Source organism: Geodermatophilus sp. SYSU D01180 (assembly GCF_054050415.1).
The window spans coordinates 569,496-610,767 of the sequence record NZ_JBJGZH010000001.1 but is presented as its reverse complement, the minus strand read 5'-3'; the positions used below and the strand labels follow the sequence as shown (position 1 = coordinate 610,767).

Below are 41,272 nucleotides of genomic sequence, written 5' to 3'. Positions count from 1 at the left end.
CACCCCCCCCCCCCCCCCCCCCCCCCCCCCCCCCCCCCCCCCCCCCCCCCCGCCGCGGCCCCCCCCCGGGCGGCCCCCCCCCCCCCCCCCCCCCCCCCCCGGAGTGGGGTCTGCCTGGGTCAGCTGGCCCCGCCGGCGGCGTTGGCGCCCTCGAGGCCGGTCAGCACCTTGTCGAAGAGGTCCTTGAGCTCGGGGCCGAGCAGGACCAGGGTCGCGATGATCGCGACGGCGATCAGGCCGACGAGCAGGCCGTACTCGACGGCGGTGGCGCCCTTCTCCTCCCGCTCGACGCGGTCCTTGGCGAAAGCGGCGAGGGTGACGAGGGCGGCGAGCGGGTTCAGCACGGTTCTCTCCTGGGGGGGTGGGCCGCCGGTCCGGATCGGTCGACCCGGCCAGTCACGGCGCTGCGGACACCGTCGGGCAGGAGATGCGCAGACTTGAGGGTCCTTCACCCCGTCCACGGACAGGGTTCATCCTCCCGGTGCGCTGAGCAGCCGGGCAGTTACCGTGAGTGTCCGGGTTTCATCAGGTGACGAGCGGAGCCAGGACCACCAGTCCGGTGCCCAGCAGCAGCGCCGGGCCGAAGGGCAGCTCCGTGCGGAGCCCCACGCGGCGGACCGCCATCAGCACCAGGGCCAGCCCCGCCTGGATCGCGAACCCGGCGAACAGGCCGAGCACGACGTGCGGCCAGCCCAGCCACCCCAGGTACAGGCCCAGGACGGCGCCCAGCTTGACGTCCCCCATCCCCATGCCGCGCGGTGAGATCAGCGCCATGAGCAGCAGGACACCGAACACGGCCGCGGCCGCGAGCACCGCGCGCAGCAGCGCCGGCCACTCCCCCGTGACCGCCGCCGCGCCGGCGAGCAGGACGACGCCCGCGACGAGGGTGGGCAGCACGACCCGGTTGGGCAGCAGCGAGTGCCGCCGGTCGATCGCGGCCAGCAGCACCCCGGCGACGGCCAGCAGGAGGTAGGCGGGCAGCGCGGCTGAGAGGCCGAAACGCCACGCGGTCAGCGCGCAGAGCGCGGCGGTCAGGAGGACCAGGACCGGCCGTGTCGCCGGCCGCTCCTCCGCTCGCTCGTCCTGCGACGGGAGCGCCGGTGCGCCAGCGGGCACCCGGGCGTCACGACTCCGTGTCGGCCGCCCTGCGGGTGGCCACGGGTAGCTCGCCGCAGCGCGGTCCACCGCCACGCCTGCGGCCAGACCGAGGACCGCGACGACCCCGGTGGCGACAGCGGTGGCGGACACGGCGGCCACGATGGCACGACGCGACGTGCAGGCCGGTGAGCGAAATGCGCCCCCTTCGGGTGAAACCCGGGACGCGGTCGGTGCTCGAGCTGCCGTGCTGGACGACGGTGGCGTGTTGCCCCGGACCCACCGGGTTGCTCCCCAGGAGCTGGGCCGTCCGGACCGTCGTCCCCGTCGGGCAGGCTGCGCGCGTGCCCTTCGACGCGACGCTCGTGCGGTGGCCCGGTGCCGGCGGCTGGGTCTTCGCGCCCGTGCCGGCGGAGCACGCGCCGGAGACCGCCGGTCCCTTCGGCCGGGTGCCCGTGACGGCGACCGTCGACGGACGAACGTGGTCGACCAGCGTCTGGCGCGACCGCGCGGCGGGCTGGCTGCTCCCCGTGCCCGCGCGGATCCGGCGGGACAAGGACGACGGCGACGTCGTCACGGTCGACGTCGAGGTGGACGCCGTCCGGTTGTGAGAGCCCGTCGCTGACCTGCGGGAACTGTCGTACCCCGGCCGTGGCGTGCGGGGTGTGCAGGAGGTCGCCGGGGACGCGTCGCCGGTGGAGCGCGCGCTTGCCGGCTGGCTGGTCGACCAGCCGGTCACCATCGCGCGGTTGCCGGTGGCGATGCTGTCCGATGAGCAGGCGGCCGCGGAGCTGCAGCGGGTGCAGGCGCGCAAGGCGATGGAGGCGGCCTACGAGGCCGAGCTCGTGCTGCGCCTGGCCGAGGCCCGCCCGGCCGATGTCGATCCCGCGCCCGGTACGCCGGGTGCCCGGTCGCGGTCGTGGGCGCCGGATCCCGAGCTGCCGGGTGTGTCGGAGTTCTTTACCGCCGAGCTGGCGGTGGTGCTCAACGTCGGCCGGGGCACCGCCTCGCACCTGGCGCACCGGGCGTGGACGTACCGCACGTACCTGCCCGGCACCTGGGCGGCGCTGGCCGCCGGGGAGGTGGACGAGGCCCGCGCCAGGGCGCTGGTCGAGGTGCTGGAGCACACCACCGCGGCGACCGCCGGGCGATCGAGGCCCGGGTGCTGCCCAACGCCCCGGCGCTGACGGTCCGCAGGCTGCGGGCGCGGGCGCTGGCGCTGCTGCAGGAGGCCGACGCCGCCCCCATCGATGCCCGCCGTGCGCGGGCCGAACGGCACGCCGACGTGCGGCTCTACGACTGCCCGTTCGACGGCATGGCCACCCTCGCCGCCGACCTGCCCACCGACGTCGCCGCCGCCTGCTCCGCCTTCATCGACGAACTCGCCCGGATGCTCGAGGCCGACGGCGATCCCCGCCCGATCGGGCAGCTGCGCACCCGGGTCTACGCCGACCTGTTGCAGCGCCCCGGGGAGACCGGCCGGCCGCCGGTGACGGCGCACCTGCAGGTCATCGCCACCCTCGGCGCCCTGGCCGGCCGCAGCACCGAGGCCGGTGCGGTGAACGGGCTGCCGATCACCGCCGCCCACCTCCGCGAACTGCTGACCCAACTGGACGGGCTCGGCGTCCGGGCGCCGGAGGGCGGGTCGGTCACCCTCACGCTGGTCGACGACGACGGCACCCTGCGCGCGACGAGCACGCTGGACCAGCTGGACCAGCTGGGCCGGTTGGCCGGCCGCGGCTGCCCCGACCACCCTGACACCGATACCGACTGCGAGTGCGCGGTGCTCGATCGCCCGGCCGCGGTCGAGCGCTGCGAGCCCTCCGCGGCGCAGCGGCGGTTCGTGCGCACCCGCGACCGCACCTGCCGCTTCCCCACCTGCGGCCAGCGCGTCGGCTGGGCCGACGCCGACCACGTCGTCCCGCACGCCCCCGGCGGCACCACCGACTGCGCCGACCTGTGCTGCCTGTGCCGCAGCCACCACCGCCTCAAGACCTTCGCCCGCGGCTGGCGCTTCCACATGACCGCCGACGGGATCCTCACCGTCACCGCGCCCTCGGGCATCACCCGGACGACCCGCCCACCGGGCGTGCGACCACCACTAGCTGAGCCCGACCCACCACCGGCCGGCACCGGACCACCGCCACCGGCCGACCCGGCCGACGACCCACCACCGTTCTGACCGAGCCGGCGGGTGTCGGCTCCTGCGAACGCGCCGAGCCGACACCCGTCCTCACCGCACCGCAGTGCCGCAGCCGCCGCCTCCCTGCCGAGGTGCCCGGCTGCCCTGGCGCGCGCCGACGTCAGCGGCCGTACCGGACGTGCAGCAGGCCGTCGTCGGTCTCGGTCAGCCGCCCGCCCGCCGCGGCCATCGCCTCCGCCGCCCGGGCGAGCCGCTCGTAGGCGGCCGCCGCGTCGGGCAGCGTCGCGGCGCGGTCGGCCGCGTGCCGGAAGGTCAGCGACTCGACCGTCCGGACGAGGACTCCTCCGGTCACGGCGTGCACCCGCAGGGCGCTCCCCTCGGCGACCAGGTCGCGGCCGGGACCGACCCGGGCCGCCACGACCGCCCACCGCCGGGAGCCGAGCTCCGCCGCCGGCACCTGGCGGGCGAGCTCGGCGAGCACCTCGGAGGGCAGGTCCGGCCCGCCCACCTGCACGGGTCCGCCCTCGCCGCGGGCCACGACCGGGCTGCCGGGGACGGCTCCGAGGGACAGCACGGCGTCGCCGGGGACCGGCGGCTCGTCGACCACCCGGACCCGCCAGCGCAGGACCGGGGCGACGCCGGTCGCCGGCAGCGGCACCGGGGCCGGGGACGTGGCGGCGCGCTGCCGCCGGGACGGGCGGGTCGCGAGCAGGTGGCCGTCGCGCATGGGCTGGGTCAGCGTCCAGCCGGCGGCGTGCGCGGCCCGGAGCTCGGCGGCCAGTGCGCGGACCCGCGCAGCGGCGTCGGCCAGCGAGACGACGTCGTCGAGGTCCCAGCGGTGCTCGGTCTCGTGGCGCGAGCCCGGCCAGGGCGACGGCGGGCGGGAGAGCTGCGTGGTCATGTCGGTCCTCGCGCGGACGGGACGCCCCGCGGCGGGGAGCCGGCGGGGACCGCCGGGCCGGCGCCACGGGGACGGACCGTCTCGCGGGTCGGGGCCGGCGGGTGTCCCCGGGCGGGGTCCGGCGCCGACCGGCCGATCATGGCACGACCCCGGGTCACTCCCCCAGGGCGAAGGTCGCCTCGACGACGGCGCGGACGACGACGTCCTGCGGGTCCAGCTCCAGCGCGGGACCGCCGCCGAGGGCCATGACCGCCATGGTCTCGGGAGCGCCGGGCACCGCGGAGGACAGCCCCGGGTCGGCCAGCTCCAGCAGCGGCCCGAGCGGGCGGCCGACGGCGTCGGCGAGGTCGGTGGCGGCCTCGCGGGCGGCGGCGACGGCGGACCGGCGGACGGCGCGGCGCGCGGCGGCCGGGTCGTCGAGGTCCCAGGAGACGCCGCCGATCCCGGCGCCGGCCGCCGCCACGACCTCGGCCAGCTCCGGGACGGCGCCCGCGTCGGCCTGCACGGTGCCGCCCACGGTCGCCTCCCAGCCGGCCCGCTCGGCGGTGCCGGTGTCCCAGACGAACCGCTCGTGCACCGCCACCCGCGACAGCACCACGGCCCGCACCCCGGCGACCCCGGCGAGCGCCGCACGCAGCCCGGCGGCGACCTCCGACGCCAGCGCCAGCGCCGCGGCGCGGCCGTCCGGGGAGACCTCGCGGACGTGCACCGCGAGCGTCGCGCAGTCGGGCGGGTGGTCGGCGGAGGCCTCCCCCCGCACGCGGACGACGGCCGGCGGCAGCGTCACGCGGGCCGTCAGCCGACCACGGGCGCGGGCCGCGCGGCGAGCTCCGCGACCACCGACTCGTAGCAGCCGTGCAGCAGGTCCAGCCGCTCGACGAGGCGGTCGACCCACGCCGCGGACGTGCTCACCGGCACCGGCTCGAACATCAGCGACCAGAACAGCCGGTCCACGTGCGCGGTGCGCACGAACCGCCGCTCCTCCACCGACAGCGTCGACCCGACGGCCGCGGCGAACCGCCGCGCGGCCTCCCTCCGCAGCCGCCCCGTCTCCGCGGGGACGGCCAGGCCGATCGCCCGGCCCAGCAGCGGGACCAGGCGCGGCCGGTCGGCGTCGGTGAGCACGTCGTTGGCGTGCCGCAGGACGGCGGCCAGCTCGGCGTCGACGCACGCCGGGGCGTCGCTGAACGGCTCACCGGCCAGCAGGGCCGTGTACTCGAGGAAGCACGCGCCGCGCACGGGCGTGCGATGCCGTCCCCGGCTCAGGACGGGCAGGAAGTCAGGGCTCCGCGTCATGGTCACCGCCCCCTCCGGGTCGACTCCGGCCCTCGGCGCGACGAGCGTAGGTCGGCGGGGCGGCTCAGCGGGGTCCCGCGGCCACGGCGAGACCACGCCGCAACCACCCGGCCAGGTCGGCGTCGGTCGCGTCGCCGGCGGTCGACGAGGACGAACGCCTGCACGTGCCGCGAGCCCAGCCCCACCGGCCCGACGTGCGGCTGCGCCGGCAGCCCCGGGACGGCGTCCGCGCCGACCCGCCCCGCCGGCGCGGCCGCCGTCACCCCGCAGACCACCCGGCCGCCCACGCTGGAGGACAGGCCACCGGCGACCACCCGCTCCTCGGCCGGCGCGTGCGGCGCGAGCAGCCGGCGCACCCGCCCGGCGGTCGCGGCGTCGTACGGCACGGCGCCGGCCCCCAGCCGCGCGGACAGCCCTCGACGGCGCCGGACGACGTCGGCCACGGTGGGCCGACGCCGACCCGAGGAGCCCCGCGCGATGACCCAGCTGTCCACCGCGATCGAGATCGCCGCGCCGCCCGAGCGGGTGTGGGCCGTGCTCACGGACCTGGGCACCTATCCCGAGTGGAACCCGTTCATCGTCCGGGCCGAGGGCGACGTCGCCCCCGGCGCCCGGCTGTCGCTGCGGATGCAGCCGGTGGGCGGGCGGGTGCTGACCATCCGCCCGCGCCTGCTCGAGGTCGCCCCGGCCCGCGAGCTGCGGTGGCTCGGCCGGCTCGGCGTCCCCGGCGTGTTCGACGGCGAGCACGCCTTCCGCCTCGAGCCCGCCGGGGCGGGCACCCGGCTGGTCCAGGAGGAGACCTTCCGCGGCGTGCTCGTCCCGCTGCTGGCGCGGTCGCTGCGGCGGAGCACGCTGCCCGCCTTCGAGGCCATGAACCGGGCGCTCAAGGAGCGCGCGGAGCGGACCTGAGGACGGTCGGTAGCGTCCGGCCATGACCGTCCTGCGCAGGCTGGGTGCCCTGGCCGCGGACCTCGCGCTGGGGCTGCGCCCCACCACCGGCACGCACACCGTCGAGCGGGACCTGCCGGTCCCGATGCCGGACGGCGTCACGCTGGTGGGCGACCTGTGGCGCCCCGCAGACGCGCGCGGACCGCAGCCGGTCGTCCTCGTCCGCACGCCGTACGGCCGGGCCGGTGCGGGCGGGCAGCTGTTCGCCGCGCCCCTGGCCCGGCGCGGCCTGACCGTCTTCCTGCAGGCGACCCGCGGCACGTTCGGCTCGGGCGGGCACTTCCGCCCGTTCACCACCGAGCACGAGGACGGCCTGGCCACCGTCGCCTGGCTGCGCGCCCAGCCGTGGTGCGACGGCCGGGTGGCCACCACCGGCGGCAGCTACTTCGGCCACACGCAGTGGGCGGTGGCGCCCTACGCCGACCCGCCGCTCACCTCGGTGTCGCCGCACATCACCTCGGCCGACGTCAGCGACACGGTCTTCTTCCCGGGCGGCGCGCCCTCGGTGCACACGGCGCTCGCCTGGTCGGCGCAGATCGGCCGGCAGGAGCGCGGCGGGCTGCTCGGCGGCCTGCCGAACCCCCGGCTGCGCGAGCGCGTCCGCCGCGCGCTGCAGCGGCTGCCGCTGCAGGCCGCCGACGTCCCGGTGGCCGGCGCACCGGTCCCCTTCTGGCGGGACTACGTGGCGCACTCCGAGCCCGGCGACCCGTTCTGGTCCGCCGCCGACCACGGCGACGCCGACCTGACCCGCATGCCGCCGGTCAACATGGTCACCGGCTGGTGGGACCTGTTCGTCGCCGGGCAGATGGCCGACGTCACCGCCCTGCAGGCCGCCGGCGTCCCGGTGCGGATCACCGTCGGCCCCTGGCTGCACGGCGAACTGGGCGAGCTGCGGGCGGTCCTGCGCAGCGACGTCGCCTGGCTCGACCACCACCTGCTGGGCGGGCCGGTGCCCAAGGGCGCCGCCGTCCGGGTGTTCCTGCAGCGGGCCGGCCGCTGGCTGGACCTCGACCAGTGGCCCCCGGCGCAGGCCCGCGACGAGGTCCTCCACCTGCGCGCCGGCGGCGGCCTCGGCGGCGCACCGGAGGACGGGGCGCCCAGCCGGTTCACCTACGACCCGGCCGACCCGACGCCGAGCGTCGGCGGGCCGCTGCTGCAGCCGCCGGGCAAGCAGGCCGACAACCGGGACGTCGAGGCGCGCGACGACGTCCTGGTGTTCACCGGCCCCCCGCTGGCCGCCGACCTCGACGTCGTCGGGCCGGTGCGGGCGCGGGTGCACCTGCGCACGGGGCTGCCGCACGCCGACGTCTTCGTCCGCGTCTGCGACGTCGACCCTGCCGGCGTCTCGCGCAACGTCGTCGACGGGATCCGCCGGCTCGACCCGCGCACCGTCCCGGCCGACGACGTCGCGGTCGCGGGCGACGGCACCCTCGCCGTCGACGTCGCGCTGTTCCCCACCGCGTACCGGTTCCGGGCCGGCCACCGGGTGCGGGTGCAGGTCAGCGGCGGCGCGTTCCCGCGGTTCGCGCGCAACCCGGGCACCGGCGCGCCGCTGGGCACGGCGACGGAGCTGCGGGCCAACCGCTTCGAGGTGCGGCACGACGCCGCGCACCCCTCGTGCGTGGTGCTGCCGGTCCTCCCCTGACCGTCAGGGGACGACGTCGGGCACGAACCGCTGGCTGTCCAGCGGCGGGCGCACGTAGTCCTCGTCGACCGGCGGCCGCGGCGGCAGCTCCGGCGGTTCGGGGGTGAGGTCCTCGTAGGGCACCTGGGCGAGCAGGTGCGAGATCACGTTGAGGCGGGCGCGCTTCTTGACGTCGGCCTCGACCACCCACCACGGCGCCTCGGGGATGTCCGTGGCGGCGAACATCGCGTCCTTGGCCTTGGAGAACTCGACCCAGCGGTTGCGCGCCTCGAGGTCCATCGGGCTGAGCTTCCAGCGCTTGGTCGGGTCGTGCAGCCGCGCCTGGAACCGCTTCTCCTGCTCGGTGTCGCTGACCGAGAACCAGTACTTGAGCACGGTGATCCCGCTGCGGACGAGCATCCGCTCGAACTCGGGGCAGGCGCGGAGGAACTCCTCGTACTCCTCGTCGGTGCAGAAGCCCATGACCCGCTCGACGCCGGCGCGGTTGTACCAGGACCGGTCGAACAGGACCATCTCGCCGCGGGTGGGCAGGTGCTCCACGTAGCGCTGGAAGTACCACTGCCCGCGCTCGCGCTCGGTCGGCGCCGGCAGCGCCACCACCCGGGTGGCCCGCGGGTTGACCGACTCGGTGATCCGCTGGATCGCGCCGCCCTTGCCGGCCGCGTCGCGGCCCTCGAACAGGACGACGACGCGCAGGCCCCGCGCGCGGATGAACTCCTGCTGCTTGACCAGCTCCACCTGGAGGCGGGCCATCTCCTCCTCGTAGTACGCCGTGGGGACCTTGCCGGTGGACCTGGGGGCCTCCTCGACGGAGGGGCCGGACCGCTTCTTGGACGCCATGCCGCAGCATCGACCCGCCGCGCCCGGCGGGACAAGGTGCTCCGGGGCGGTCAGGTGCCGCAGAACGTGACGAACGGGCCCCCGGGGCCGGGCGCGGCGTAGCGCTCCAGCCCGGGCTGCTCCTCGAACGGCCGCCGGACCACCTCGACCAGCCGCTCGACCGGGCCGAGGTCGCCGGCGGTGGCCGCGGTCAGCGCCTCCTCGACGAGGTGGTTGCGCGGCACGTACACGGGGTTGACCCGGTCCATGGCGTCCGCGTCCGGCGCCAGCGCCCGCCACCGCTCCAGCCAGGCGTCGATCCCGGCGAGGTCGAGGACCAGCTCGCGGACCGGCTCGGCGTCGCCGCGCGCGGCCGCCGACAGCGCCCGCACCGCGGAGGTGAGGTCGACCCGGCCGGCCTGCAGCAGCCCGAGCAGGTCCTCGACCAGGCCCTGCGTCACCTCGTCGACGAGCCCGGCGGGCAGGCCCAGCTTCGCCCGCCAGCCGGCCAGCAGCGCGGCGTCGAAGCGCGGGCGGAAGCCGCCGAGCGCCTCGACGGCCAGCGCGACCGCCTGCTCCTGCTCGCCGGCGAACAACGGCAGCAGCGCCTCGGCCAGGCGGGCGAGGTCCCACTCGGCGGCCAGCGGCTGGTTGCCGAACCGGTAGCGCCCGCCCTCGTCCACCGAGCTGAACCAGGTGTCGGGGTCGTAGCCCTCCAGGAACGCGCACGGCCCGTAGTCGATGGTCTCGCCGGACAGCGTCACGTTGTCGGTGTTCATCACGCCGTGCACGAAGCCGACGAGCATCCAGCGCGCCACCAGGTCCGCCTGCGCGGCGACGACGGCCTCGTACAGCGCGAGGTACGGCCGGTCGGCGTCCGCGGCGGCCGGGTGGTGCCGGGCGATCGCCTCGTCGGCCAGCCGGCGCAGCAGGTCGTCGTCGCCGGTGGCGCGGGCGTACTGCGCGCTGCCCACCCGCAGGTGGCCGGCGGCCACGCGGGCGAGGACGGCGCCGGGCAGCAGGGTCTCCCGGCGCACCGGCCGCCCGGTGGCGACGACGGCGAGCGAGCGGGTCGTGGGGATGCCGAGGGCGTGCATCGCCTCGCTGACGACGTACTCGCGCAGCATCGGCCCGACGGCGGCCAGCCCGTCGCCGCCGCGGGAGAACGGCGTGGCGCCCGAGCCCTTGAGGTGCAGGTCGACCGGCCGGCCGTCGGCGGCGGTGAGCTCGCCGAGCAGCAGCGCGCGGCCGTCGCCGAGCCGCGGGTTGTAGTGGCCGAACTGGTGGCCGGCGTAGGCCTGGGCCACCGGCCGCGCGCCCTCGGGCACGACGGTGCCGGTGAGCAGCCCGACGCCCGCGGGACCGCGCAGCGCCTCGGCGTCCAGGCCGAGCTCCGCGGCCAGCGGCTCGTTGAGCACCAGCAGCCGCGGGTCGGGCGTCTCCACGGCCTGCCACGGCACCGCCATCTCCGGCAGCGCGGTGGCGAAGCGGGTACCGAGGGCGACGGAGACGCCGGGGGTGACGGTCACCCCCTCGAATGTACGGACGGGGCTCAGCCGCGCCCGGGCAGGCGATCGGCCACCCGCGCGGCGAGGGTGCGCAGGCGGCCGGCCGCGGACGGGCGCGGCGCCTCGAGCCGCGACTCGACGGCGGCCAGCCGCGTCTCCAGGTCGGTGACCGTGGCTGGGGTCGCCGGGGCGGGTGGCGGCGTCACCGCGAGCTCGGCCAGGCTCTCGGTCAGCCCGGACACCAGGCCGGCCACCTCGTCGGGCCGGAGCTTGACGGTGCCGACGCACGCGTCGTCGCGCCAGATGCTCAGGTTGACCAGGCCCTGCGCCGGGTGCGCGGAGACGCGGACCGCGCGGGTCCGGTCGCGTGCGTCCCACACCCAGCGGGCCCGTGCCGGCATCGCGGTGACCGTCATCACGCCATGATCGCGGCCGACGACCCCGCGTGCCAGCAGGAGCGCGTCACACGTCGGTGGGCATCCCCCGGTCGAGCCACCGGAACCGCCGGCGGACGTCGTCCGGCGCGGCGGCCAGGTCGCGCTCGGCCGCCGCCCGTCCCTGCCGGAAGTGGCTCCACCCCTCGTGGTGCACGGGGACGACGACCCGCGCCCCGGTCGCCCGGCACACGGCGGCGGCCTCCCGCCCGGTCATCGAGTACCGCACCGGCCCGGTGACCGGGAAGCGCACCCCGCCCAGGTGCAGCACCGCGACGTCGACCCGCAGCCGCTCGGCGACCCGGCGCAGCCCGGCGAAGGCCACCGTGTCCCCGGAGATCCACAGTGCCCCGCCGTCCGAGCCGGCCTCCCGGACGGCGAACCCGACGACGTCGCCGACCAGCCGGCGGCTCAGCGGCGGCCCGTGCCGCGCCGGCGTGGCGGTCACCTCCAGCGGCGCGAGCCCCGGCGTCTCGAGCACCGTCGTCTGCCAGTCGCGCAGGCCGCGGGCGCCGTTGCCGAGCCGGCGGGCACCGGACGCGGTGGTCACCACCACCGGCACCTCGGCGAGCAGGGCGCGGCCTGCGTGGTCGAGGTTGTCGGCGTGGTGGTCGTGGCTGAGCAGGACGGCGTCGACCGGCAGGACGTCGGCGGGGGCCAGCGCCGGTCCCGCCGTCTTGGTCGACCCGGTGCCCCAGCCGAAGGCGTAGGAGCGGCCCGGCGGGTCGAAGGTGGGGTCGGTGAGCAGCCGCCGCCCGGCGACCTCGACCAGCAGCGTCGGGCCGCCGACGTGCGTCAGCCGCACGTCACTGCGCGCCGGCGACCTGCGGACGTGGTCCGGTCGCGTGGGCGAGCGCCCAGTCGAGGGCCTCGTCGGCGATCGCCTCCCAGCCCGGCGAGGCCGGCAGCAGGTGGGGGTAGCCGGGGTACTCGCGCACCTCGGTCACCGTGTCGCCGCGGTAGTGCGCCGCGTTCGACCGCTGCACCGACGGCGGCATGAGGTGGTCCTCGCCGCCGGAGACGAACAGCAGCGGAGGCCGCGCCTCGTTGCCGTAGTCGACGTGCGCGTCCTGCGGGCCGGGCATGAGGTTGGCCAGCACGGAGTTCCACAGGATCCGGCCCGACGCCGAGATGTGGTAGCGCTGGTAGAGGGCCCGCGACTCGTCCTCGGGGAACGTGTTGGCGAAGGCGTAGTGCCACTGCTCCTCGGTCAGCCCGACGGCGCGGTGGCGGTTGGCGGGGTTCTTGAGCACCGTCCAGGTGGAGCGCAGCTGCGACAGCGGCACCACCCGCACGCCCTCGGTCGGCGCCGAGTTGAACACCACGCCCACCGCGCCGAGGCCGCGGTCGAGCAGCAGCTGCGTGAACGTCCCGCCGGCGGAGTGGCCCATGAGGACCGGCGGGCGGTCCAGCCCGCGGACCAGCGCGGACAGGTGCTCGACGATGGCCGGCAGCGTGACCTCGGCGATCGGCGTCGGGTCCGCGTTGAGCGCCTCGACCTCGCCCTCGAAGCCGGGGTAGGTCGGGGTGAGCACGCGGAAGCCGCGCTGCTCGTAGTGCGTCTTCCAGTGCTCCCAGCTGCGCGGGGTCACCCAGAAGCCGTGGATCAGGACGACGGTGTCCGGTGCGGTGGGGCCCGGTGCGGTGGTGCCCGGTGCGGTGCGGGGTGCCGGTGGCGTGGTCACGGTCGCTCCCTCGGGGTGGTGGCCGGTCAGCGCGAGCCTGGCAGCGGCCCCGGCCGGCGACGGGTCCCTGCCTGCACGACTCCGGTCCCTGGCTGCACACCTGCGGGTACCGGACGCGGCCCGGCTCTGCCAGGCTCGGCGGCGTCCACGGGGACGTCAGCCGCCCGAGGCCCAGGGACGCCGCGATGCTGCTCTTCGACACCACCCCGCTCCCCCGCGCCGACCGCGCCGAGGCCTTCCGCGTCGCGGTGCAGGAAGCGTCGGCGGCCTGCCGCGTCGAGCACCGCGAGGACCCCGCGGAGGTGCAGGCGCGGGTGCAGGCGTTCCCGTACGGGACAGCGGTGCTGCTGGCCACCGACGCGACCCGGTTCCGCATGGTGCGCACCCGGCGGCACGTCGCCCGCGACGAAGCCCCACTGGTGGCGCTGGCCTTCCAGCACCGCGGCCGGGGCGAGTTCGACCAGCTCGGCCACGAGCAGCTCGTCGAGGGCGGGGACCTGGTGCTCGTGGACATGAGCGCGCCCTACGGGTTCGCCTGCGCGACCGGCGGCGGGTCCCGCGCACTGCTGGTCCCCCTCGACCGGCTCGGCCTGCCGGTCGACGTCGTCCGCCGGGCGGCGCCGCGGCTGCGGGCCAGCGCGCTGCACGGGCTGGTGCGCGCGCACCTGCAGCGGATCGCCGACGACGCGGCGGCGCTGTCGGCCGACCCGGGGGCCGCCGCGCTCGGCGCGGCCACGGTCGAGCTGGTCCGCGCGCTCGTCGTGTCCGCGGCCGGCGACGACCGCCACGGCCCGCCGGTGCGGGAGGACACGCTGGTGACCCGGGTGCGGGCGCACGTCGCCCGGCACCTCACCGACCCCGGTCTCACCCCGGCCGCCGTCGCCCGGGCGCACGGCGTCTCGGTCCGGCAGCTCTACAAGGCCTTCGCCGCGGCCGGCGCCAGCCTCGAGCAGGAGGTCATCGCCCGGCGGCTGGAGGCCGCGCGCGCCCGGCTGGCCTCACCCGCCGGACGGCAGCGGTCCATCGCCGCGACCGCCCGCGCCTGCGGCTTCGCCGACCCCAGCCACTTCGCCCGCCGGTTCCGCGAGGCCTTCGGGATGAGTCCGCGGGAGTGGCAGCGGGCGTCCGCCGCCCGCTGACCGCCGACCGGCGTCGACCTCGGTGCGCGGGCCGCCGCGGGCGAGGAACGCGGCGACGCCGGGCGGGCGGTAGCGCTCGTCCTGCAGGTACCGCCGGACGGCGGTCGAGGCCAGGCTCTCGGTGCGCGGGTGGCCCACGCCGATCGGCCGGTGGTACCGCGGCAGCAGCCGGTAGAGGCCGGTGCGGGAGTCCCGCAGCTCGCCGAGCGGGTCGGGCACCGGGCGCGGGCGGTTGTCGTCCGGGGCCCCGTCGGGCGAGGGCGGCGCGGAGGCGTCGCGGTGGAACGCGTCGGGGTTGAAGGCGAGGCCGCACTCGCGGGCCCGGTCCACCATCCACAGCAGGGCGACGTCGGACAGCGAGGTGTCGCGGTAGCCGCCGCCGACGCCGCAGTGCACGCCGGAGAACCAGACCTGCTCCAGCCGCTGGCCCTCCGGACGGGCGTCGCCCTCGCGCGGCTCCCACAGCGTGGGCCGGAAGGCGCGGCGCGTCTCGTCCACGGCCAGCGCCTGGAAGGCGTTGCGCACCTTCGAGCTCAGCGTCGTGTCGTGGAACGCCCACCGCCGGTTGACGAAGCCCAGCCCGCGCACCGGCAGCCCGAGCGCGCCCACGGTGTCCCAGACGCCGATGAAGTGGATCCCGGGCTCGTGGGAGTAGGAACGCCGGAACAGTTCGGCCTCGGTGCCGCGGGGGTGGGCCTCCCGGCACCGGTAGAGCTCGTAGGCCTCGTCGAGCCGGCCGGCGTGGCGGCGCTCCAGCACCCCGGCGGTGCGGACGAAGCCGGCGGTGCTGCGGGCGGTGAACGCGCCACGGCTGAACCCGAAGAACCACAGCTCGTCGCCGGGGTCGTACTCGTCCACGATCGTCCGGTAGGCGTCCTTGACGGCGCGGGACAGCCCCACGCCGAACGCGCCACCGCGGTACCGCTCGCCACGGGCGGTGCCGACCCCGCGCAGGTAGTAGACGCACTGCCGCAGCCCGTCGTCGCCGGCCGGGGCGACCTCCAGGGCGAGCTTGGTGACGTTGGTCGGGCACGGCCGGCCCTCGGCCACCTGGTCCGGGGTGTTCCAGGTGCCGTCGCAGCACACGACCAGTCGCTTCGGCATCCCACCTCCCGCGTCGCTCCCCGCCACGGTGCTCCCCCGCCGCCCGGCCGACAAGGCCCCGCTCCGCCGCCGCCCCGACGCGCCACCGTGCCGACGCACCGTCGTGCCGGCGCCCCGCTTTGCCGACCCGCCGGGACGCGGGCACGCTCGCCGCACACGGGGCCCGCGACGAGGGGACGTCCATGAGCACTCGGGACCAGCGCTCCGTCTGGCGGCGCCTGCCGGTCGAGCAGATGGACGACGCCGAGGAACGCACCGCCGGCGGCGCGCTCGCCAAGAGCCTGGGGCTGTGGCAGCTGACCGCGATCGGGGTCGGCGGCATCATCGGCGTCGGGATCTTCTCCCTCGCGGGGCTCGTGGCCGCCGGCGACGCGGACAACGAGGCCGTCGGGCCGGCCGTGCTCATCGCCTTCCTGATCGCGGGCCTGGCGTCGGCGGCGGCGGCGCTGTCCTACGCCGAGTTCGCCGGGATGATCCCGCGGGCCGGGTCCGCCTACACCTACGGCTACGTCGCCCTCGGCGAGCTCGTCGCGTGGTTCATCGGCTGGGACCTGCTCCTGGAGTACATCGCCATCGTCGCCGTCGTGGCGATCGGCATCTCCGGCTACCTCGGCGAGCTGCTCGACAACCTCGGGCTCACCCTGCCGACGTCGCTCACCGCGTCCGCCGAGGAGGGCGGCGTCGTCAACGCCCCCGCCGTCCTGATCTGCCTGCTGGTCACGTTCATCCTCAGCCGCGGCACGCGGACCTTCGGCCGGTTCGAGCTGGTGGCGGTGGGGATCAAGATCCTGCTGATCCTCGGCATCATCGGGCTCGGCGTCTTCTACACCGAGGCGGGGAACTACGACCCCTTCCTGCCGTCCGGCTTCGGCCCGGTGCTCACCGGCGCGGCCACCGTCTTCTTCGCGGTCTTCGGCTACGACGCCATGAGCACCGCCGCCGAGGAGGCCGAGCACGGCAAGGAGCACATGCCGAAGGCGATCATCCTGTCGCTGGTCATCGCGATGGTGCTCTACGTCGCCGCGACGCTGGTGCTCACCGGGATGCAGGACTACCGGGACATCGACCCGACCGCGGGCTTCGCCTCCGCCTTCGAGAGCGTGGGCCTGCCGGTGATCGCCAGCATCATCTCCGTCTTCGCCGTGCTGTCCATCCTGACGGTGATGCTGACCTTCCTGCTCGGCGTCACCCGCGTCTGGTTCTCCATGAGCCGCGACGGGCTGCTGCCCCCGTGGTTCGCCAAGGTGGACCGGACCGGCACCCCGCAGCGGGTCACGTGGATCGCCGGTGTGGGGGCGGCCGTGCTGGCCGGCGTCTTCCCGATCCGCGCCGTCGCGGACCTGACGAACATCGGCATCCTGTCGGCGTTCATCGTGGTCTGCGTCGCGGTCATCCTGTTCCGCTACACGCGGCCGGACACGCCGCGGCCGTTCCGGTTGCCGCTCATGCCCGTCGTCCCGGCCTTCGGGGTGCTCGCGTCGCTGTTCCTCATCTGGCAGCTGCCGTGGGAGACGTGGGCCCGCTTCGGGGTCTGGCTGCTGATCGGGCTGGTCGTCTACGCCGTCTACGGGCGGAAGCACTCGCTCCTGAACCCGGACAGCCCGATCCACCGCCGAGGGGTCGACGACTGAGCGACGCGCGGCCGTCGAGGTCCCAGGTCCCTGCTGCTGTCCACCGTGACCCGACCGCCGCCCGGTACCGGGGCGTTGGGCCCTGTCCCGCAGGCCGCGGGCGGGCCACGGTGGTCCGGGCGGGGACGACCGCACGACCGACGACGCCCACCGGAGGCAGCCGTGCCGACGACGCGGAGGACGACCGGCTCCCTGCGAGCGGCGGTGGTGGTGACGGGCGCGGTCGCCCTGACGGTCACGACCGTCCCGTCCGCGGCGGCGTCCTGGCCGGAGGTGATCGTCCTGCCGGGCGCCACCTCGGCCGAGGGCATCGCGGCGGGCGGGGGCGACACGTTCTACGCGGGCGACCTGTTCGCCGGCGACGTCTTCCGCGGCGACCTGGAGGCGGGGACCGCCGAGCTGTTCATCGACGCACCGGCCGGCCGGTGGGCGGTCGGCATGGACGCCGATCTCCGGCACGGCCTGCTCTACGTCGCCGGCGGCGGCCCCGGCCAGGCGCACGTCTACGACCTGCACACCGGGAAGACGGTCGCCACCTACCAGTTCGCGCCGCCGTCGCCGCCCGGGGGTCCGTTCACCACGCTGGTCAACGACGTCGTCGTCACCCCGGCGGGCGCGTGGTTCACCGACAGCCGGCGCGCCGTGCTGTACCACGTGCCGATCGACTCCTCCGGGCGGCCGGGGCCGTTCCGCACGCTGCCGCTGCACGGGCCGGCGGCCGACACCGCCGGCGAGATCAACCTCAACGGCATCGACGCCGCGCACCACGGCGCCACGCTCGTGGTCGCGCACTCGACCAACGGCGAGCTCTACACGGTCGACCCCGCCACCGGCGACAGCGCGGTCGTCGCCGGGGTGAGCGTGCCGTCCGTGGACGGCATCGAGCTGCACCGCGACTCGCTGTGGGCGGTGCAGAACACCGACCGGGTGAGCGAGGTCCGGCTGAGCTGGGACCTGGCGTCCGGGTCCGTCGTGGAGGTCATCACCAGCGACCTCTTCCGGACCCCGGCGACCGCCATCCGGCACGAGGGACGGCTCGCCGTCGTGAACACGCACTTCGACACCGGCATCCCGCCCACCGCGGACCGGTACGAGGTCGTCCTCGTCCACGACTGACCCCTCCCGCAGGGTCAGGGCGTCCCCCCGGGCGGCTCGTCGAAGAGCGCGAGGACCACGGGGAGCAGCCAGTCCAGGCGGTCGAGGACGCCGCTGCCCGGCGGTATGAAGTGGGTGGTCCCCGGCAGGATGGCCAGGCGCGCCCGTGGGAGGCCGGCCAGATCGCCCATCGCGCCGCCGCCGAGGAGGCGGAAGAGTTCGACCGCGGACTCGGCGCGGACGGCGTCGGCGTCCCCGGCGACGACCAGGGTGGGCGCGGTGATCCCGCGGATGTCCTCGGCGGACCAGTCGAAGGGGGTCTCGTCGAGCGTCTTGAGCTTCTGGACGAGGACCGGGAAGTGGTCGGGGTCGGGCGCGAGCGCCCGGTAGCCCTCCTCCATCGGAGTGCCGGCGAACGCCTCAGGCGTGATGGTCGGGATCATCTCCAGCAGTTCCGGCTGCATCCCCTCGCTGGAGTGCGACGCCGACACCACGACCAGCGTCCGGACCACGCCCGGGTGGCGGACGGCCACCTGCAGCGCCGCGGCGCCGCCCATGCTGAAACCCAGGACGTCGGCGCGCTCGATGCCGAGGTGAGCGAGGAGGGCCGCGGCGTCGTCGGCCAGGCCCTCGTAGGTGATCGGGCGGTCGACGTCCGCCGTCCGGCCGTGTGCCTGCAGGTCCGGGACGACGACCTCGCGGGTGGCGGCCAGGGCGCTCACCAGCGGCCCGAGGTCGCCGGCCGACATGTACGCGCCGTGCAGGAGGAGGACCGGGCCGGCGGCCGGCTCCCCCGCGGGCCCGTGGACCTCGAAGTACATCTCCAGTCCGTTGACCGGGGCGTAGCCGGTCCTCGTCACAGCAGCGGTGTCGGTCATGGCGCCCCTCCTCGGCGGTCCGGAGTCGGCGATCGTCGCGCGATCGGCACGGCAGCGGGAACCCCCGCCGGTCCCGGCGGACGTGGCAGCGTGGCCACGTGGACCGCGCCGGGGTGCTGCAGTGGGTGGCTCAGTACGAGCGCGCGTGGCGGGAGGGGGACGTGGCCGGGATCGCCCGGCTGTTCACCGACGACGCCCGGTACCGGCGCTCCCCCTACGAGCCGTCCGAGGTCGGCCACGCGGCGATCCGGGCGTTCTGGCGGGAGGACGAGGGCCGGGCGTTCACGGTGACCGCGGAGCCGGTCGCCGTCGAGGGGCGGGACGCGGTGGTCCGGCTGGAGGTGCGCTACACCGACCCGGTCCAGGAGTACCGGGACCTGTGGGTGCTGCGCTTCGCCGACGACGGCCGGGTCGCGGACTTCGAGGAGTGGGCGTACTGGCCGGGCCGCTCGTACACCGCGGAGGGCGACACGGCGGGCTGAGGAGTCGTGTCCGGCGGAGCAGCGCCCGGGGCCGCCGCGTGCCGTCCCGGCCTACGCTCGTCCGGCATGGCGACGGTCTTCGCCGGGATGGCGGCCAGCCTGGACGGCTTCGTCCAGTCGAGGTCCGGGGACCTCGCGTGGCTCAACGACGCCATGGCCCCCGGTGAGGACTACGGCTTCGCGGAGACCGAGGCCCGCACCGGGGCCTACGTCGTCGGCGCGAACACCTACCGGGAGATGGGCACCGCCGGTGCCGGTGGCGTGCCGACCTGGGTGGTCACCCACGACGCCGACCTGCCGACCGGCCGGAACACGCGCACGTACTCCGGCGACCTGACCCGGCTGATCGACACCGTGCGGTCCGAGGTCGAGCCCGGCAAGGACGTCTGCGTCTTCGGCGGCGGGCGGCTGGTCACCCAGCTGCTGGAGCTCGGCCTCGTCGACGAGCTGGGCGTCTCCGTCGTCCCCGTCCTCCTGGGGGACGGCGTGCCGTTCTTCGGCACGATGACCGCGAGCACGAGGCTCCGGCTGATCGAGTGCCGGCCCTTCCCCTCAGGGATCGTGCTGGTGAACTACCGGGTCGTGCGGCCCTGACCGGGCCGGGTGAGCGCCCCGTCCGGCGGGGACGACGCCGGACGGGGCGCCCCCGCTCAGCCGGCGAAGGCCTCGCGGCCCGCCTCGGCGACCCCAGGGGGCCTCGCGCGGAGGACGCCCCACCACGGAGGGGCGACGGTACTGGCCGGGGCAGGACCGGACAACGAGTCGCGGGATGGCGGACCCGCCGGCGGTCAGCCGTGCAGGGTGGGCCGGTAGACGAGCTCCTGGATGCGGCCGTCGAACGTCCGGCTGCCGAGCAGCTCGAGGTCGAAGTCGGCCGCACCCCCGAAGACCGGTGCCGTCCCGGTCCTCCCGGTGATCACGGGGAAGACCGTCACCTGCACGCGGTCGACCAGGCCGGCGGCCATCAGCGCCCGGTTCATCGACAGGCTGCCGTGCGAGCGCAGCGGCACCGCGGACTCCTCCTTGAGCCGGGCGACGACGTCGACGGCGTCCCCGGGCTCGAGGGTCGCGTCGGGCCAGTCGAGGGGGGCCTGCAGCGTCGTGGACACGACCGTCGTCGGCATGGTCCGCATCCGGGTGTTGAGCGGGTCGGTGACCTGGGCCGGGTCCAGGAACTGCACGAACTCCCGGAAGGTGGCGGCCCCGAGGACCAGGCGCTGCTCCGCGCGGTACTGCGCGAGGCGGTGGTCGAGGAACTCCGGGCCCTCCTTGCCCCAGTAGCCGCCCCAGTCGCCGTCCTCGCCGTAGGAGCCGAAGCCGTCGAGGGTGGAGAAGACGTCGAAGGTGTAGGTGGCGGTCACGGTGCCCTCCCGGGGTGCGGTCGACCGGTCGCCAGGGGAGACCGGGGCCCGCGCCCGGAGTCATCGCCGCCGGTCGCGCTCCCCCGCTCCCGGCCCGGCCGCCAGCCCGTGCGCCTGCGTCCGGACGGCGGCCAGGAACGCGCTGAGCGCCGGAGCTGGGGGCTGGTCCCGGGTGAGCACCGTCAGCCGGCGGCCGACGTCGGTCTCGGCGACGTCGCGCACGGCCAGGGTCGGGTCCGCCGGCGGGAGCGTGAGGGCCGGCATGAGCGCGACGGCCCCCGCGGTGCGCACGAGCTCGAACAGGACGTCGGCGTCGTTGGACCGGTGGCGCAGGTCGGGGTCGTAGCCGCCGATCGAGCGGCAGGTGCCGACGACGAGGGCGTGGTGGCCGGTGCCGGCGGCCGCGGCCACCCAGACGTCGTCCCGCAGCGCCGCCACCGCGACGGGCCCGCCGTGCGCGGCGGCCGGGTGCGCGACCGGCAGCACCAGCCTCAGCGGCTCCCGGTGCAGCACCTCGAACCGGAGCCCCGCCGGCCGCGGCCGGGGATGGCCGTCGTACTCGTCGCTGACGACCGCGTCGAGGGTGCCCAGCCGCAGCTCGGGCAGCGCCTGCTCGAGCTCCAGTTCGGAGATCTCGACCCGCACGTGCGGGCGCTCGGCCAGCATCCGCGTCAGGGCCGGGATGAGCAGGCGGCGGGTCGCCGACTGCAACCCGCCGGCCCGCACCGTGCCCCGGACCTCGCCGGTCAGCGCCGCCAGGTCCGCACGGGCGGCCTCGGCCGCCGAGAGCAGGACGCCGGCGTGCCGGGCGAGCAGGCGCCCCGCGTCGGTCAGGCGCACCCCGCGACCGACCCTCTCCAGCAGCCGGACCCCGGCCTCCCTCTCCAGGACCGCGAGCTGCTGGGACACCGCGGACGGGGTGTAGCCGAGCGCGGTCGCGACCGCGGCGAGAGTGCCGCGCTCCTCCAGCTCGCGGAGCATCCGCAGGCGGTGGAGGTCGAGATCGACCATGCAGGAAGGCTAACCGGTCCGCTCCACGAACCGTCACTGGACGTGACCGGATCCGCGGTCGACGCTGCTGGGCGTGGGTCTCGCACTGTGCCTGGTGTCCGCGGCGTGCTTCGGGGCGATGGGCGTGTTCGGCAAGCTCGCCTACGCCGCCGGCGTCTCGCCCGACGCGCTGCTGCTGCTCCGGTTCACCCTGGCCGCGGTGCTGCTGGGCGTGGTCCTGGCGCTCCGGCCGGAGCTGCGGTCCGGCCGGCCCGCCGCGGTGCCGCCGTCGGCACCGGGAGGGCTCCCCCGCCGGGTGGTGCTGACCGGGCTCGGGCTGGGCGCGGTCGGGTACGCCACCCAGGCGGGCCTGTACTTCTCCGCGCTCGAGCGGATCGACGCGTCCCTGGTGGCGCTGGTGCTCTACACCTACCCGGCGCTGGTCACCCTCGCCGCCGCCGCGCTCGGGCGGGAACGGCTGACCCCGGCCCGGGTGGTCGCGGTGCTCGTCGCGTCGGCCGGGACGCTGCTGGTCCTGCTCGGCGCCGGCGCCCTGCGGTTCGACCCGCTCGGCGCGGCCGCCGCTTTCGGCGCCGCGGTGACCTACACCGTCTACTTCCTCGTCGCCGACACCGTGGTGCACCGCCTGCCCCCGGTGGTGCTCTCGGCGCTGGTGATGACCGGGGCCGCCGGCACGCTGGCCGTGCGCGCCGCGGCCACCGGCGGCGTCGACCTCGACCTCGGGCCGGCCGGGTGGCTGTGGGTCGGGTGCATCGCCGTGGTGTCCACCGTCGTGGCGATGCTCGCCTTCTTCGCCGGCCTGCGGAGGACCGGACCGTCCACCGCGTCGATCCTCTCGACGTTCGAGCCCGTGGTCACCACGGCGCTGGCCGCGCTCGCCCTGGGCGAGTTCCTCACCCCGGTCCAGCTCGCCGGCGGCCTGCTGGTGCTGGTCTCCGTGGCGGTCGTGCAGCTGCGGCCCCGGCCGGGTCGGCGGGCTCCGGCCGACGTCCTGACCGACCCGGTCCCGGCCGTCGGCGCCGCCGGGAGCCGGCGGGCCTGGACCGTCGACACCCACTAGGACCGCCGGACGGCGTAGCGCAGCAGGACGACCCCGTTGCCGAACCCGCGGGTCTCCACGAGCTCCAGGTCGGTCGGCTCGTCGGCTGCCTCGAACAGCCGTCGACCGCGGCCGACGACGACCGGGTTGACGTAGAGCCGGTACTCGTCGACGAGGTCCAGCCGGCGGAAGGTCTCGACCAGGTCGACCCCGCCGAGCGTCATGTCCCCGCCGGGCCGCTGCTCCAGTGCGCGGATCTCGTCGGGGTCCACCTCGGCCCGCAGCGAGGCGTTGGGGCCGACCTCCCGCAGCGTGCGGGAGAAGACGATCTTCGGCACCGCCCGCCAGACGCCGGCGAACTCGCGCATGACCGGCGGGTTGTCCGGGTCCTGGTCGGCCGTCGGCCAGAACGCCTCCATGAGCTCGTAGGTGACCCGGCCCTCGAGGAAGGCGCTGTGGGCCGCGAGCAGCTCGTTGAAGTGCCGGTGCAGCTCCTCGTCGACGCGGTGCCAGCTCAGGTCGCGGTCCGGTCCCTCGAAGAAGCCGTCCAGCGACAGCATCAGGTGCACGACGATCTTCCGCATCCGTCCTCCCGGTCGACGACTCGGTCCGGGAGCTCGGACCGGCGGACGCGGACGATCTCATCGGTCCCGTTGGAGGACGGGGCTATGCCGGTACCTCCTGGAAGGCGCGGACCTCGATCCGCGCGCCGAGCGCCTTCGACGCCTTCGCGGCCCAGGAGACGGCGGTCTCCCGGTCCGGCGCCTCGACGACCCAGAAGCCGCCGAGGTACTCCGGCGCCTGCGTGAACGGCCCGTCGGTGACGGCGAGGTCGTCCCCGGTGTGGTCGACGGTGACCGCGCTCGACGGCGGGTGCAGCCCCCCGGCGAAGACCAGCGCGCCGGACGCCACCAGCTCCTGCAGGAAGGCACCGGCCGCCGCCAGGGCGGCCTCCAGCTCGGCGGGGTCCATCGACGCCATCGTCGGCTCCTCGGCCGAGTCGTGCGGCATGGACAGCAGGTACTGCGTCACGAATCCTCCCGGGTCGTCGCCGCGGCCGGTCCGGCCGCTCCACGGAAGGGGGACCCCGGTCGCCGCGCCGACTCATCGGCCGGGTCCCGCCGGCAGGACGGACCGACTCCCCGGCCGCGGGACCGCGGCCCGGAGGGGGACGACGGACGAGTCGGCCTGTACGCCGGGGACGATTCCCGGGTCATTGACTGAGAATTACTAACGACTGATTGCTGCCCTGACCTGCACCTTCCTCGTTGAAGGTGATCGGACAACACCGGCCGAGATGGACCCTGCTGAGGAACGAATGAGGAATGCGCGATGCTCCCTGACGGCCAGCTTGGCTGACCGCGGGTCTCGGTGCGACCAACGGGTTGTCGCCATGCAGACCCGGCGGGCCAACTCGAGGGGCATCGGCGAGATCTCGCTGCGCCGACTGGTCAAGGAGGCGCTGCAGATGCGGCCCTCGCGCATCGTGGGGTAGGTGACAGAGCCACCGGAACGTCCAGTTCTACACACGGGACAGGCAAGAGACCGTCGGCCCAGAAGAGTAAAGCGTCGCGAATCTAGGCGGGGTGTCCCGGTGGCCGCGGGTATGTGCTTCGGTGGGCAAGCCGGACGCCCCCAGTTCAGGTGGGGGCGTCCGGTCCGCGTCTCAGAGGGCAAGGCCCTCGATCTCGCCGCTACCGAGCAGGTCTTCTAGGTCTTCGACCGCCCGGTTGATCGTCCGCTCGACAAGCCGTAGGAAGCCGTCGTTCGGGTGCTCCTCACGGGCGCTCCGGATGAACCGCTGGACCATGTCCATGTGGCCGAACACGATTCGGTCCCGCCGGTGCGCGTACCGCTTCTGGTCCCGCACCGCCTCCGGCAGCAGCCAGCCCCAGCTCCCGGTCTCCGGGTCGCTCAGGTAGCACAGCTTGAGCCCGTCCCGCCGGATGAAGTGCGCATCCGAGTGCAGCCTCCCCCGCGAGACGCCGAGCAGGTCCGCCAGCTCCGGCGTGGTGATGTACGGGTTGGCCTCGACCGCGTCGACCATCCGCTGACGGCGCTCGGCGACCTCATCGGGGTCCTCGTAGTCGGTGCTGTTGTCGCTCATCGGGTGCCTCCCTCGAAGTCGGCGGTGGAGATGTCGCTGCGGAGCTTGAGCAAGATCAGCTCCAGCCGCATCCGGGCGTCATCGCCTTCCCGGTGCGCGACGTCGATGTGCTTGCCGTCCATCAACAGCCCCTCGCGGTCGAGCCGCCGCTCTGCCGCCCGGAGCTGGGCCTCGATGTCCTGGAAGACGCCGACCAGCCAGGAGAACTGCTCGTGCCCCCGGTTAGGCTTGTTCTGCTCGTACTCACGGCGTTCCTCGCGGGTCATCGCGCCGTGCTCGGCCATCGTCCGGTCGAGCCTGCGCTCGGCGGCCTCCCTCCGCCGGGCGAGCGCCTGCCGGGCCTCCCGAACCACCCGGGGGCTGCCGTGCTCCAGCGCGACCGCCATTGCTCGCGGGTTCTCGGTGATGTCGAGCACCTTGGTCACCCCGACGTCGGCGGAGCGCGCCGCTGCGACCAGTTCCCCGACGTTCTCGGCGGGCTGGAGGTAGCGGTGGTGGCCGGTGTCCGGCGGCCAGTCCAAGTCCGGCAGGTCCACGGTGTCCCCCGGTTCGACTGCGTGGGCCTTCCCCGCGTCCATCGCGGCCTGCCAGGCGTTGCGGTAGCGGGCCACGGTGTCCCGCTTACTCAACCCGGTGAACCCGAGCTCGGCGAAGCCGGTGATGGACCAGGGGGAGCTTGCCCGTTCCTGGGCAGGAATACCGCGCTCGTCTGGCACGGTGAAGGCCCAGACGAGCGCGGCACGCTGCCACTTCTTCGCGTTGAGCAGGCCGTGGATGCCTGCTAGCTCGACACGCAACTCCTCCGCGCTGCTCGGGATGGTGAACGTCGTCATGTCCCTCCTTTGCCAATGCCCTCAGACGATCCGAGAGCTTGGCCGGGTCGAACTCGACGCGACCCGGTCCACGTGCTCGGGCAGGTACCCTGCATGGACAAGGTAGGTTCTTTACGACCCGAGGGTGGCGACGCTCGCACGACCCGACCTACGGCGCAAGAGGCGACTTCGGTTACCGTCCCGCTACGCTGAGTCGTTCCCAGTCGGGGCATCCGGTAGGCGGTCAGACCGGCCTCATGAGAGAGCAGCGACGCGACGGAGTTGCCAGCCACCTTTGCGATCACCAGGACCACTTGCCGACAAGCCCGTCGATGACAGCCGCTTGGACGCAAGACCTCGACAGCCGGCACCTCCACCACGGATACCGACCACGACGCAACGGCACCCGCGTGGAGTGGCGGACATCAGTTACAGGATCACGCCGACGAGGTGGCAAGGGCTGATGTGGTCGTGTCAGCCTCAACGGACAAGTAAGCTGTCCTGAAGGAGGAAATACATGCCTGAAGGACTTCGACTTCTCGGCTTCCAAACGCAGCAGGGTGGCCGTCACGCGTACATGACGACCGTCAAGATGTCCGATCTCCCAAGACTATTTCCGGTCGACCTCGATCCATCGGATGCTGGGCTAGAAGAGCAGCGCATCCTCGACCCTCAGCATGCCAGGGCATTCTGCGATTACCTGCTCGGCTCAGAGAAACCCATAGTTCCTCCAGTGGTTCTCCTGATCGATCGTGCCGCAAGCTTCGAGGCGCTCACAGACGGAGAGGGGCGGAAGCTCCGGACCGGATGGATAACAATAGGCACGGGCGCCAAGGTTACATATCTTGACGGGCAGCATCGGTGCGCTGGGATTTCTCTGGCGAGGGAGAAGGATGCCTCTGGCACCTTGACTCAAAGCGAGATTGCAGTCTGGATTGTTCTTGAGGCGAGCGACGAGGGAAGACGCGAACTCTTTGCTACGGTCAACTACACGCCCAAGCCGGTGCCTAAATCCCTTTATGCGCGCTTCAACACTGTAGACCCGTACGCAGTAGCCTTGAATAAAGAATTGATCCCCCACCATCCCCTACTGAAGAACCTGGTGGAACAACGAAAGACTCGGGTTCCACCTAAGGCTCCACTCCTGTATACCACCGCAGCGCTTCGCGATGCGCTCATGCGCTTAGTAGGTCCCCAATTTCCTGGTCAGTCTCCATCGGTAGAACAGGTTACTGAGCTTGGTCGGAGTTTCCTAGATGCACTACTGACCAGTCGGCCAGAACTGCAGAAGGCGGTCGCGGATCCGTCAACGATTCCCGCGCTGCGCGAAACCAGCATTCTCGTGTCGTCGACCACCCTCAGGATGTTGGCGAGTGCCGTAGCCATCGCGCTACAGAACGGCTCAGGTTGGAAGCGGGTTGAGGGTGAACTACCCCTTCTTGACTTTGACCCGAGAGCTAAGCTTTGGCGCGAGACTGGATTTGTGGCGGAAACCGACAGAACCCCGACTGCGAGGAAGCAAGAATTTACGAGGGCGAGCAGAAAAGTCGCCGATTTGATCTCCCCAGGAAGTGGGAAGGTCGATAGGCGCACTCGGGCTTCTCGTGGGAGAGCAATGAAACCAGTGGCAGTGAGCGCTCGGGAGCGGGACCACTGAGCTTGACCAACCCGAATCACCCGTCATGACAACTCAAGCTGCTGGCCCTGTCCGGCGCGGGCGACTGAGCGAAACGCCCGAGTCCTGTGGAACGCGAAGCATGAAGCATTGGCGCTCCCCAGGTCGTCGTCGACGCTCTCGCCGCAAGCCTGGCCGCCTAACCGACCGGCGGCTTCGTCTTCACGACCGAGCTCGCCTCACCGATCCGGCGGACGTCTTTCTCCTGCCACCGTCTGGCGGCCGGCAGTCCGCCGAGCCGGCCTGGACAGCTCGGCCACCTTCCACTCGCTGCGGCACTTGGACGCAAGCTTGCTCATCCGGCACGGCGAGTCGGTGAAGACCGTCTAGGCACGGCTTACTGACGCGTCCGCCGCCGAGACCCTCGATACGTACAACCAGCTCTGGCCCGAATCCGACGACCGCACGAGGGGTGCCGTCGACTCCGTCCTCGGAGGACTTGCGAAGTCTCCGCGGACCGACGAGGGCCGCCGCCAGCTGGACATGCAGGTCAGGCGCGGGCGACGGATGAGGCGGTCTGTACGCCGGGGACGGTTCCCCGCTCATTGCCTGAGACTGACTAAAGACTGATCACAGCTCTGACCTGCCTTTTCGCTGTTGGCAGTGCCTAGTCGAGATGGCCAGCAATTGACTCTGCTGAGGAACGATTGAGGAATCCGCCGGCGAGTCCCGCAAGCTCGGCTGCCTGCGACGGGCAGCACTGCCGCCTCCAGGATCCCTGCCCAGCTGTCGACGGTCCGTGCAGACGGCTTCTGTCGATGCCTACGTTCGCGGTGAATCACGCCTTCGCTGCCTGGTGCGTGCGGCGCAGCTAGAACGCCTTCAGGCCCGCAGCCGCCCGGTGCATCCCATCACGCTCGCAGCGCGTTGCTGCCTCGCATCCAGAAGGCTGTGATTCAGCATGGATGCCGTGGACAGCACCGAGCAGCCAGCAGCCTCGCAAGGACACGTCCGTACCCCGAGGACGCCCTCGGCGGACGTCACCAGGGAACGTCTGCGCAAGGCCCCGCTGGGGCCCTCCCTGAACGCCGATACCTTGCTTGCTTCCGCACGGCGGCATGCGCGCCGCGGGTTCCGGGCGCGCGCCGCCGGCGAGCACGATGATGCGTCACTGCAGTTTGGCACGATGCTTGAGCACCTTGCAAAGTCCTACCTCGCTAGTGTCCACCCAACCTTGCTAGTCGAATCCCGACTCGATTTTTTGTCACTCGTGCGCCTCACTGGCCAAGGACCGCAACTGAAGCCTGGTCACGTTCTAAGAACCGTCGGCCTGCAGGGAGCCCTCGAACGGATAGGGACACTCGTGTCGAGCGGCAATGAGGCGGCCGGCAGGGCATACGCCAAGCGGTTCGACCTAGTCACTCAAGCCCGAAACGGCGTAGCTCATGTAGGTGATGACGGCGGAGCGGCCGACGAAGTCGCCCAGTTGGCCGTCCGCGGCGCGACCGACATTGCCGAGAAGATGAGTCGTGGCGTGTACTCCGTCTTCGGCGAATATACAGCTGCCGCCGAGGCGCTCCTCGATGAGCACGCGACGGTCGTTCATCAGACAGTGGCCCTACGACTCATCCGCGCTATGGGAGCCTTCAAGGAACGATTCGCGGGATTGTCGGCCAATGATCACCAGACGGAACTTCAGGCGATCAACCGACTGACCACACTAAGCCATATCGGCTCTGATGACCACCGACCCATCGAGTGCCCCGCCTGCAATCAGACGGGTGTGCTGTCTGGCGAGGCGGACATAGACTATGAGGCGGACGAGACGGGCGCCGGCACCTCAGCCACGGTCGTACTGAAAGCATTATCGTTTCGATGCCCGGTGTGCAGGCTGACCCTACAAGGAGTGGAGGAGCTCTCCGAGGGCGGTTTCTCGATCAACAGAGTCTTACGAGAGGCCACGGAGACTGATTACGCATCCTTTGCCTTTAGCACTACTACTGCGTCCAAAAGCGTCTAGCGCCGGGGCGACTCCGTGCGCTTGGAGCAGCTGCGGGTGGGCGGCGGTGAGGATGTCCTTGAGGTGGCGTCGAGGCCGTCGATCTCGGTGTCGAGGTGCTGGATGCGGCGGGCGAGGGCGTTTATGGCGTACTTGGCCGCCGCGGTCGGGGTGGTCATCTCCCCGGGTCGGAAGCGGGCGGCGGTGTCGATGAGCGCCGTGTAGCTCAGGGCCTTGATGGCGTCGCGGAGCTCGTCGGGTGCGGTGTCGGCCAGGGCTTGCAGCTGCAGCAGGGCCTGGGTGCGTTGCTTGATCGCCGAGCGGCGGGCCACTCGCAGCTGGCGGGCCATCTGTGGCCGGACTCCGACGACCGGACACGGGCCCGGTGGACGCCGTGCTGGCTCCTGCGGCGGAGGGACAACTGAGGAACGGGGACCCCCGCCGGACCTGACGACGCAAGTCAGGCGAGGGGCGACGGACGAATCGGCCTGTACACCGGGGACGGGTTGCCGTGTCTTGACTAACACGCTAAGAGCTGATCATGCTGCTGACCTGCAATTCCACCGTCGGCAACTCCTGGCCGAGGAAGCCGACAATGGATCTTGCTGAAGACCAAGCCTGGCTGGTCGCCACCACACTCGGATGCCACCGATGAGCACTTGAGCCGCCCTACGCACGGCATGCAGGCCGCGCTAGGCCCGACGGAGTACTCGCTGCCGGTCTCGTACGTCGAGTACCTGTTGGCTACCCTGGCCCTTCGCGCAATCCCTCACCGCCGCGGAGGGCTCGGCGGGACCTTGACCGCCGCGGCACGGGGAGAGGCCATGTGCCGCAGTAGGAACCCGTCAGCTGTCGGTCGGTCCAGTCACTTCATTGAGCCCCAGCTCGGACCAACCATCTGGCGACCAGCGCCAGCCGCGCCCGCCGGAGAGCCACCAGACGTCGGTGATCTCGTCGGGCAACCGCGGTGGCCGCCCGGGCAGCTCAGATTCGTCGGCCTTGCCGAAAAGGCGCCAACTGCTCGCCGCTCCAGTGCTGTGCAGCCAGACGAATGCGTGCCGGCGGGCCATCCCGCTGCTCGCCAGCTTTCCACGAACGTCCTCAATTTCCGCGCTGGACAGGTACTCCTCCAACTCCAGCAAACCAGGTTCACTCCCTAGGCCGGTGCTGAAGCTGCGCCCGGTGACGACCCACACTTGTCCCTCAAGGTCGGGACTGGGAGCATCGAGCGCCCAGGCCCGAACAAGATTGAGCTCCGCCAGGGCAGCAGCGATAGGCTGGACGATGGGCTTGGACAGCGTCCAGCGGTCGTAGGCCTCAATCTCCGTTGAGCCAGCCGCCTCGGCGGCCAGTAGTGGGGCCCGCAGCTGCCTTTTGAGCCGGGAGTAGTTCGGATGCCGACCGTTGTCGTCGACGTAGAGTTGCCAGACGCGGCGCAGGCCGGCGATGCGAACTTCCCCTGACATGTATCTCTTAGATGCGGCCGCATTCCTGATAGATTTGGGATCGAGGTAGCGAACCACCTCTAAGGCCTGCGGCTCTCCCGCAGGGTTGATGGTGAAGTCCCACGCTCCTTGGCGCCCACAGGTGTCGTTCAGTTCCACAGGCAGACCGAGGGTCTGCTCGATTACCGTCCGCGCGAGGTCTTCCTCCGGACGATTGCGGCTGGAACTCATGATCCTTTACGCCCCTGTGCTAAGCCTACCTTCGGCGGCTCGAAACGTGAGTTTGCCCGCCAAAATCGCACTGTCCATGCTAAGTGAACGTCTGAGGCGGACTCTTCTCCCCACGACCGAGCCCTATCGCCGAGCTCACCGCACTCGTGGGACCAACCTCAGACGCACGAACCACGCCTCGGGCCCTGGCCCGCGGTTCTGACACCACCGGCCTCAACTTTGGACCGTCCGGGTCAAAGCCGCCCATGACGAGTTCCCGTCAATCGCCTGACGCGGCTATCGCCTTCTCGGATACGATCTTGCGCCACGTTGCAATCCGCCGAAGGTCCGTCTCGTCAATCAACCGCATGTGCGCGAGACGATTGCGGATCGGGAGGATTTCTACCCTCAGCCGCGACCAGTAGTGTTGCTCCATCCCCAGCGGTCCCAACTCACGGGTCTCTCGCAGGTCAAGTAGCTCGCTAGTACTCAACCACTCCAGTGGATCTCGCAAGTCGGCCATCTTCCTGGCTCGTGGCTGCGAATCCCGTCGAGCCCGATCGAGAACGTCGGCTTTCAGTGCTTCCGGCAGACATGTTTCGCGCCAACCGTCGCCCATCTTACCAATCAGTGCCGAACGGACCGCGTTCCGGATCATTCGCTCAAGCATCCACATCTCAGCAAATGAGTCAGGCACTGCGGTTCGATAGCTCACACTTTCGGAGGCCACAAGGGCAACCGCTGCCCTGGTGGACCTAAAGGACGACCCAGTGAGACTCCAAGACACCTCGTCTCCGGATGCGGAGACCAATCCTGCCCCGCGCAATGCCTCAACATCCAGCCGCGGAAGCCACTCCAGTACATCACGAGGGGACAGTTGCTGTTCCCAGAGCGCTTCACTTAACACGACGACTGTCCGATCCCCCAACTCGCGAATGCAGCGCACTAGGAAATCGAACTCCGGCCCGTCCGAGGACGGTCCGTTGACACCCGCCTTGTCAAATAGCCAGGTAGGGAAGATCTGCTTGGCGTCGGCGACTATGTCGCTACCTCGAGTCTCCGGGTATGCAGTCTTGGGTGCCGTTGACAGGAATGCAAACACTCGAGCATTCTGCGCCTCGCGCATAACCAAGTCTCGAAATCGACCCAGTTCGTCGCCCCGACGTTCCTTGAGGCGGTCGAACTGATGAATGAAGACGAGGTCACAAGAAAGAGCCACCCGCTCATTCAGTAGATCCATCACGTCGACGTGCTGGCCTTTAAGCGTTGTGATCGAAGCCCGCAAGCGGGCGGCCGCACTGCCCAGTTGAAGGAACACCATTGAAAACTGCCTCATCTTGAGGGGCAGATTCCGCAACCACTGCTCTTCCGCGGTCATGAGCGAAGCTCCAGCAGAACGCTCGGCTCAATCTTCCCCGCATCTTCATGTATCAGGCCGAGACTGATTAAGTGATGGACAGCCTGATCTTCACCGGCCGCGATGTCACGAAAATCCTCGGGGTGGTCCTGCAGCGTCTCCAACAGAATGCTCTCGGTAGGATAGTATCGGGCCAAGTGGCCGAGAATTTCCTCGATATTGCCGGCGACCGACCTGCGCCATGGGATGAGTGCATGGAGTACGTCAGAGGTGCGCATTACTCGTCTATATGTCTCCGTTGGCAGACTGCCCACCACCTCGGAGGCCAGATTTCGGTAGAGATAGGCATGTCCGCCGGACGCCTCGTATAGCGCTTGCAACGCTCCATCTTGAATTTCAATCCCCATCCGTGAGCCTACCGCCGTCGCAAGCTCGTCGGCTTCCGTTCGGGAAAAGGGGCCGACGTATCGCGCTTTTGCCCACGAGAACAGCGGGTTGGGGCGGCCATAAAGCCGGCCGTTCTCGAGGATATGGTTTGTCAAGCCCGAAAGTATGAAGGTGAAGTTGCTTGTGGATTGTGCGACAGCCCGAAGGCTCGCTAACGCCTGAGCAACTCCAGGAAACGCAGCCTCCTGGGTGTCGACTTGATCCGACGGCGTTAGGAACTCAATCTCATCAAGGAGCAGGACCAAGGTGATACCCCGCCCTTCCAGTCGCCGCGCAATGGCGTCGATAGCAGATTTAAAGACAGGGATCGACCAGCCGTCAGGCGTTCCCGCAAGCTCTGAATGGTGAATCCTGCGCTTCGAGAGCTCAGCCGCAATTTGCTGAGCAGTCTCTCGCATGAACTCGGGGCTCGGATCGGTAGGCGGAGTCGGTAGTGTTTCGAGGTCAATGAATACCGGGATCAAGATGTCGCTCTCAAGCGTCTCTGCAAGTTGGAAGAGAATGCTCGTCTTTCCGCTCTTGCGGAGACCGAACAACCCCGACACGCGCTGATTAGCGATGTCGTCGCGCAGTTCCTGCATCAGCGTCTTGCGACCAAAGAACCTATTACCACTGACGGGAGTCGTCTCATAGAAGAGATTTCGCGCGTAGATGGAGTCGCGCAGGGTCGCGATGAAAGAGAGGGGTTCGGCGTCCATGGAGGTCGGGAGCGAGATCGCCGTGAACTGCAAGTTGGACCATTGCTTTAGTTTGATGGTCAGGCGGTCGTCTGGTGAACTGAAGAATATGATGTCGGGGGTGACTTCGCGCGGCAGTCGCCCCAACGCGTCTTTAGCAACCTTGAAGGTTCGGCTCTGCAGGTCGTAGTAGGGCGAGTAGAAAAAGAGGACTTCGCGTGTCAATCCGAAGGCCGCCTCAATTGCGCCACTAAACCGGGCTAGGGCCACCCCGCATTCTTTACCATCTGGGGTTCGGATTGAGTCGGCGTACACAAACTGCGACCCCAGCGCCCTAAGCATCGACCGATGCTTAGCGAATTCGGGGAACCTGCCTTCGAGTCGATTCACGTGGTAAACGACATCTTGACTCGTTGGCTCTTTAACTGGGTTGGCCTGCCAGGTCAGTGTCGTTGCGGGAGTCTTGACTTGTCTTGAAGGAGTCTCGACCGGCCGTGCCGGGCCGACTCTTCGCGATGAGCCACCGAAATGACTAATCACCTGCCGCGTGATCGGTTCAGCGACCGCGCTAGTCGCCGATCTGGCGAACTCTCCGATCTCCGACAGATACGCAAGGATTGCGTCTGATGGAACGTCGAGTTCTCGAGCGAGTTCATACACCCGTCGATTCATAGACGCCTCCCGTGAACGGTCTCATTCGAGACTAGCCGAGCATGTTGTTCTGCGGTGGGATGCGACGGATTCGACACGCGAGAGCTGCCCAGTTCGGCGCGCGACCGGCCCGCATGAGCCTCTGGCACGACACCTGGACGAGTAAGTCCTTCCGGTTGGGAGAGTCGAAGGCCGCCATAGAGGCGGGCGGAAGGTGTCCGGGCACTGATCGAGGCCGTCCCCGAGTGCTACTGGGCGCTGATTGCCTTGGCCGCGGGGACGGTCCTGCGGCGGGGAGCGGCCGTCGGGCTGACCGTCGGCCGGATTGACTTCCTCCGCCGGCAGCCCACCTTCGACCGGCAGGTGGTCACCTTGCCCGACCGCCCGCCCTATCTGCCACGACCCAAGACCCAGGCCTGAGTCCGCATGGTGCCGCTCCCTAAGTCGTCGTCGACGCCCTCGCCGCCCACCTCACGCGGTGGCCCAGTGACGGCTTCGTTCTCACGGCCGAATTCGGCAATCCGATCCGCCGGACGGCCTTCTCCGCCACGGTGGGGCGCCCGGCTATGCGCGCGGTCAGTGGAGGACATCGTGACCCTCCACGGCCTCCGACCCTCTACGTCAGCCTGCTCGCGATACGGCGAGTCGGTGATCACCTTCCGGGCGCGGCTCAGCCACGCGTCGGCCTCCGAGACCGTCGACACCTACGGCCACCTGTGGCCGTACTCCGACGGCCGGATCCGGGCCGCGGTGGATGCCGTGCTGAGTCCGCATGATGAGCCACTAGGGAGCACGCCTCGCTCGCGCTCCTGAGGTTCAAGTGCGCGGGTACGACGGACCTGTCGTCCCCGACTGTCCCGCTACTTCTTCATCGCGACGGCTGGGAATGCAGGTGTCCCCAGAACCGCCTTCAGGGGCACCTCGTCGTCGCATGACCGATATTGGCCCCACTGCGGCGCCCCGCCGAGCGCCCAGGCAGTGCCCGTCAAAGCCCGATCTGTTGGCACCGGAGATCGTCAAGATCAAGTGCCACACACGTCTTGCACCTGCGGTTCCGCAACTCGTGGTGACGAGTTGCTCAAGGCTCATCTGCAGCGTCATCGGCATGGGACACAACGGGAGCCCCGGATACCGAGCGCGACAGCGTGAACGTGAGCGGCAACGGCGGGAGCAGGAGTCCCGGCGTCGCCAGCGGGCGGAGCAGACGCCGGCCACCAAGGCCGGAAGGGCGCCCGACGCTGGGGTGGCCGGTCGCAAGCGACGGGCCGCGGCGCGGACCTGTGGGTGGTGCAGTGGGCCGATCACCCCGAGGAGCCGGGGACCGATCCCCAAGTGGTGTTCTGGCACCTGCCGCCACCGAGCCTGGGAACAGACCCGCGCTGCGGCCTCCGGCCGGACCGCGGTACAGGTGGTCGAGCGGCGGGTCCAGATCGCTGTCCCTCTCAAGCCGACCCGCCGGGACTGGGCGAAGCTGCTCGGTGAGCTCGCCGGCCAGCTGAGCGACGGCCGGTTCTATGACCGCGACCTCCCCGGCCTTGGCCGGGCACTGGAGTGTGTGCTGCGGTCGTACCGGTGGCGGGCCCGCCGGACCGGCGCTCCCGACCTGTCCTGAGCCGGAGCTGCAGCACCTCTCCAGTGGTCGAAGACCCGCGGAAGTTGGCGGGGCACAGCCTCCGCGGCGGAGGCCCCGCCGCTCATACGGTGCATGCCGCCGCTATTGGGCCGAGCCTGCGTCGGCCGGGTCGTCGCCACCAACGTCATCCCTCAGCAGCTTTACGCTCGGCGGGCGCGGATGGATGTGACCGTTGACGCCGGGGCACCACGGCGGCGCCCCTCGTCGTCGCCGGCAGCGTGCCCCCTCGGCCCTGCGGCCTGAGCGCGCGCTCGGTCCGTCACTCCCCCTCTGCGCCCATGTTTCAAATCTCGATGTGCGCGGGCGGCGTCCGCCAGGCGATGACGAACGGCGCGAGGCCCATGCCGAGCACCACGCCGCCGCCCCCATGGAGCCCGCCGTCCGTCAGCGCGGTCAGCGCGGCGCCCGTGACGAGGAAGGCGAGACGATCAGGAGCAGCGGACCCAGGACGCGGCGACGCCACCGACGCCGCAGTCCCCGGTAGCGCTTATCGGCGTAGCAACCGGCCCGTGACGAGCGCTTCCACGAGCCACGACGTCACCATCGGACACCCAGCGCCCAAAAGAGCCGACTGGCCTTCCGCCTCCCCACTGCAGGGGAACTGGAGACGTTCTGCAGTGCCGTCGCCAGAGTGATGAGGCGGCCTCGAGCCTCCGGTCCGGCTGCGGTGCACGGAGCTCCGCCCGTCCACAGGCGCCGGCCGCTCCACAGATCCCGCCGCATCAGCCCAATGCGTGCGGCCGCGCGCTAGCCAAAGTGCAGTGGCCGGGGATCCCGCCCGCTCGGTCCCGCGCGAGGAGACGGCATGGCGAGCATCTCGAGGCGACCCAACGGCACCTGGCAGGCCCGCTACCGCGCCACCCCCGGCGGCCCGCAGCGGTCCCGCGTCTTCACGCGGAAGGTCGACGCCCAGCGCTGGCTCGACGAGGTCCGCACCAGCATCGTCACCGGCCAGTACGTCGACCCCGCGGCCGGCCGCCAGACCGTCCGCGAGTACGCCGAGCAGTGGCGCGCTGCCCAGGTGCACCGGCCGACCACCGCCGCCCACGTCGAGACGATGCTGCGTCGGCACGTCTACCCGAGCCTCGGTGACAAGCAGCTGTCCGCCGTCCTCCCGAGCGACGTCCAGGCCCTCGTCAAGCGCCTGTCCAAGACACTGGCGCCGGGCACGGTCGGCGTCGTCCACCGCATCCTGTCCGCGGTCTTCAAGGCCGCTGTCCGGGACCGTCGCATCATCGCGTCGCCCTGCACGGGGACGCGGCTGCCCAAGGTCCACAAACAGCGCATCGAGCCGCTGTCGATCGAGGCCGTGCGGGCGCTCACGGACGCCGTCCCCGAGCGTTACCGGGCGCTGGTCACCCTGGCCGCCGGCACGGGTCTGCGGCAGGGCGAGGCGCTCGGGTTGACGGTCGACCGGATCGACTTCCTCCGTCGGCAACTGACCGTCGACCGGCAGCTGGTCACCATGCCCGACCGCCCGCCCTACCTGGCGCCGCCCAAGACCCAGGCCTCGGTCCGGGTAGTACCGCTCCCGCAGGTCGTCGTCGACGCCCTCGCCGCCCACCTCGCCCGGTGGCCGAGCGACGGCTTCGTCTTCACGACCGACCTCGGCGACCCGATCCGCCGGACCGCCTTCTCCGCCACGGTGTGGCGCCCGGCCGTCCGGGCGGCCGGCCTGGACGACAGCGTCACCTTCCACGGCCTCCGGCACTTCTACGCCAGCCTGCTCATCCGGCACGGCGAATCAATCAAGACCGTCCAGGCGCGACTCGGCCACGCGAGCGCCTCCGAGACCCTCGACACCTACAGCCACCTGTGGCCGGACTCCGACGACCGGACGCGGGCTGCGGTGGACGCCGTACTGGCTCCCGCTGCTGAGGAACATCTGAGGAACGGGGACCCCCGCCGGACCTGAAAGCGCAGGTCAGGCAAGGGTCGACGGACGAGTCGGCCTGTACGCCGGGTTCTGTCCTCGGGCGCCTCGCGGCCTCCCGATGGGCGGTCATCCATCTAGGCCCGCCGTTGCCGGCGGGCTCGAGCGGTCCACCCGCAGGCTCGGGCGGGCAGCCCTCGAACGCCTGCGCAGGACGGCGTCCGGTCTCCCGGCCGCCGTCCCTTCTCGACCTTGCTCCGGGTGGGGTTTACCGAGCCGCACCGGTCACCCGGTGCGCTGGTGGTCTCTTACACCACCGTTTCACCCTCACCAGCCCTGTCTCCGGGGAGGCACTGCTGGCGGTCTGTTCTCTGTGGCACTGTCCCGCGGGTCACCCCGGGTCGCCGTTAGCGACCACCCTGCCCTGTGGAGCCCGGACGTTCCTCGGCGGCGGGGTCTCCCCCGCCGACGCGACCGCCCGGCCGACTCGTCCGTCGTGCCGACCAGTCTACGGACCTGCTCAGCGGAACTCCGGAGTCCGCGCTGCGGGCCCACGCGGACGCTCCTACGGTGACTGCGTCCGGCCGTAGCACTCCTCCAGTCCGGGGGAACCGCGCCGGGCGCCGCCGAGTCGCGGCCACCACGGGTGGCCGTGAGCCGGGGACCCACCGCACCACCGGGGTGAGTCCCGCCTCCCGAGACGCGGGAGGGGGTAGGGCGCAGATCCCCGCCCGAACCCGTCAGCTGACCCGGTAGGCGGCCACGGGAGAACGGAGAACCACCACGGGGTGCGCCGACGGCGCCTGCCCCGGCCTGCCCCGCACCCCCTGCGACCAGCGCCGCGACCTGCCGTCAGAGCCGGTCGCCGCGCCCCGACGGCCCCGGTCACCTGTCACGTCGGCCTGCCCCCGAGCAGCTGCCCGCGGCACGGCCGGCCGTCACGCAGGGTCCTCCCGCGACGGGTGCCCGCCTGAGTCCACGGCGGCACCGCGCGAACCGACGTCAGGAGCTCTCCTCGTCATGCCCTCGCACAGCAAGCGCACGATCCGCCGCGCCCTCACGGCCGGCGCCCTCGCCGTCGCCTTCGGACTGAGCGGCCAGTCGGTGGCCCAGGCCGACTGGGACGGCCCCCGCCGCGACTGGTCCCACGACCGCGCCCCGGCCGCGGCTCCCGCGCCCGCACCGGCCGCCGCCCCCGCCGCCGCGGCCGCGGTGTCCACGAACCTCACCGGCAGGCCGACCGCCACCTCGACGGCCTACAGCGCCTGGGCGGCGCACGTCCGCCCGGTCGTCGCCGAGGTCGCACAGCGGTTCGGCGTGCCCACCGTGCTCACCCGGCCCGGGCACTCCCCCACCCAGCAGCTCGCCGCGGACTTCATGGTCTACGCCGACTCCGGCAAGGGGAACGCCGTCGCCCAGTACGTCATCGACAACGCCGCGCGCCTCCACGTCGACTACGTCATCTGGAAGCAGCGGATCTTCGTCATCGGCAGCTCCGGCTGGCGGGGCATGGCCGACCGCGGGTCGCCCACCGCCAACCACATGGACCACGTCCACGTGAGCTTCAACCCCTGACCGGCCCGGACGCGGCCCCGGGAACCCCCCGGGGCCGCGTCCCCGTCAGCCGGCATACAGCACGAAGCCGCTCACCCGCCGGCCGTCGACGTCGGGGGTCACCATGTCGACCTGTCGCCGTGCCTGCTCCTCGACCGGGTCGGCCGACAGCACCTCCAGGTAGCGGCGGTGCTCGGCCAGCGAGGCCACCGCCCGGTCGACGACGTCGGTCACGTCGACGGTGTGCGTGACGCCCACCGGCGTCGAGACGGCGGTCCAGCGCACCCCGCGCCAGGGCTCCGGGTCGGCGAGCTCGGCGAAGACCCACTCGTCGGCCGCGTCGCCGACGGCGTCGAGCACCGCCCGGCCCAGCACCCGGTGGTCGGCGCTGTTCCAGTAGCCGAGCGCCGCGCCCGGCGGCGTCCACGTGTCGCCGAAGTGCAGGGTCACGACGAGGTCGGGCCGGTGCCGCCGGATCGCCGCCGCGATCGCCCGCCGCAGGTCCAGCCCCTCGGTCAGCCGCCCGTCGGGGTGGCCGAGGAACTCGACCACCGACACGCCGACCACCGCCGCGGCGGCCCGCTGCTCGCGCTCGCGCAGCGGCCCGGCGGCCTCCGGCGGCAGCCCGGCGATGCCGGCCTCGCCGCTGGTGGCCACCACGTACCGCACGTCGCGCCCGGCCGCTGTCCACGCCGCGACGGCGGCCGCGCAGCCGTACTCCACGTCGTCGGGGTGCGCGACGACGACCAGGGCGCGCTGCCAGTCGTCGGGGAACGCCTCCGCCATGCGGGCAGTCTGCTCGGGTCGGGGCGCTCAGCGGCCCCGGGCCACCCGCAGCGCCGCGGCGATCATCGGCGCCTGCAGCGGCAGCCGGACCACCGCCGCGGCCAGCAGCGCCGGCCGCCCGCGCGCCACCCGGAGGTGGTGCAGGTGCGCGGGCAGGAACGAGGCCAGCAGCCCCGCCGCGGCCCAACCCCCGGCCCGGCGGCTCGTCGGCGCGGCCAGCAGCGCCGCGGTGCCGACCTCGGCGACCCCGCTGCCGAGCACCCAGGCGCGGGCGTCGCCGAGCTCGGGCGGGACCAGCCACTCGTAGGTCCGCGGCCGCACCAGGTGCAGCACGCCGGAGCCGCCGAGGGCGGCGGCCAGCCAGGTCGCCGGGGCGGGGAGTCGCATGCCCCGACCGTAGGCTGGCACCCCGTGACGGCCGGCGACCTCCTGATCGCGGCCGCGGTGGCCCTGGGCGCGGGGGCGGTCAACTCGATCGCCGGCGGCGGGTCGCTGATCCTCTTCCCCACCCTGGTCGGGCTGGGCCTGGGCACGGTGGCGGCCAACGTCACCAACTCGGTGGCGCAGTGGCCCGGCTACCTCGGCGGGATGGCCGGGTTCCGCCGCGAGTACGCCGGCCAGCGCGCCCGGCTGGTGCGCCTCGGCGCGGTCTCGGCACTGGGCGGCGTCGCCGGCAGCGTGCTGCTGCTGACCACGCCGAGCGAGGCCTTCGACGTCGTCGTGCCGGTGCTGGTGCTGCTGGCCAGCCTGCTGCTCGCGGTGCAGCCGCTGCTCACCCGCCGGCTGCGCGACCGCGACGACGGCGCCGTCCGCGACCCGTGGTGGCTGTACCTCGCGCTGTTCCTCGCCACCGTCTACGGCGGCTACTTCGGCGGCGCGCTCGGCGTCATCCTCGTCGGGGTGCTCGGGACGGCGCTGCACCGGCTCCCGCTGGCCAACGCGCTCAAGTCGGCGTTCTCCGCGGTGACGGCGACGGTCACGCTGGTCGTGTTCGGCCTGTTCGGGCCGGTCGCCTGGCAGGTCGTCGCCGTCGCGGCGCCGGCCAGCCTGGTCGGCGGCTTCCTCGGTGCCCGGGTCGCCAGCCGCATCCCGGCGACGCCGCTGCGGGTGCTGATCGTCGTCTTCGGCGTCGCCGTGTCGGTCTACCTGTTCACCAGGTGACGTGCTGGAACGGCCCCGCTGCAGGGTCCCGCCGCGAGCTCGCGAGCGGCGAGGGGCAGCGGGGTCCTCCTACTCGCCGCCGCGGCCGGGCTCGCCGATGGCAATCATCGCCTCGACGGCGCGGCGGGCGCGGGCGGCGGTCTCCGCGTCGACGTCGACGGCGCCCTCGCCGGTGCGCAGCGTGTGCAGCAGCTTGGCCGGGGTGATCATCTTCATGTAGCGGCAGGCCGCACGGCTGTTCATCGGGATGAACGCCGTCCCGCTGTTGAGCGCCCGCAGCTGGTGCAGGATGCCGACCTCGGTCGCGACCAGCACCTGGCCCGACGACGTCCGCGCCGCGGCCTCGACCATGCCGCCGGTGGACAGCACGCGGGTGCGGTCGGCGGGCAGGTCGCCGTGGCTGACCAGGTCGAGCACCGAGGTGGTGCAGCCGCACTCGGGGTGCACGAGGATCTCGGCGTCCGGGTGCGCGGCCACCTGCGCGCGGACGTCGGCCGGGCTGATGCCGGCGTGCACGTGGCACTCCCCCGCCCACACGTGGATGTTGCCGCGCCCGGTCACGCGCTTGACGTGCGCGCCGAGGAACTGGTCGGGGCAGAACAGGACCTCGCGGTCCTCGGGGACGGACCGGATGACGTCGGCGGCGTTCGACGACGTGCAGCAGATGTCGGTCTCCGCCTTCACCGCCGCGGTGGTGTTCACGTAGCTGACGACGACGGCGCCCGGGTGCT

At 72.4% G+C, this 41,272-nt stretch carries 42 protein-coding genes, 1 other RNA gene, 1 pseudogene and 1 riboswitch (1 of these 45 running past the window's edge); of the genes and pseudogenes, 16 read left to right on the top strand and 28 right to left on the bottom strand.

Annotation, left to right across the window (positions count from 1 at the left end):
- Positions 1-119 precede the first annotated feature (119 nt).
- A complete protein-coding gene (locus tag ACI8AA_RS02750) occupies positions 120-344 on the bottom strand; it encodes a Flp family type IVb pilin (protein ID WP_457042981.1) in 225 nt (74 codons plus the stop codon).
- Between the two features lie 181 nt (positions 345-525).
- Entirely contained in the window at positions 526-1,248 is a 723-nt protein-coding gene (locus tag ACI8AA_RS02745) for a prepilin peptidase (protein ID WP_457042980.1), read from the bottom strand.
- Positions 1,249-1,439: 191 nt separating this feature from the next.
- Here ACI8AA_RS02745 and ACI8AA_RS02740 point away from each other — a divergent pair, with 191 nt between their 5' ends.
- From ACI8AA_RS02740 to ACI8AA_RS02730, 3 genes are read left to right on the top strand one after another with little or no spacing between them, the layout of a single operon-like run.
- A complete protein-coding gene (locus ACI8AA_RS02740; RefSeq protein ID WP_457042979.1) occupies positions 1,440-1,706 on the top strand; it encodes a DUF1905 domain-containing protein in 267 nt (88 codons plus the stop codon).
- Positions 1,707-1,760: 54 nt separating this feature from the next.
- Positions 1,761-2,282 (top strand): hypothetical protein, encoded by a 522-nt coding sequence (locus tag ACI8AA_RS02735; RefSeq protein ID WP_457042978.1) that lies wholly within the window; start codon positions 1,761-1,763, stop codon positions 2,280-2,282.
- The gene (locus ACI8AA_RS02730) at positions 2,258-3,277 is read left to right on the top strand and encodes an HNH endonuclease signature motif containing protein (RefSeq protein WP_457042977.1); all 1,020 of its coding nucleotides are present in this window, start codon (positions 2,258-2,260) and stop codon (positions 3,275-3,277) included. Before ACI8AA_RS02735 ends, ACI8AA_RS02730 begins: the two co-directional genes overlap by 25 nt.
- 121 nt (positions 3,278-3,398) lie before the next feature.
- Here ACI8AA_RS02730 and ACI8AA_RS02725 read toward each other — a convergent pair whose 3' ends face one another.
- The 4 genes from ACI8AA_RS02725 to ACI8AA_RS02710 all read right to left on the bottom strand — a co-directional run bounded on the left by ACI8AA_RS02725 (position 3,399) and on the right by ACI8AA_RS02710 (position 5,878).
- A complete protein-coding gene (locus tag ACI8AA_RS02725; RefSeq protein ID WP_457042976.1) occupies positions 3,399-4,139 on the bottom strand; it encodes a hypothetical protein in 741 nt (246 codons plus the stop codon).
- A gap of 154 nt (positions 4,140-4,293) precedes the next feature.
- Complete coding sequence (locus tag ACI8AA_RS02720; RefSeq protein WP_457042975.1) at positions 4,294-4,926, bottom strand: SIMPL domain-containing protein; 633 nt, start codon at positions 4,924-4,926, stop codon at positions 4,294-4,296.
- Positions 4,927-4,934: 8 nt separating this feature from the next.
- The gene (locus ACI8AA_RS02715) at positions 4,935-5,378 is read right to left on the bottom strand and encodes a hypothetical protein (protein WP_457042974.1); all 444 of its coding nucleotides are present in this window, start codon (positions 5,376-5,378) and stop codon (positions 4,935-4,937) included.
- 59 nt (positions 5,379-5,437) lie between these two features.
- The gene (locus ACI8AA_RS02710) at positions 5,438-5,878 is read right to left on the bottom strand and encodes a hypothetical protein (RefSeq protein WP_457042973.1); all 441 of its coding nucleotides are present in this window, start codon (positions 5,876-5,878) and stop codon (positions 5,438-5,440) included.
- A 34-nt stretch (positions 5,879-5,912) separates the two neighbouring features.
- On the opposite strand from ACI8AA_RS02710, the gene ACI8AA_RS02705 reads away from it, so the two are divergent.
- Positions 5,913-6,344 carry an SRPBCC family protein gene (locus ACI8AA_RS02705; RefSeq protein ID WP_457042972.1) on the top strand — a complete coding sequence of 144 codons (432 nt, stop codon included), beginning with the start codon at positions 5,913-5,915 and terminating at the stop codon, positions 6,342-6,344.
- A gap of 22 nt (positions 6,345-6,366) precedes the next feature.
- The gene (locus tag ACI8AA_RS02700) at positions 6,367-8,028 is read left to right on the top strand and encodes a CocE/NonD family hydrolase (RefSeq protein ID WP_457042971.1); all 1,662 of its coding nucleotides are present in this window, start codon (positions 6,367-6,369) and stop codon (positions 8,026-8,028) included.
- Positions 8,029-8,031: 3 nt separating this feature from the next.
- On the opposite strand, the gene ppk2 is transcribed toward ACI8AA_RS02700, so the two are convergent.
- Genes ppk2 through ACI8AA_RS02675 form a run of 5 tightly spaced genes read right to left on the bottom strand, consistent with a single transcriptional unit; the run spans position 8,032 to position 12,474 of the window.
- Complete coding sequence (gene ppk2 / locus ACI8AA_RS02695) at positions 8,032-8,868, bottom strand: polyphosphate kinase 2 (protein WP_457042970.1); 837 nt, start codon at positions 8,866-8,868, stop codon at positions 8,032-8,034.
- 50 nt (positions 8,869-8,918) lie between these two features.
- Positions 8,919-10,376, bottom strand: a complete 1,458-nt coding sequence (locus ACI8AA_RS02690) for a protein adenylyltransferase SelO (protein ID WP_457042969.1) — start codon at positions 10,374-10,376, stop codon at positions 8,919-8,921.
- Positions 10,377-10,399: 23 nt separating this feature from the next.
- Positions 10,400-10,771, bottom strand: coding sequence for a hypothetical protein (locus tag ACI8AA_RS02685; RefSeq protein ID WP_457042968.1), 372 nt, complete (start codon positions 10,769-10,771; stop codon positions 10,400-10,402).
- Between the two features lie 46 nt (positions 10,772-10,817).
- Positions 10,818-11,594, bottom strand: a complete 777-nt coding sequence (locus ACI8AA_RS02680) for an MBL fold metallo-hydrolase (protein WP_457042967.1) — start codon at positions 11,592-11,594, stop codon at positions 10,818-10,820.
- A 1-nt stretch (position 11,595) separates the two neighbouring features.
- Positions 11,596-12,474 carry an alpha/beta hydrolase gene (locus tag ACI8AA_RS02675; RefSeq protein WP_457042966.1) on the bottom strand — a complete coding sequence of 293 codons (879 nt, stop codon included), beginning with the start codon at positions 12,472-12,474 and terminating at the stop codon, positions 11,596-11,598.
- Between the two features lie 185 nt (positions 12,475-12,659).
- Here ACI8AA_RS02675 and ACI8AA_RS02670 point away from each other — a divergent pair.
- A pseudogene (locus ACI8AA_RS02670) lies at positions 12,660-13,544 on the top strand (AraC-like ligand-binding domain-containing protein); the annotation flags it as partial.
- Here the strand turns inward: ACI8AA_RS02670 and ACI8AA_RS02665 are convergent.
- Positions 13,473-14,717, bottom strand: a complete 1,245-nt coding sequence (locus tag ACI8AA_RS02665; RefSeq protein WP_457042965.1) for a DUF2235 domain-containing protein — start codon at positions 14,715-14,717, stop codon at positions 13,473-13,475. The pseudogene ACI8AA_RS02670 and the gene ACI8AA_RS02665 sit on opposite strands and share 72 nt — an antisense overlap.
- 182 nt (positions 14,718-14,899) lie before the next feature.
- Between ACI8AA_RS02665 and ACI8AA_RS02660 the strand changes: the two genes are divergently transcribed.
- Together ACI8AA_RS02660 and ACI8AA_RS02655 are read left to right on the top strand one after the other, a co-directional pair.
- Entirely contained in the window at positions 14,900-16,348 is a 1,449-nt protein-coding gene (locus ACI8AA_RS02660; protein ID WP_457042964.1) for an amino acid permease, read from the top strand.
- Between the two features lie 162 nt (positions 16,349-16,510).
- On the top strand, positions 16,511-17,464 hold the full coding sequence (locus ACI8AA_RS02655) for a hypothetical protein (RefSeq protein WP_457042963.1): 954 nt from the start codon (positions 16,511-16,513) through the stop codon (positions 17,462-17,464).
- 14 nt (positions 17,465-17,478) lie between these two features.
- On the opposite strand, the gene ACI8AA_RS02650 is transcribed toward ACI8AA_RS02655, so the two are convergent.
- Complete coding sequence (locus ACI8AA_RS02650) at positions 17,479-18,321, bottom strand: alpha/beta fold hydrolase (protein WP_457042962.1); 843 nt, start codon at positions 18,319-18,321, stop codon at positions 17,479-17,481.
- Positions 18,322-18,419: 98 nt separating this feature from the next.
- On the opposite strand from ACI8AA_RS02650, the gene ACI8AA_RS02645 reads away from it, so the two are divergent.
- A complete protein-coding gene (locus tag ACI8AA_RS02645) occupies positions 18,420-18,803 on the top strand; it encodes a YybH family protein (protein ID WP_457042961.1) in 384 nt (127 codons plus the stop codon).
- Positions 18,804-18,869: 66 nt separating this feature from the next.
- Positions 18,870-19,397, top strand: a complete 528-nt coding sequence (locus ACI8AA_RS02640) for a dihydrofolate reductase family protein (RefSeq protein WP_457042960.1) — start codon at positions 18,870-18,872, stop codon at positions 19,395-19,397.
- Positions 19,398-19,591: 194 nt separating this feature from the next.
- On the opposite strand, the gene ACI8AA_RS02635 is transcribed toward ACI8AA_RS02640, so the two are convergent.
- Together ACI8AA_RS02635 and ACI8AA_RS02630 are read right to left on the bottom strand one after the other, a co-directional pair.
- Positions 19,592-20,164 (bottom strand): dihydrofolate reductase family protein, encoded by a 573-nt coding sequence (locus ACI8AA_RS02635; RefSeq protein ID WP_457042959.1) that lies wholly within the window; start codon positions 20,162-20,164, stop codon positions 19,592-19,594.
- Between the two features lie 60 nt (positions 20,165-20,224).
- On the bottom strand, positions 20,225-21,175 hold the full coding sequence (locus ACI8AA_RS02630; RefSeq protein WP_457042958.1) for a LysR family transcriptional regulator: 951 nt from the start codon (positions 21,173-21,175) through the stop codon (positions 20,225-20,227).
- 73 nt (positions 21,176-21,248) lie between these two features.
- Between ACI8AA_RS02630 and ACI8AA_RS02625 the strand changes: the two genes are divergently transcribed.
- A complete protein-coding gene (locus ACI8AA_RS02625) occupies positions 21,249-22,235 on the top strand; it encodes a DMT family transporter (protein WP_457042957.1) in 987 nt (328 codons plus the stop codon).
- Here ACI8AA_RS02625 and ACI8AA_RS02620 read toward each other — a convergent pair.
- The 4 genes from ACI8AA_RS02620 to ACI8AA_RS02605 form a co-directional block, all read right to left on the bottom strand.
- Positions 22,232-22,798 carry a dihydrofolate reductase family protein gene (locus ACI8AA_RS02620; RefSeq protein ID WP_457042956.1) on the bottom strand — a complete coding sequence of 189 codons (567 nt, stop codon included), beginning with the start codon at positions 22,796-22,798 and terminating at the stop codon, positions 22,232-22,234. The genes ACI8AA_RS02625 and ACI8AA_RS02620 overlap by 4 nt on opposite strands.
- 82 nt (positions 22,799-22,880) lie before the next feature.
- Entirely contained in the window at positions 22,881-23,246 is a 366-nt protein-coding gene (locus ACI8AA_RS02615) for a YciI family protein (protein ID WP_457042955.1), read from the bottom strand.
- A 634-nt stretch (positions 23,247-23,880) separates the two neighbouring features.
- The gene (locus ACI8AA_RS02610; RefSeq protein WP_457042954.1) at positions 23,881-24,321 is read right to left on the bottom strand and encodes a hypothetical protein; all 441 of its coding nucleotides are present in this window, start codon (positions 24,319-24,321) and stop codon (positions 23,881-23,883) included.
- Positions 24,318-25,154: a hypothetical protein gene (locus ACI8AA_RS02605; RefSeq protein ID WP_457042953.1), complete on the bottom strand. Its 837-nt coding sequence runs from the start codon at positions 25,152-25,154 to the stop codon at positions 24,318-24,320. The genes ACI8AA_RS02610 and ACI8AA_RS02605 overlap by 4 nt, the downstream gene beginning before the upstream one ends.
- Positions 25,155-25,650: 496 nt before the next feature.
- On the opposite strand from ACI8AA_RS02605, the gene ACI8AA_RS02600 reads away from it, so the two are divergent.
- Both ACI8AA_RS02600 and ACI8AA_RS02595 read left to right on the top strand, forming a co-directional pair.
- On the top strand, positions 25,651-26,790 hold the full coding sequence (locus ACI8AA_RS02600; RefSeq protein WP_457042952.1) for a DNA sulfur modification protein DndB: 1,140 nt from the start codon (positions 25,651-25,653) through the stop codon (positions 26,788-26,790).
- A 928-nt stretch (positions 26,791-27,718) separates the two neighbouring features.
- On the top strand, positions 27,719-28,768 hold the full coding sequence (locus tag ACI8AA_RS02595; protein WP_457042951.1) for a hypothetical protein: 1,050 nt from the start codon (positions 27,719-27,721) through the stop codon (positions 28,766-28,768).
- On the opposite strand, the gene ACI8AA_RS02590 is transcribed toward ACI8AA_RS02595, so the two are convergent.
- From ACI8AA_RS02590 to ACI8AA_RS02570, 5 genes are all read right to left on the bottom strand, one after another.
- Complete coding sequence (locus tag ACI8AA_RS02590) at positions 28,765-29,097, bottom strand: hypothetical protein (protein WP_457042950.1); 333 nt, start codon at positions 29,095-29,097, stop codon at positions 28,765-28,767. The two genes, ACI8AA_RS02595 and ACI8AA_RS02590, sit on opposite strands and share 4 nt — an antisense overlap.
- Positions 29,098-29,592: 495 nt before the next feature.
- Positions 29,593-30,423 carry a hypothetical protein gene (locus ACI8AA_RS02585; protein WP_457042949.1) on the bottom strand — a complete coding sequence of 277 codons (831 nt, stop codon included), beginning with the start codon at positions 30,421-30,423 and terminating at the stop codon, positions 29,593-29,595.
- A 259-nt stretch (positions 30,424-30,682) separates the two neighbouring features.
- Positions 30,683-31,780: a hypothetical protein gene (locus tag ACI8AA_RS02580; protein ID WP_457042948.1), complete on the bottom strand. Its 1,098-nt coding sequence runs from the start codon at positions 31,778-31,780 to the stop codon at positions 30,683-30,685.
- The gene (locus tag ACI8AA_RS02575; RefSeq protein WP_457042947.1) at positions 31,777-33,543 is read right to left on the bottom strand and encodes a hypothetical protein; all 1,767 of its coding nucleotides are present in this window, start codon (positions 33,541-33,543) and stop codon (positions 31,777-31,779) included. Before ACI8AA_RS02575 ends, ACI8AA_RS02580 begins: the two co-directional genes overlap by 4 nt.
- A gap of 1,907 nt (positions 33,544-35,450) precedes the next feature.
- A complete protein-coding gene (locus ACI8AA_RS02570) occupies positions 35,451-35,630 on the bottom strand; it encodes a hypothetical protein (protein ID WP_457042946.1) in 180 nt (59 codons plus the stop codon).
- A 342-nt stretch (positions 35,631-35,972) separates the two neighbouring features.
- Here ACI8AA_RS02570 and ACI8AA_RS02565 point away from each other — a divergent pair, with 342 nt between their 5' ends.
- Positions 35,973-37,082 carry a tyrosine-type recombinase/integrase gene (locus ACI8AA_RS02565; protein WP_457042945.1) on the top strand — a complete coding sequence of 370 codons (1,110 nt, stop codon included), beginning with the start codon at positions 35,973-35,975 and terminating at the stop codon, positions 37,080-37,082.
- Between the two features lie 24 nt (positions 37,083-37,106).
- Here ACI8AA_RS02565 and rnpB read toward each other — a convergent pair.
- Positions 37,107-37,530: RNase P RNA component class A (gene rnpB, locus ACI8AA_RS02560), an RNA gene on the bottom strand.
- 134 nt (positions 37,531-37,664) lie between these two features.
- Positions 37,665-37,811: riboswitch (cyclic di-AMP (ydaO/yuaA leader) on the top strand.
- 249 nt (positions 37,812-38,060) lie between these two features.
- Between rnpB and ACI8AA_RS02555 the strand changes: the two genes are divergently transcribed.
- Entirely contained in the window at positions 38,061-38,615 is a 555-nt protein-coding gene (locus ACI8AA_RS02555) for a hypothetical protein (protein WP_457042944.1), read from the top strand.
- Positions 38,616-38,660: 45 nt separating this feature from the next.
- Here the strand turns inward: ACI8AA_RS02555 and ACI8AA_RS02550 are convergent, their stop codons facing one another.
- Positions 38,661-39,380, bottom strand: a complete 720-nt coding sequence (locus tag ACI8AA_RS02550) for a PIG-L deacetylase family protein (protein WP_457042943.1) — start codon at positions 39,378-39,380, stop codon at positions 38,661-38,663.
- 27 nt (positions 39,381-39,407) lie between these two features.
- The gene (locus ACI8AA_RS02545; RefSeq protein WP_457042942.1) at positions 39,408-39,767 is read right to left on the bottom strand and encodes a DoxX family protein; all 360 of its coding nucleotides are present in this window, start codon (positions 39,765-39,767) and stop codon (positions 39,408-39,410) included.
- A 24-nt stretch (positions 39,768-39,791) separates the two neighbouring features.
- Between ACI8AA_RS02545 and ACI8AA_RS02540 the strand changes: the two genes are divergently transcribed.
- Complete coding sequence (locus tag ACI8AA_RS02540; protein ID WP_457042941.1) at positions 39,792-40,541, top strand: sulfite exporter TauE/SafE family protein; 750 nt, start codon at positions 39,792-39,794, stop codon at positions 40,539-40,541.
- A 69-nt stretch (positions 40,542-40,610) separates the two neighbouring features.
- Here the strand turns inward: ACI8AA_RS02540 and nadA are convergent, their stop codons facing one another.
- Positions 40,611-41,272: the 3' portion of a quinolinate synthase NadA gene (gene nadA / locus ACI8AA_RS02535; protein ID WP_457042940.1), read on the bottom strand. It continues 370 nt past the right edge of the window; the window shows 662 of its 1,032 coding nt (coding positions 371-1,032); its start codon lies beyond the right edge, outside the window; the stop codon is at positions 40,611-40,613.

Coding starts and splice junctions, on each gene's coding strand:
- ACI8AA_RS02660 (WP_457042964.1), top strand. CDS start 14,900: ATGAGCACTCGGGACCAGCGCTCCGTCTGGCGGCGCCTGCCGGTCGAG.
- ACI8AA_RS02605 (WP_457042953.1), bottom strand. CDS start 25,154: ATGACGACGTTCACCATCCCGAGCAGCGCGGAGGAGTTGCGTGTCGAG.
- ACI8AA_RS02545 (WP_457042942.1), bottom strand. CDS start 39,767: ATGCGACTCCCCGCCCCGGCGACCTGGCTGGCCGCCGCCCTCGGCGGC.
- ACI8AA_RS02650 (WP_457042962.1), bottom strand. CDS start 18,321: ATGACCGACACCGCTGCTGTGACGAGGACCGGCTACGCCCCGGTCAAC.
- ACI8AA_RS02665 (WP_457042965.1), bottom strand. CDS start 14,717: ATGCCGAAGCGACTGGTCGTGTGCTGCGACGGCACCTGGAACACCCCG.
- ACI8AA_RS02565 (WP_457042945.1), top strand. CDS start 35,973: ATGGCGAGCATCTCGAGGCGACCCAACGGCACCTGGCAGGCCCGCTAC.
- ACI8AA_RS02640 (WP_457042960.1), top strand. CDS start 18,870: ATGGCGACGGTCTTCGCCGGGATGGCGGCCAGCCTGGACGGCTTCGTC.
- ACI8AA_RS02620 (WP_457042956.1), bottom strand. CDS start 22,798: ATGCGGAAGATCGTCGTGCACCTGATGCTGTCGCTGGACGGCTTCTTC.
- ACI8AA_RS02585 (WP_457042949.1), bottom strand. CDS start 30,423: ATGAGTTCCAGCCGCAATCGTCCGGAGGAAGACCTCGCGCGGACGGTA.
- ACI8AA_RS02580 (WP_457042948.1), bottom strand. CDS start 31,780: ATGACCGCGGAAGAGCAGTGGTTGCGGAATCTGCCCCTCAAGATGAGG.
- ACI8AA_RS02630 (WP_457042958.1), bottom strand. CDS start 21,175: ATGGTCGATCTCGACCTCCACCGCCTGCGGATGCTCCGCGAGCTGGAG.
- ACI8AA_RS02700 (WP_457042971.1), top strand. CDS start 6,367: ATGACCGTCCTGCGCAGGCTGGGTGCCCTGGCCGCGGACCTCGCGCTG.
- ACI8AA_RS02685 (WP_457042968.1), bottom strand. CDS start 10,771: ATGACGGTCACCGCGATGCCGGCACGGGCCCGCTGGGTGTGGGACGCA.
- ACI8AA_RS02610 (WP_457042954.1), bottom strand. CDS start 24,321: ATGAGCGACAACAGCACCGACTACGAGGACCCCGATGAGGTCGCCGAG.
- ACI8AA_RS02590 (WP_457042950.1), bottom strand. CDS start 29,097: ATGGCCCGCCAGCTGCGAGTGGCCCGCCGCTCGGCGATCAAGCAACGC.
- ACI8AA_RS02725 (WP_457042976.1), bottom strand. CDS start 4,139: ATGACCACGCAGCTCTCCCGCCCGCCGTCGCCCTGGCCGGGCTCGCGC.
- ACI8AA_RS02550 (WP_457042943.1), bottom strand. CDS start 39,380: ATGGCGGAGGCGTTCCCCGACGACTGGCAGCGCGCCCTGGTCGTCGTC.
- ppk2 (WP_457042970.1), bottom strand. CDS start 8,868: ATGGCGTCCAAGAAGCGGTCCGGCCCCTCCGTCGAGGAGGCCCCCAGG.
- ACI8AA_RS02600 (WP_457042952.1), top strand. CDS start 25,651: ATGCCTGAAGGACTTCGACTTCTCGGCTTCCAAACGCAGCAGGGTGGC.
- ACI8AA_RS02555 (WP_457042944.1), top strand. CDS start 38,061: ATGCCCTCGCACAGCAAGCGCACGATCCGCCGCGCCCTCACGGCCGGC.
- ACI8AA_RS02705 (WP_457042972.1), top strand. CDS start 5,913: ATGACCCAGCTGTCCACCGCGATCGAGATCGCCGCGCCGCCCGAGCGG.